The sequence below is a fragment of the Thermoprotei archaeon genome (genome assembly GCA_038881895.1).
Lineage (GTDB): Archaea > Thermoproteota > Thermoprotei > Gearchaeales > WAQG01 > JAVZOV01.
In genome coordinates, this window is record JAVZOV010000001.1 from 173,015 (window position 1) to 230,685 (window position 57,671).

At 34.8% G+C, this 57,671-nt stretch carries 56 protein-coding genes and 2 tRNA genes (1 of these 58 cut by a window edge); 31 read left to right on the forward strand and 27 right to left on the reverse strand.

From position 1 onward, the window contains the following. Positions 1-382: 382 nt before the first annotated feature. Positions 383-1,207 carry a hypothetical protein gene (locus tag QW128_00930; protein ID MEM3832150.1) on the forward strand — a complete coding sequence of 275 codons (825 nt, stop codon included), beginning with the start codon at positions 383-385 and terminating at the stop codon, positions 1,205-1,207. Between the two features lie 249 nt (positions 1,208-1,456). Further along, entirely contained in the window at positions 1,457-2,263 is an 807-nt protein-coding gene (locus QW128_00935) for a 50S ribosomal protein L11 methyltransferase (protein ID MEM3832151.1), read from the forward strand. A 2-nt stretch (positions 2,264-2,265) separates the two neighbouring features. On the opposite strand, the gene QW128_00940 is transcribed toward QW128_00935, so the two are convergent. The 6 genes from QW128_00940 to QW128_00965 all read right to left on the reverse strand — a co-directional run bounded on the left by QW128_00940 (position 2,266) and on the right by QW128_00965 (position 8,559). Next, positions 2,266-2,721 carry a hypothetical protein gene (locus QW128_00940; protein MEM3832152.1) on the reverse strand — a complete coding sequence of 152 codons (456 nt, stop codon included), beginning with the start codon at positions 2,719-2,721 and terminating at the stop codon, positions 2,266-2,268. A 491-nt stretch (positions 2,722-3,212) separates the two neighbouring features. Then, positions 3,213-4,004, reverse strand: coding sequence for a 6-hydroxymethylpterin diphosphokinase MptE-like protein (locus QW128_00945; GenBank protein MEM3832153.1), 792 nt, complete (start codon positions 4,002-4,004; stop codon positions 3,213-3,215). 130 nt (positions 4,005-4,134) lie between these two features. Beyond that, the gene (locus QW128_00950; GenBank protein ID MEM3832154.1) at positions 4,135-5,385 is read right to left on the reverse strand and encodes a Glu/Leu/Phe/Val dehydrogenase; all 1,251 of its coding nucleotides are present in this window, start codon (positions 5,383-5,385) and stop codon (positions 4,135-4,137) included. A gap of 481 nt (positions 5,386-5,866) precedes the next feature. Further along, complete coding sequence (locus tag QW128_00955; GenBank protein MEM3832155.1) at positions 5,867-6,346, reverse strand: hypothetical protein; 480 nt, start codon at positions 6,344-6,346, stop codon at positions 5,867-5,869. Next, positions 6,333-7,598, reverse strand: a complete 1,266-nt coding sequence (locus QW128_00960; GenBank protein MEM3832156.1) for a DUF58 domain-containing protein — start codon at positions 7,596-7,598, stop codon at positions 6,333-6,335. Before QW128_00960 ends, QW128_00955 begins: the two co-directional genes overlap by 14 nt. 7 nt (positions 7,599-7,605) lie before the next feature. Then, positions 7,606-8,559, reverse strand: a complete 954-nt coding sequence (locus QW128_00965) for a MoxR family ATPase (GenBank protein ID MEM3832157.1) — start codon at positions 8,557-8,559, stop codon at positions 7,606-7,608. A 187-nt stretch (positions 8,560-8,746) separates the two neighbouring features. Here QW128_00965 and QW128_00970 point away from each other — a divergent pair, with 187 nt between their 5' ends. After that, a complete protein-coding gene (locus QW128_00970; GenBank protein ID MEM3832158.1) occupies positions 8,747-9,556 on the forward strand; it encodes an RAD55 family ATPase in 810 nt (269 codons plus the stop codon). 139 nt (positions 9,557-9,695) lie between these two features. Here QW128_00970 and QW128_00975 read toward each other — a convergent pair. From QW128_00975 to QW128_00985, 3 genes are all read right to left on the reverse strand, one after another. Further along, positions 9,696-9,773: transfer RNA gene (locus QW128_00975), tRNA-Gly, on the reverse strand. Positions 9,774-9,883: 110 nt separating this feature from the next. Beyond that, the gene (locus QW128_00980; GenBank protein MEM3832159.1) at positions 9,884-12,574 is read right to left on the reverse strand and encodes a hypothetical protein; all 2,691 of its coding nucleotides are present in this window, start codon (positions 12,572-12,574) and stop codon (positions 9,884-9,886) included. Continuing rightward, positions 12,571-13,587 (reverse strand): archaellin/type IV pilin N-terminal domain-containing protein, encoded by a 1,017-nt coding sequence (locus tag QW128_00985; GenBank protein MEM3832160.1) that lies wholly within the window; start codon positions 13,585-13,587, stop codon positions 12,571-12,573. Before QW128_00985 ends, QW128_00980 begins: the two co-directional genes overlap by 4 nt. Before the next feature lie 663 nt (positions 13,588-14,250). On the opposite strand from QW128_00985, the gene QW128_00990 reads away from it, so the two are divergent. Next, complete coding sequence (locus tag QW128_00990) at positions 14,251-16,191, forward strand: V-type ATPase 116kDa subunit family protein (protein ID MEM3832161.1); 1,941 nt, start codon at positions 14,251-14,253, stop codon at positions 16,189-16,191. Between the two features lie 168 nt (positions 16,192-16,359). Continuing rightward, positions 16,360-16,770 carry an ATP synthase subunit C gene (locus QW128_00995; protein ID MEM3832162.1) on the forward strand — a complete coding sequence of 137 codons (411 nt, stop codon included), beginning with the start codon at positions 16,360-16,362 and terminating at the stop codon, positions 16,768-16,770. Between the two features lie 20 nt (positions 16,771-16,790). On the opposite strand, the gene QW128_01000 is transcribed toward QW128_00995, so the two are convergent. The 8 genes from QW128_01000 to QW128_01035 all read right to left on the reverse strand — a co-directional run bounded on the left by QW128_01000 (position 16,791) and on the right by QW128_01035 (position 23,958). Next, the gene (locus tag QW128_01000; protein MEM3832163.1) at positions 16,791-17,822 is read right to left on the reverse strand and encodes a V-type ATPase subunit; all 1,032 of its coding nucleotides are present in this window, start codon (positions 17,820-17,822) and stop codon (positions 16,791-16,793) included. After that, the gene (locus tag QW128_01005) at positions 17,819-18,430 is read right to left on the reverse strand and encodes a V-type ATP synthase subunit D (GenBank protein MEM3832164.1); all 612 of its coding nucleotides are present in this window, start codon (positions 18,428-18,430) and stop codon (positions 17,819-17,821) included. Before QW128_01005 ends, QW128_01000 begins: the two co-directional genes overlap by 4 nt. A 10-nt stretch (positions 18,431-18,440) precedes the next feature. After that, on the reverse strand, positions 18,441-19,850 hold the full coding sequence (locus tag QW128_01010; protein MEM3832165.1) for a V-type ATP synthase subunit B: 1,410 nt from the start codon (positions 19,848-19,850) through the stop codon (positions 18,441-18,443). Between the two features lie 2 nt (positions 19,851-19,852). Continuing rightward, the gene (locus tag QW128_01015) at positions 19,853-21,685 is read right to left on the reverse strand and encodes a V-type ATP synthase subunit A (GenBank protein MEM3832166.1); all 1,833 of its coding nucleotides are present in this window, start codon (positions 21,683-21,685) and stop codon (positions 19,853-19,855) included. Beyond that, positions 21,682-22,314 carry a V-type ATP synthase subunit E family protein gene (locus QW128_01020; protein ID MEM3832167.1) on the reverse strand — a complete coding sequence of 211 codons (633 nt, stop codon included), beginning with the start codon at positions 22,312-22,314 and terminating at the stop codon, positions 21,682-21,684. Before QW128_01020 ends, QW128_01015 begins: the two co-directional genes overlap by 4 nt. A gap of 2 nt (positions 22,315-22,316) precedes the next feature. Further along, on the reverse strand, positions 22,317-22,622 hold the full coding sequence (locus QW128_01025; protein ID MEM3832168.1) for a V-type ATPase subunit subunit G family protein: 306 nt from the start codon (positions 22,620-22,622) through the stop codon (positions 22,317-22,319). Then, the gene (locus QW128_01030) at positions 22,622-22,948 is read right to left on the reverse strand and encodes a V-type ATP synthase subunit F (GenBank protein MEM3832169.1); all 327 of its coding nucleotides are present in this window, start codon (positions 22,946-22,948) and stop codon (positions 22,622-22,624) included. The genes QW128_01025 and QW128_01030 overlap by 1 nt, the downstream gene beginning before the upstream one ends. 95 nt (positions 22,949-23,043) lie before the next feature. Next, complete coding sequence (locus tag QW128_01035; GenBank protein ID MEM3832170.1) at positions 23,044-23,958, reverse strand: MBL fold metallo-hydrolase; 915 nt, start codon at positions 23,956-23,958, stop codon at positions 23,044-23,046. Between the two features lie 249 nt (positions 23,959-24,207). Between QW128_01035 and QW128_01040 the strand changes: the two genes are divergently transcribed. The 9 genes from QW128_01040 (at position 24,208) to QW128_01080 (ending at position 32,842) form a co-directional block, all read left to right on the forward strand. Then, the gene (locus QW128_01040) at positions 24,208-25,725 is read left to right on the forward strand and encodes an NAD(P)-dependent oxidoreductase (protein ID MEM3832171.1); all 1,518 of its coding nucleotides are present in this window, start codon (positions 24,208-24,210) and stop codon (positions 25,723-25,725) included. A 64-nt stretch (positions 25,726-25,789) separates the two neighbouring features. Beyond that, positions 25,790-26,599, forward strand: a complete 810-nt coding sequence (locus QW128_01045) for a hypothetical protein (protein ID MEM3832172.1) — start codon at positions 25,790-25,792, stop codon at positions 26,597-26,599. Continuing rightward, positions 26,599-27,147, forward strand: a complete 549-nt coding sequence (locus QW128_01050; GenBank protein ID MEM3832173.1) for a hypothetical protein — start codon at positions 26,599-26,601, stop codon at positions 27,145-27,147. Before QW128_01045 ends, QW128_01050 begins: the two co-directional genes overlap by 1 nt. A gap of 6 nt (positions 27,148-27,153) precedes the next feature. After that, complete coding sequence (locus QW128_01055; protein MEM3832174.1) at positions 27,154-27,549, forward strand: hypothetical protein; 396 nt, start codon at positions 27,154-27,156, stop codon at positions 27,547-27,549. Next, positions 27,536-28,501 (forward strand): MoxR family ATPase, encoded by a 966-nt coding sequence (locus tag QW128_01060; protein ID MEM3832175.1) that lies wholly within the window; start codon positions 27,536-27,538, stop codon positions 28,499-28,501. The genes QW128_01055 and QW128_01060 overlap by 14 nt, the downstream gene beginning before the upstream one ends. 4 nt (positions 28,502-28,505) lie before the next feature. After that, positions 28,506-29,822 (forward strand): DUF58 domain-containing protein, encoded by a 1,317-nt coding sequence (locus QW128_01065; protein MEM3832176.1) that lies wholly within the window; start codon positions 28,506-28,508, stop codon positions 29,820-29,822. Further along, complete coding sequence (locus tag QW128_01070; GenBank protein ID MEM3832177.1) at positions 29,819-30,679, forward strand: hypothetical protein; 861 nt, start codon at positions 29,819-29,821, stop codon at positions 30,677-30,679. Before QW128_01065 ends, QW128_01070 begins: the two co-directional genes overlap by 4 nt. Further along, on the forward strand, positions 30,676-32,433 hold the full coding sequence (locus QW128_01075; GenBank protein ID MEM3832178.1) for a hypothetical protein: 1,758 nt from the start codon (positions 30,676-30,678) through the stop codon (positions 32,431-32,433). The genes QW128_01070 and QW128_01075 overlap by 4 nt, the downstream gene beginning before the upstream one ends. Before the next feature lie 64 nt (positions 32,434-32,497). Beyond that, on the forward strand, positions 32,498-32,842 hold the full coding sequence (locus QW128_01080) for a hypothetical protein (protein MEM3832179.1): 345 nt from the start codon (positions 32,498-32,500) through the stop codon (positions 32,840-32,842). Positions 32,843-32,848: 6 nt separating this feature from the next. Here QW128_01080 and QW128_01085 read toward each other — a convergent pair whose 3' ends face one another. Further along, positions 32,849-33,607: a winged helix-turn-helix domain-containing protein gene (locus tag QW128_01085; GenBank protein MEM3832180.1), complete on the reverse strand. Its 759-nt coding sequence runs from the start codon at positions 33,605-33,607 to the stop codon at positions 32,849-32,851. Positions 33,608-33,917: 310 nt separating this feature from the next. Between QW128_01085 and QW128_01090 the strand changes: the two genes are divergently transcribed. The 5 genes from QW128_01090 (at position 33,918) to QW128_01110 (ending at position 38,114) form a co-directional block, all read left to right on the forward strand. Next, a complete protein-coding gene (locus tag QW128_01090; GenBank protein MEM3832181.1) occupies positions 33,918-34,190 on the forward strand; it encodes a hypothetical protein in 273 nt (90 codons plus the stop codon). Positions 34,191-34,698: 508 nt separating this feature from the next. Continuing rightward, positions 34,699-34,794 carry a hypothetical protein gene (locus QW128_01095; protein ID MEM3832182.1) on the forward strand — a complete coding sequence of 32 codons (96 nt, stop codon included), beginning with the start codon at positions 34,699-34,701 and terminating at the stop codon, positions 34,792-34,794. A gap of 467 nt (positions 34,795-35,261) precedes the next feature. Next, positions 35,262-36,110 (forward strand): polyamine aminopropyltransferase, encoded by an 849-nt coding sequence (gene speE, locus QW128_01100; GenBank protein MEM3832183.1) that lies wholly within the window; start codon positions 35,262-35,264, stop codon positions 36,108-36,110. After that, a complete protein-coding gene (locus QW128_01105) occupies positions 36,107-37,069 on the forward strand; it encodes a ribose 1,5-bisphosphate isomerase (GenBank protein ID MEM3832184.1) in 963 nt (320 codons plus the stop codon). The genes speE and QW128_01105 overlap by 4 nt, the downstream gene beginning before the upstream one ends. 4 nt (positions 37,070-37,073) lie before the next feature. Then, positions 37,074-38,114 (forward strand): hypothetical protein, encoded by a 1,041-nt coding sequence (locus QW128_01110; protein ID MEM3832185.1) that lies wholly within the window; start codon positions 37,074-37,076, stop codon positions 38,112-38,114. Here QW128_01110 and glyA read toward each other — a convergent pair. Together glyA and QW128_01120 are read right to left on the reverse strand one after the other, a co-directional pair. Continuing rightward, complete coding sequence (gene glyA, locus QW128_01115) at positions 38,108-39,418, reverse strand: serine hydroxymethyltransferase (GenBank protein MEM3832186.1); 1,311 nt, start codon at positions 39,416-39,418, stop codon at positions 38,108-38,110. The genes QW128_01110 and glyA overlap by 7 nt on opposite strands. A gap of 25 nt (positions 39,419-39,443) precedes the next feature. Next, positions 39,444-39,581: a hypothetical protein gene (locus QW128_01120; protein ID MEM3832187.1), complete on the reverse strand. Its 138-nt coding sequence runs from the start codon at positions 39,579-39,581 to the stop codon at positions 39,444-39,446. 252 nt (positions 39,582-39,833) lie between these two features. Between QW128_01120 and QW128_01125 the strand changes: the two genes are divergently transcribed. After that, complete coding sequence (locus QW128_01125; protein ID MEM3832188.1) at positions 39,834-40,268, forward strand: DUF371 domain-containing protein; 435 nt, start codon at positions 39,834-39,836, stop codon at positions 40,266-40,268. Between the two features lie 47 nt (positions 40,269-40,315). Next, positions 40,316-40,422, forward strand: a tRNA-Ser gene (locus QW128_01130). Between the two features lie 196 nt (positions 40,423-40,618). Here the strand turns inward: QW128_01130 and QW128_01135 are convergent. Together QW128_01135 and QW128_01140 are read right to left on the reverse strand one after the other, a co-directional pair. Further along, positions 40,619-41,755, reverse strand: a complete 1,137-nt coding sequence (locus tag QW128_01135; GenBank protein ID MEM3832189.1) for a GTPase — start codon at positions 41,753-41,755, stop codon at positions 40,619-40,621. Further along, on the reverse strand, positions 41,752-42,606 hold the full coding sequence (locus QW128_01140; GenBank protein MEM3832190.1) for an NAD+ synthase: 855 nt from the start codon (positions 42,604-42,606) through the stop codon (positions 41,752-41,754). The genes QW128_01135 and QW128_01140 overlap by 4 nt, the downstream gene beginning before the upstream one ends. 217 nt (positions 42,607-42,823) lie before the next feature. On the opposite strand from QW128_01140, the gene QW128_01145 reads away from it, so the two are divergent. From QW128_01145 to QW128_01185, 9 genes are all read left to right on the forward strand, one after another. Further along, a complete protein-coding gene (locus QW128_01145) occupies positions 42,824-43,651 on the forward strand; it encodes a carbon-nitrogen hydrolase family protein (protein ID MEM3832191.1) in 828 nt (275 codons plus the stop codon). Between the two features lie 233 nt (positions 43,652-43,884). After that, positions 43,885-45,855: a type IA DNA topoisomerase gene (locus QW128_01150; protein ID MEM3832192.1), complete on the forward strand. Its 1,971-nt coding sequence runs from the start codon at positions 43,885-43,887 to the stop codon at positions 45,853-45,855. Positions 45,856-46,876: 1,021 nt separating this feature from the next. Then, on the forward strand, positions 46,877-47,830 hold the full coding sequence (locus QW128_01155) for a CorA family divalent cation transporter (GenBank protein ID MEM3832193.1): 954 nt from the start codon (positions 46,877-46,879) through the stop codon (positions 47,828-47,830). Between the two features lie 190 nt (positions 47,831-48,020). After that, positions 48,021-48,866, forward strand: coding sequence for a M55 family metallopeptidase (locus QW128_01160; GenBank protein ID MEM3832194.1), 846 nt, complete (start codon positions 48,021-48,023; stop codon positions 48,864-48,866). A gap of 94 nt (positions 48,867-48,960) precedes the next feature. Continuing rightward, entirely contained in the window at positions 48,961-50,304 is a 1,344-nt protein-coding gene (locus QW128_01165; GenBank protein ID MEM3832195.1) for a glutamine synthetase family protein, read from the forward strand. Between the two features lie 71 nt (positions 50,305-50,375). After that, positions 50,376-51,344, forward strand: coding sequence for a pyridoxal 5'-phosphate synthase lyase subunit PdxS (pdxS, locus tag QW128_01170; GenBank protein MEM3832196.1), 969 nt, complete (start codon positions 50,376-50,378; stop codon positions 51,342-51,344). Then, positions 51,341-51,952, forward strand: coding sequence for a pyridoxal 5'-phosphate synthase glutaminase subunit PdxT (pdxT, locus tag QW128_01175; GenBank protein ID MEM3832197.1), 612 nt, complete (start codon positions 51,341-51,343; stop codon positions 51,950-51,952). Before pdxS ends, pdxT begins: the two co-directional genes overlap by 4 nt. 98 nt (positions 51,953-52,050) lie before the next feature. Next, entirely contained in the window at positions 52,051-52,269 is a 219-nt protein-coding gene (locus QW128_01180) for a hypothetical protein (protein ID MEM3832198.1), read from the forward strand. A 251-nt stretch (positions 52,270-52,520) separates the two neighbouring features. Next, positions 52,521-52,763 (forward strand): hypothetical protein, encoded by a 243-nt coding sequence (locus QW128_01185; protein ID MEM3832199.1) that lies wholly within the window; start codon positions 52,521-52,523, stop codon positions 52,761-52,763. A 118-nt stretch (positions 52,764-52,881) separates the two neighbouring features. On the opposite strand, the gene QW128_01190 is transcribed toward QW128_01185, so the two are convergent. Continuing rightward, positions 52,882-53,013: a hypothetical protein gene (locus QW128_01190; GenBank protein ID MEM3832200.1), complete on the reverse strand. Its 132-nt coding sequence runs from the start codon at positions 53,011-53,013 to the stop codon at positions 52,882-52,884. 158 nt (positions 53,014-53,171) lie between these two features. Between QW128_01190 and QW128_01195 the strand changes: the two genes are divergently transcribed. Continuing rightward, a complete protein-coding gene (locus QW128_01195; GenBank protein ID MEM3832201.1) occupies positions 53,172-54,800 on the forward strand; it encodes a fatty acid--CoA ligase in 1,629 nt (542 codons plus the stop codon). A gap of 16 nt (positions 54,801-54,816) precedes the next feature. Here the strand turns inward: QW128_01195 and QW128_01200 are convergent, their stop codons facing one another. The 4 genes from QW128_01200 to QW128_01215 all read right to left on the reverse strand — a co-directional run. Continuing rightward, a complete protein-coding gene (locus QW128_01200; GenBank protein MEM3832202.1) occupies positions 54,817-55,032 on the reverse strand; it encodes a hypothetical protein in 216 nt (71 codons plus the stop codon). Between the two features lie 39 nt (positions 55,033-55,071). Further along, the gene (locus QW128_01205) at positions 55,072-56,451 is read right to left on the reverse strand and encodes a hypothetical protein (protein ID MEM3832203.1); all 1,380 of its coding nucleotides are present in this window, start codon (positions 56,449-56,451) and stop codon (positions 55,072-55,074) included. After that, complete coding sequence (locus tag QW128_01210; GenBank protein ID MEM3832204.1) at positions 56,448-56,672, reverse strand: hypothetical protein; 225 nt, start codon at positions 56,670-56,672, stop codon at positions 56,448-56,450. Before QW128_01210 ends, QW128_01205 begins: the two co-directional genes overlap by 4 nt. Positions 56,673-57,039: 367 nt before the next feature. Continuing rightward, on the reverse strand, positions 57,040-57,671 hold the 3' portion of the coding sequence (locus tag QW128_01215) for a hypothetical protein (GenBank protein MEM3832205.1). It continues 766 nt past the right edge of the window; the window shows 632 of its 1,398 coding nt (coding positions 767-1,398); the start codon falls outside the window, past its right edge; the stop codon is at positions 57,040-57,042.

Below are 57,671 nucleotides of genomic sequence, written 5' to 3' on the forward strand. Positions count from 1 at the left end.
ACCAAACAATAGAAATATAACATTTTATTCATTTTTCTAAAAATTAACTCTGCTCGAGTGGTTTGCTTATAGAATAGGTGCCCAGAAAACCTAGGGTTTAACTCTGGGATTAATGAGCAAAAGTTTAGACACGAAGTTAGCTCACTAATTTAGATGTTCCTGATGTGGATGGAAAGACATCTGAATTGGAGTAAAAACATAGCTCATAGGATAAAAGCTCTATGGGATAGTGGAGCTGCGAGCACCTCAAACCAGCAGATGAGGGAGTGAACATAAAGCTCATCCTAAACGCTGGAAGCTCATGACTACATTTGCAAATTTTCCTAACAGGTTTTTATGTAAACTTTATTAAGCATAAATTACAGTATAGTTTGTAATAAAAATGGGCAAAGATGTCAGCGACTCACTGGATGACTATTATAGAGTAATTAGTAATAAAAATGCTTGGCGGATAATAAGTTATATTGGTGAAAATGGTTCTGTTAGAGCGACAAAGGCTATTAGGGACCTCAACATATCTGCGGGCCTTTTTTATGATACAATAAAGCGATTTGATGATATAATCCTTAAACAGGAAGATGGGACATATACATTGAGTGAACGTGGGCGTGTAGTATATTGGTTGATAAGACAAGACGATGCACAGATAAGAAGAGCATATAATGTAGAATTAATTAAGTTTATTTATAAGCTCAAACCATTATTTCCTTTAGAATTGTTTAGGTTAATGGACAGTATGCCATATCATTATAAAGTTCTTACATCAGTTGTGATGATACTTTCTTTTGCATTGATATCTGGTTTCACGAATATTAGGGCTGTTCTAATATATGGTTGGCCAACAATCTCATCATTCGGAGAAACAGTCATCTGGTACATGGTAAATATATTAATACTATTCTTAATAATGTTTCCAATAACAAAATTGCTTAATAGAAATGTTTCTGCAATGAGCTTTTTAACCACTTTACCTCTCGCGTTTTGGCCACAAGTAGTGTACATGTTATTCATGTGGGTTATCCGTATTACACAAGGTTACTACCCCAGATTTTCGTATTTAACAGGTGCAGCTCTTTCTATCTTCACAGTCTTTATGATATCTACTCATTTATATGTAATAGGTAAAGTTAATATTGAATATTCTATGATAATTGCTCTTTTGCTGCTAATAATTTCATTGCTCGCGATTTTGGCGTTTTTTATATAAAAACGAGTGCCCAGAAAACCTAGAACTTTGGGCAAAATTTAAATACTCTAAAACTAAACATTTAATGAGATGTTCCATCATAGGAGAACATGTATAAACATAATCTATACCTTAACGAGAGTCATGGGATGGGGAAGTTGTGAGTTTCCCAAACGAGCAAATGTGACTGAAAGCGTAAAGTCTCAGTTAAACGTTGAAAGCTCACAACATTAGCCATGGAGCAGTTCACATAAACCTGAAGTGAAGTGTATGTGCAGTATTTTGTATAAAGATATAAAGGTGAAATTTGACATCATAGGTGATCTGGCAATTATTAAAAATCGTGATTTAAGCTACGAAATGCTTCAAGAAATAGGTAATTTAATTATTGCTCTAAGCTATGCAAGGTCTGTCTATTCACAGGTAGGTCCTCACTCAGGATTAGAACGTAAACGTGCTGTTAAATGGGTTGCTGGGGAAAAGCGAACTGTTACGTTTCATAAAGAAAATGATTACATACTTAAGATTGATATTGATAAAGTGTTCTTTACTCCTCGGCTGCATGCTGAACACTTAAGAATTGGTAGAATAGTAAAACCAGGTGAACGTGTATTTAACATGTTCTCAGGTGTTGGTGCTTTTTCTATATCCATAGCTCTTTATTCGAAGCCCGAAGTCGTCATTTCTACTGATATAAATGAGTATGCAGCAAGACTTACTTTAGAAAATGCACGAATAAATAATGTATCATCTGTTATTGAAGTCATAAGATCTGATGCTGGATTTCTAAGTGAAGGTTTTAATAATACATTTGATAGAATTTTAATGCCTCTTCCCCTGTTAGCAAAGGAATATTTTATTCAAGCAGTGAAAGCATTAAAAAAAGAAGGTTGGGTACATGTTTATGATATGTACAGAGGAAGGAGGAAACGAGATGCTATAGAATCAGCAATAACTGATTACAAAAGCTTATTAAAACAGTTAAACTTTTTTGACTATTATATAAATGCACGTTCAATAGGTAGCATTGCTCCAAGAAGCTATAGAATAGCCATTGATATTTTTATTAAAAAATGAACTTAATATTTGTAACTCAATTCGCTCATTATTAAGGGATATCTTTCTTTTATAGTATTCTCAATAACTCTTATATGTTCTTTCTTAAGATTTATTATTAAGTTTCCTTCTTTTACTCCAATCCATATCCACTCATTACTTTTTGTGGTTTGTAAATTAATGAAGAGTGTTGACCTTACCCTAAGCCTTGAGATTCCTATTAAATTAGAATCTTGCTTTGAAACGTATATCTCGATAACATCGCCGTCGTTACTCATTAATGCATACATTCCTCCCCGTCGGAGTTTTAATGAGTTTATTATAGCCGAACTTGCTAAATCTAAATGTGTGGAACGCGCTCCTTGAAAACCCTTAAAATGCACATAAAGCGGTGTAGACATACTGATTACTTCACCATTTGTTTTATATATAGTCACATCAGCATCAAATTCTATTTTACCAACAGTATTGTGTGACATGTTGTATCAATTATGATGATTCATGATCAAAATATATAGCTTTATTGATTGTTGTTAATTCATGGAATGAACAATGTGTTTTAACTTTCCAGCAACATATATATTTGACCTCCTCTTCGCACTTAAGCCAGTAATTCACTTTGAGCGATATTGGTTTATGGTGTACTGTTCTTAACATTTATTGTTTCATTACTGGTTTGTCTCAGACTCATTACTAGGTTTTGTTACTAGATTTCAGCTCTTCTGTCGAAAGTGGGTCTCAGTGATGGAGGTGTCTGAGGTGGAAGCCGAGCTTTAGCCTTTTAACCTTTTTACAAATAATTTGACAAGAAAGTTAGAGCTTTAGCTCTGGAATGAACGAAAGTAAACATGATGTTAACTCAATAAATTTTGGATGTTCCCATACAAAAGCATGACTTACTCAATGCTCAACTCATGGAAAAGAGGCTTAAAGAGTGGGCTTTTTACTGAATTCATTGTATATTGTAGTATTATCGAATGGGTTTTTCTTTATGAGAAACTAATACGTGGTGTAAACTGTCATATTTAATGTTTATAGTGTTTGGTATTTCTTCACCAACTGAAAATATTCGAGTATTCGAAATTTTTGATAACCATGAGATGAGTTCTCTTGCAAATTTTAGCTTTTTCATTTTAGTATCAGATGCTTTAGTAATGCTTGTTAACCACGGTTTAGAATATTTTCCAACAAAGCCTTTAAAACTCCAACCTAGTAATACGATGTTTTTTGCTTTAAAATGTTCGGCAAAAAAGACTGCTCTATCACCATCTGTAAATCCGCCAAAGTTATATACCCCATTGCATGGCTCAACTTGACATGTTCCAATGACTTGACCTTTTAATTTAGGCACTGTATAACGTAATTTGTCAATATTGTCACCATGTCCATGAACTACTACTATTGATCCTTTTGATGAAGCTTCCAAAATACTCTCCATTCTTCCATCAAGATCTGTAAATACGAAATTTGGTACTATGTTACTTTCTAGAAGCCTTGTAACAGACCCGTCAGCTGCCATTACGATTACTTTATTAACAATCTTTAAAGTTCGCTCAACAGCTTCATCGAGCTCAGGAGCAGCACCATAAACGAAAACTGTTTTTCCCGTTATTAATTTGCTTAGATGATTTAAGTTAGCTTGTTCCTTTTTTCTTAATAATATAGAAAGTATTTTGCACGCTCGTATATCTGATAGTTTATTGTACCCCATGGATAAACGTATTTTCTCATACCATGGTAGCCAGTTTTCTAATGCAACCACATTCTATAAAAGTACGGATCTGATATAAAGATGCATTGAATAAAATTGTTTTAAGTAATTTAAAGAAGAAAATTTTACAGGTTTAAAATTTCCTAAGATTCTTATTAAAAATAAAAATGTTATGCTATGTTTAGACCCAACCTCTCAACTTCATTGCTGTTGCTATTCGGTTAAGTGCGTAAGCATACGCTCCTCTTCTCATATCTATATTGTATTTCTTAGTTGTCTCCCATACAGCATTGAATGCGTTCACTATGATATTTTTAAGCTTCTGATCGACTTCTTCTGCGCTCCAATAGTAGTTCATTAAGTTTTGAACCCATTCAAAATATGATACTGTTACTCCACCTGAATTTGCAAGTATATCGGGTACCACTACTGTGCCGTTCTTGAACAGTATATCATCGGCTTCAGGTGTAGTTGGACCATTGGCGCCTTCGACAACTAATTTGGCCTTTATTTTGTGTGCATTCTTTTCAGTTATCTGATTTTCAAGCGCTGCCGGTATAAGTATATCTACATCGAGCTCAAGTAATTCTTCATTAGTTATTTGTCTTGTTCCTGGAAAAACCAACACACTTCCGGTAGTCTTTTTATGTGCCATCACATCCTTATACTTTAATGGTTTATTATTAACACTAACAATACCTCCTTTTGAATCGCTTACTGCGATTACATTTGCTCCTATCTCATCAAAATACATATGAGCATAAGAACCAACATTTCCATATCCTTGTATGGCTATTGTTGCTTTCTTTAAATCTATGTTTAATTTCTTTGCAGCTTCTATCGTAGCGAAGAATAATCCTCGTGAGGTGCTCGTTTCGCGGCCTAGTGAACCACCAATTGAGATCGGTTTTGCTGTTACGACACCGAACGCATTGTATCCAACAACCTTTGAGTATTCGTCCATGAACCATGCCATTGTCTGAGAATCAGTATACACATCAGGAGCTGGTATGTCTACTAATGGACCTATAATAGGTGCTATGGCTCTGAAGTATGCTCTTGATAATCTTTCAAGTTCGCCACGTGAAAGTGCTTTGGGGTCGACTATAACTCCACCCTTGCCACCACCATAAGGTAATCCAGCCACCGCGCATTTCCATGTCATCCACATCGAGAGAGCCATCACTTCTTCAATTGTTACGTTTGGATGATATCTTACACCACCTTTGTAAGGTCCAAGAGCATTATTGTGTTGACTTCTGAATCCTGTGAAAACTTTAATACTACCATCATCCATTTTTACTGGGAAATGAACAACTAATACTCTGTCAGGCTTCTTCAAACGTTCAAGAATGTTCTTGTCAAGATCAATAATTTTTGCTGTCCTTTCAAGTTGCTCAACGGCTATTTCATACGGGTTTTTACCTGCCAAGCGTAATCACCAAGCTAAAGAAATAGATCTGTCTATTTAAGATTTACCATGATGTTCTAGGAAAAATTAACATTATATTTTAAATATTACTAATATATAATATACTTTCATGTATAATAAAAGATGAGATACAAAATTTTCCATGGAAATTTCTTACTCAGTAATTACTCATGTTTCATAAAATATTTAATCTTATTAACAGCATCATAATTAAATTTCATTATTTCGTATCAATTATCACAACTGAAATCCTTTACTGAGGGGTTGGTGAGCAGTTTTTGAATAGATAGATTTTTATAGACGTTTTGAGTTGATTTTTTATGCCGATATGGGTCCTGCTTCCAATGCGAATAGGACGACAGGCAGGCGGGGAAACTTCCAATGTGCCGTCCTTCACCGTTGGCGGCGAAAGCCCTCGAAAGCGTTTGCCGATAGAGGGAAGGGACGAAAATCCATGAATCCCACAACGGTGGAAAAGATGTTAGGAGCTTTGCATTATTAGTATCAATGACATTGCTACTAATACTATTAGTATTACGATGTCTATGTAGCTTGGTTGTGATGAGAAAAATAAAGAACTTAATAACATTAGTGATGCAGAAAACATAATTATTATGCTCATCGTTGAAAATATGTGATAAAACAATCTTGACACATCGATGTAATATTTTTCTTCATCTTTTAATAAATCACTAGTTATTAAAAGCAATGTAAAGATAATGTATGATGTTATTATTCTTAATATTGACATGACAGACACCGATGCATTCAGCGTTCCATAAATAAGTAAAGCAAATGTTATTAGTGATACTATTTGATTTATTTTCTCTTTATTGATAATGATCAAAAAAGATTGTGAGATGGTGATTGCTATCATTAAATTAGTATTATTTGACCAAAGAATTGCTTGGAGGAATAAAAATAACATGCTTAGTACTCTTAACTTGTTAATATCGCGCATAGTACCTCCTCCTTAATGGTTGTTTAGATGAAGAGAGCGTTTTCATTATATCAGGTTTGCAATTCCAGATTATCGTGTTTGCTATTGGTGATAAGCTGTGTAAGATAAGCATTCTTTCAAGATTTAAAATTTCTATTGGTAAGTTTAAAAAGGGGTTAGCAGTTGTGCTATCGCAAAATGCGAATATGACCGTTACTATATAACCCTCATTAACTAAATCTTTTACTGCATTTATTATGCTGCTATCCATTAAAGGTGATATAAAAAATATGTGAGATCCTGGCTTGAGCATGAATGGTGCTAGTATTAAAAGTACCTGGTCGACTGGCAGCTCCTTTCCAGCTTTAACTTCAGATAGTGTGTAAAGGATTTTTAATAACTGTTTTTTACCAAAACCAGGTTTTACCCAGTTTCTTGTACCACCAAGACAGATTAACCCAACCCTATTACCTTGTGCTAGTAATCCATAAGACAATGTTGCTGCTCCTGAAACACATGCTTCAAGAGTCATTTTCTCATAATCAATTCTATTTGTCAAGCCATTAGCATCAATAACAACCACAGCATCCGTCACATTTTCTGATTCATACTCATTGGATATTATTTTTCTAAATCGGGCTGAAGCTTTCCAATTAATTCTTTTGATGTCATCTCCCGGAATGTAGTCTCTTAATGCATGAAATTCCATACTAGATCCTAATCGTTTTGAAATTATGGATCCTGGCCACACACCAGTTCTTTTTGCTTGAAACATTAAAGTTCCGCGTGTATTTAATGATGGAAACACAACAATCTTTTTAACAACAGGAACATCAATAACTTTTGAAATAAACCCTAAAGGATCTTGTGCAATGATAGATACGGGCCCGATATTAAACTTACCTCGTTCCACAAACCTTATTTTAACATTGAAGTTCTTAATCTCGTCATGATTTAGCCTAGTTATTAATCCGTAATAACCTTCAAGCTGTACTCCTGAAGGAACTTTCAGGAAAATTTTCACAAATGCAGGACTCCCTTTATTATGAGCAACTATATTTACAATAGTTTCATCGTTTAAATAAAACCTTTCACCATCAATTTTAAAGTCAGCATTAATATTAATATTATCAGGCATGTTTAACACAGATAAACCTAATTCAGATAACAATACTATAACTACTATGTATAGCTTCCATTCTTCAGCTATCAATGCAAAAAACAATGCTAACACTATGACAATTATAAAAAGTAGGAGACGCTTTGTATACATTTCTTGCTTACCTTATTGATTTAGGGACTTCAACTTCATTTATAACATGTGATATTATTTGTTCAGGACGAATTCCCTTAATCCATAATTCAGATTTTAGTATAAGTCTATGAGAAAGAACGTAAGGGGCAACCTCCTTGACATCATCTGGTATGACATAATCCCTACCTTCGACAACAGCCCTAATCCGTGAAAGTTTAAGGAGTGCCAAAGTCCCCCTAGGACTCACACCAACCTCTACATAACTATGATTACGTGTTGCTCTTACTATGTTCACAATATATTTTAACACCTCATCGCTTACGTAAACATCTTCAATAGCTTGTTGACTCTCGATAATGATTTCTGGTGTAGCCAAACTCTTTAATTCAACATCATCCGCTCGACGCAAAATTCTACGCTTCAGTATATCAATCTCTCCTTCTTTAGAAGGATATCCGATACTGAGTTTTATCATAAAACGATCAATCTGTGCTTCAGGTAATGGATAAGTACCTTCATACTCTATTGGATTTTGCGTAGCAATTACAATAAACGGTTCAGGAAGTTTGTATGTCTTACCCTCCACTGTTACCTGATGTTCTTGCATAGCTTCCAGCAACGCTGACTGTGTTTTAGGAGGAGAACGATTAATCTCATCACCTAGAAGTATGTTAGCAAAAATAGGGCCCCTTCTAAACTCAAAACTACTCTCAGCCTGATTGTATACCATTGAGCCTATAATATCTGCTGGTAAAAGATCAGGTGTAAATTGAACTCTACTAAATTTACAACCAAGAACTTTAGCAATGCTTTTTGCTATTAAAGTTTTTGCTAACCCAGGGAAATCCTCAATAAGAACATGACCATTAGCCAACACAGCCATTAACAAAAGTTTAATAACATTATCTTTATCAACTATAATTCGGGACACCTCATTTACTACATTATTAATTAATGCATTAACTTCGCTAATTCTCAAATCTTCTCACTACTATTAATCCAAACATTAATATATTTTTTAGATAAACACAACAAAAATCATTAAAACCACTGAACATCTAAAACCATAAGCTTTCCTGCTGAATCTTTTTTGCAAGTTCTATTCATAGGAACATTTAAATTAAGAATAAATTATTGTGCAATATAATATATTCGTGGTGTGAGTTTTGTCTGAAAAGATTAAAAGTAACATAGCACCTGTAGACCTTGGAGCTCCTGAAGGAATTCCCAGGAATTCTTTAATACTCTTAAGTGGTAATGCTGGTACTGGTAAAACAGTACTTCTTTGCCATTTAGCAATGAATTTCATGCTCAATAACGAGCCGATAATTTATGTAACATTAGATGATGATTCATTATCTGTGGTAAAAGTTTTCGAATCGTTCGGATGGAATTTATCCGAATACATAGATAAAGGGTTATTTAAATTAATTGATGGTTTCTCCTTCAGATTAGGTGCTTTTAAGCAACAAAATCTCTATCACTTTGCAGTCAAAGAGGTACGTCCAGATAATACTTTAAGTATAATTAATGCCATCTTAGAATTATCAGATAATGTAAATAACAAAGGCCTTGTGATATTGGATTCATTGAACGAACTGATGTTTACCCTTGATGTAAGAGGCATTTTAGATTTTGTAAGAACTCTTAGAGCAGTAGTTTCAAAAGGTAAAAATATTGTGACACTCGTTACGTTACATGTAACTACCGATGCGTTGGTTGAATTAAAAAATAATCTAGAATACCTAGTTGATGGCATAATAGATACACGAATAGATCCTAATTTGCAAGAACTTGGAATACCAATAAAGCAAATGATGGTTAAAAAATTAAGAGGAGCACCAACAAATCCTGTATGGATACCGTATGTAATATTAAATGATGGAGTTCACTTAGTCGATCAACACAAACTAGCAGCATTAGTTAAGTCCAAAGTAAAAGAAGCTCTAGGAAATATCCCAACGGCTCAGCAGTAATCATCATTTTAGTTTTTAAATCACAATTTATATTTTTTATGAAGAAATTAATCTAAACTCTCTTGTCAAAGAATATAATGAGACAATGAGTATGGGATAACATGTAGTGAAGCTTGCGTTTTTGAGGATTGATACGTTTTGGTGCGGCCGCCGGGATTTGAACCCGGGTTGCCGGCGTGGAAGGCCGATGTCCTAGTCCATGCTAGACGACGGCCGCTCTAAGTATTTGTATAAAACCAGCTATATATCGATTTTTTCATCATTTTGCATAAGATACTGCTTTTCATCAGAATAATCACTTGAACATCATATTTTTAATAAATGTGTTCAACCCATAACATTTTTTGTTATTATTTTTTTGTTACTATTATCTATCACGTTCCATTCTATTACTATTGTCCCTCCCTGGTTTTTATTCGGTACTAATGATGGTCCAATTTTATACACAAGTTGATATTGATTGCTTGAACCAGTAACCTCAGTTAAAATTATGTTCATGTATCCTATAATGTTCCTTGGCTGGAATGCGCTAGAAATCCAGTTGCTGCTTGTGGAATAACTTAATGGACCTTGCGTATAGTACACTTCATAACTAAAGTCTGATAGGTAGGTTTTACCATACGAAATTATTGTTAACACTATGTTCGATGAGTATGGAGATTGATATTGATTATCTGAGTATCCAAGTGGAAATCCTGAAAGTGGTGGTGTTACAGAGATTGCAATGCCTGAAGCTCCTGAGGACAATAATTCTTCTATTGCGTCTGCTGCTGTTGCTGGAAGAGGTAATGTATCGTTTAATACTAACACTGTGAACTGTGTGAATAAAAGTGATGAAAAGATTTGGGGATACGCGTTGGGACCTGAATACTGAAGTTCTACAGGGTATCCGAATGAATAGTAGTATATTCCCATTTTGCTTGGTGATTGTAATCGTAATCGCATTATATAAGGAACGTTGTAAGGTATTTGGTTAATGTTTGTGTAATATAATTTTAGTGTAAGTAAGTTGACTGTTGGATCAAATGGTGAGTAAAAACTTGGCACAGCAAGTGACGATCCTATAAAATCATACTTGTTATCATAAAAGCTTTGCCAACCCCAAGAAGCGTAAGGATGAATGACGTAGGTTGGTGTATAATATTGTATGCTGAATTTGCTTTGGAATGCGCTAAAGATTGGAATGTCTATTACTTGGTTCGGTCTAAGTACTATCATCGTAATAGGTAGTGGAGCTCCATTTGGATACTTACTAGAACCCCAATCGATGTGCAAGTAATAATAAATTTTTCCTACATAGGTTCCACTTGCATTTTGGAATGAGTAATATATTGGTATCCAATAATCTCCAATTGGTATGCTTGTAGTCTTGGAATAGAAGACTATTGTAAAGTTTGCATACCCAGATGACGTCATGCTTACAGATGCAGAGTTGTTCCCCTCATAAAGCCATCCATATTGGGACCAATAATTTGAACTGTTTAGATATCCTCCGCCTAGTGGATAAAGTATTGGAGTTTGATGAGTGAGCGTTAATGTAAGTGGTTGAAGAGTAAGTATGATGGATTTGTCACTATCTAGATAAACGTTAGTAGAGACTGCATCGTATGAGAAAAGTTGAGCAGTTATATTGTATGAATAGTTGGGTGGTAGGAAGAAAATTATATGTCCACTACTATTAGTATAACCTGAACGCACAACGCTTCCGTTATTAATGAAAGATGCTGTTAAATAGGTGTTGTATAGCGGAACATTTTTGTAATTAACTACTTTGACTGTAAGTGAGCGATATGATGAAAGAGGATAGACTACGATAGTGAGGGAATAAGGGGAGTCTGTGGAGCCGTGATCAATGTAAGCTGATACAATATTAGTATAGTAACCGTTTGCAGATGCTATGAATTCATAGAATTGCGGTCCTGAAAGCCAAAAATATGCATATCCATTACTATAGGTATCATAAGTTTGAATGTTGCCACTGCTGTCCTTCGCAATTACACGTGAGTTGAGTCCATTGCCGTTAGGGTTAACAACTCTCACTACTACGTAGTATTGTGTTGTTTTTGAGTTCGGTGGAATTGTTGGGGTAATTGATGGATATATTGTACCTGTATATGTTCCATAGGTGAAAGGTAAGATTTTTGTAGTTATAGATGCGAGCACATTAGACGGTAAGCTTGATGATGGAATCCACACGTTTATGTTTCCACTTGATGGTGCTTTTACTAGTAATACTGTTGATGCGGGTGTTATATTTTGTGGAGAGCTCATATACATGACGAGACTCATAGTTCCGCTTGTGGATAATAACCATGCATGTGGAGCTGATCCTGTTGAAGTCTGAATTATGTTGGATAGTGGTGTTGGGTTATCTGTATTGCTGAATACTGCTATTATTGATGAGTTATCTGTTACTTTAAATGTGAATTTGTCAAGTTTTATTATTTGTCCGTTTAAAATCCAGAATTCAAAATGATAACCTGCAGCTGGCTTTGCAGAGAGAGTTAAATTTTTTCCTATGGGATACAGGTATGATCCTGGTGCAGGGTCTGTAAAGCCGCCATTCGTTGGTGTAACTGAGATTGTTGTTGAAACAAGTTTTGTTATAAAATAGGTAAATGAATTACCTAAACCTGTTATGACTTTTAAGTATGCTATAGAACAATTGTTAAACAATGATGTTATATAAGTTGATCCTTCTGATAACCATTTCTCAATTGGAATTATTTTGATTACGTGATCGTTGTCATCGATCAATATTATTTTGTCTATATAACTTGGGCTACTCCCTATGTTTTCTATAACAATGTTCGATCCGTTAGTATATGTTTTTAGTTGTTCTCTTAACCGTATATTTTCTAATTGCGCGGAATTTCTAGCGCTAATTTCTGTTGAGAACATAGTATTGCGGTATGTAAGATACATAGCAGTGAGTGATGTGATGATGACCATCATGATTATTACAGCTATAATGTTACTTACACCTTGTTTTGTTAATAAATCATGCCCATTACTCATACAATCCACCTCCATATATTCCCTGTTGAAGTGATCAATGTAATCGAATGTTGAGCCCAACCATAGTTTTTGATCAATATCGCATTAATTCCTTGTGAGATTATTGAACTTTCTGTTAATGGATTAATGTTCATTCCACTGATGGTGAATTCATATATTATTGTTGACGATGTTAAGGACGGGCTTGCTAATTCTGATAAATACACATAATAGCCATCATTGCGTTTATAATACGGAATGTTTATTTTATATGTTTTGCTGCCAGAGATATCAGATACTTTGAATTGTATTTGATTATTACTGAAATTTATGACAATATTATATTGTGAATTATTCAACGTACCCATTCGATAATTATTAGTACTATTATACGATACATTAACAGTTCTAGATGTTGAATTAAAAATAATTGTTGATGAGAACGTTTTATCAGCAGATATTAGTGAAATTAAAAAAATCCCAGAATTAACTTCAATAGTGGAATTGATTGCAAATGCATAGCCATAAAGAATCTTATTTATAAATCCGAATTCACTGAAGGAATTTGTTGGAGATGTTTTTATGATTAGACTATTCGAAGTATTATAATATTTTATTGATGCATTATTCTTACTAAATAAGTTCATATTAACAGATATCCAATTCTCAGACCATAGTGCAGGATTCATCAGGTATATCGTCTGCCATGAAGCATTGAAATCACGCATTATTGTTATAGGTGTAGGTACGTTATCAACAAATAGTTTAGATACATTTGTAATTATACCATAATTGTAGACCCAAAGAATTAGATCTGTAGCGTAACGTTCACTCTTTATCACAGTCAGCGCCTCCATGAGACGTTGAGATTGTTTTTCTTCAGAATGGCTCATATTTAAAAGAAGATTATGCTCAGAACGTAACATATTAGGGATAAAAATTACAGAGGCGGCCAGAACAATACTAATCAATAACAATACTGATATAATTTCGCTGATAGCTCGTTCGTTACTTTTCATACTTTTAAGCTTCATAACTATCTGCTTAAATAACACTAAAATTATCTTTTAACCCTCCAACTAAATTATAAATAAAAACTTGTCTTCATTTTTTGTTAATAAAATGAACAATAAACCTTAGACTTCAGCAGTATTTTCGAGATATGGATCCTGTGTCGTTGGATTTGAAGAGGATCCATAGATCTCATACCAATTTTGTGCACAGGAATGTATGGAGAAAACAAGAACAGTCATAATCTGTAACACTCAAGGATTAGACATTGAATCATAGTAACGTGACGAAATGTTTTCTCAAAATGAAAAATTCACGCTCTCTTACCATGTCGATATGGTTGGTTATGGTTAGACGTGAACTACCACCAGCTTTCGCAGGTGGCTTCCTGCTTCCACGGACAGACTCGATCTCCACTCACCCACAGCGGAGGTCTCGGCAGGTGAGACCGTTTCGGGAATCCCGTGTGGAAGGTGGGTTACGGAGGTCTTGCCCTCAGCAGTCTTCTCTTTCGGCCTGTTCCATGCCTACTAGGCCTGCCAACCAAGCAGACAATGATAAACACAACGAGAAAAAATATAAGCTTATCGGCCTTCATCCCCACCCCTACGGATGAGGACTTCCCGCCGTCAAAGTTAAATATGAAGATTATTTTTGAACACTTAAGAGAACAAGGGGGCGGCAGTGTGATCAAACCAGTCAAAATGAAGAAAATTTATCTCGCTGTTCCAAGAAGATATGAGACAGAAGTTTTAGAGGAAATAGGTAAGCTTGGCGCTATACAACTCATCAGTGAGCGTGCTTCAATAGGTGAAGAACCAGAGAATTTAGATCTGTATGATAGGTTTTTAAGAATAGATGAAAGAACGAATTTACTTTTAACCACATTATATAATACGAAAGAAAAATTCTCGTCACCTGAGACTAAGCAAAATATAGAGAGTCCCCAGATTACAGAAGAAATACTTCCATCAAAGATAACTATTGAGCAGATTAAAACTTATGTGAGTGATTATGAGAAAAAGATTGACGAGCTAACTCGTAATGCTGATTCATTACAGAGAGAGATTGAAGATCTAAGTATGATAAAGGATCGGTTATCACTTTTGCAGGTCAGTGACATTGATATTAGTAGTATTGGTGATCATAAGTTTATGTTTGTGAAAGCTGGACTTATGAACAATACTCTTATTCCAAAGTTAGAGGAATATTTGAAAGATTTTAATGTAGTCTATGAGGTAAAACAGGTTAAGCCTAAAGAATCATTAGTTATTGTTGCAGGTTTGAATGATTATAAAACTAATGTTGAGAAAGCTTTAACGTTACTTAATTTTAATGAATTTAAGTTTCCAGAAAAATTACCTCCAGATCCTAAAGAAGCGTTAGAAGAGTTAGATAAGAGAATATCTGCAAAACTTAAAGAACTTGATTCTTTAACAGCTATAGTACAAGGGATAAGAAAAGAACTTAGATCACGCCGAGATTATGTAAGCTTTTTGAGAGAAGCTAAATCTTCACTACTCAGAACAAAGAATCTGAGCATCATACAGGGATGGATCCCTGAGAGTGCGGTAAACAAACTTGAAAGCAAAGTATCCCAATTAACAGAGAAAGTATTCTACTTAAAGGTTGAAGATCCTAGAGAAGATGAAGAGATACCAGTTGAATTAGCAAATAAAGGACTATTAAAATATTTTGAATTACTAACCACGGTGCAAGGAGTACCTCATTACAAAGAGATCGACCCCACATTAATCTATGCCATATTATTCCCAATAATGTATGGGATGATGTTTGGAGATGTTGGAAATGGATTAGCAATATTAATTTGGGGATTTCTCTTTTACAAGATACATAAACCATTCCTAGGTATCTCAAGACGTGCACTGAATCGTCTAGGTGTTATAATGATGATCGGAGGAATTTCAGCTATGATTTTTGGTATACTGTATGGCTCAATCTTCTTATATGAGAACGCCTTTAAACCACTATGGATAAGACCTACAGAGGATACTAACACAATAATAGCAATAGCTTTAGAATTCGGTGTAGCACAAATCATAATAGCGTTAGTACTAAATATAATTAATAATATCGGTAGGAGAGAATACAAAGAGGCTGTGCTCAGTGGCAAAGGTCTAATCGGTTTAATATATTATATTGTAGGCGTAATGCTCGCTATTAATTTGATTAAAAGCGGACTCCAGTTATCAGCTTTCCTTTATCCTGAAAATCAACCTTTGACGTTTACAGCCTTAGCAATGCTAGGGTTAGTGTTCTTTAGTCCAGCAATAAAAGGCTCACATCATTCACTTGGAGAAAGTTTGATGGAGGGATTTGGTGAGTTCATTGAAGTCTTTCTTTCCTACATAACAAATTCCATATCTTATGTACGTTTAGCGGCTTTTGCTATAGCTCATGGTGTGCTAGCAAATTTTGCATATATTTTAGGCGAATCAATAGGTTTCGTACCTAGTCTTATAGTAGTAAACATAATGGTTATACTCATTGAAGGCTTCGCTGCAGGCATTCAGTCAATAAGGTTAATTTATTATGAATTCTCGACAAAATTCTTCCGAGGAAATGGCGTCAGATTTAAACCAATCAAACTAATACTCACTGATTGAACAGTTTTTGATCCGACAACAGAGATAATTAATGCTTTTTTTATAGCTAACTAAAGATCTACTCTTTACATCTTGAAGGTAGTTTCTATTACGTAAGAAATCAATCCTTTTAGGATTTTTAGAAAAATATTTAAAGAACTAGCTAATGAATATACTTGGTGACAAATGATGAATATTAAAAGTAACATTAAAAATATCCTTATGAAATTAACAATGAAAATGATAAAACACATGAATAGTTACAAGAAAACATTGCTTCTAGTGATTGCATTTAACTTGTTAATAGTCTTTCCTTTGATTGCAGTAATATCATATGCAGTTTCACCACCTGTACAACAGACAACACCTACAGGTCAAACAAATTTAGAAAAAGGATTAGGATTGCTAGGTGCAGGATTAGCAATTGCTGGTTCGTGTATAGGCGCTGGTATAGCAGTTGCTGGTGCAACAAGTGCTGGGGCTGCAGCAATTGTTGAGAGACCTGGAACATTCGGTACTATATTAATATTCGCGGGATTAGGTGAGGGAATAGCAATCTATGGACTACTGATCGCATTCCAGATTTTAGGAAAAATATAACATAAAGGTTAATTTAATATTTAGAAATGTATTGTTTCTCTTATTTTCTCTTCTTGTAATCCAAGTTCTTTCCCGGTTATTAAAGCAATAAGATTTCGTGTCTCAATTTCTGTCATTATTAGGTATCCTATCACATATGAAAAGCTTGAAGGATATCTAATCATCATGATCTTTATTTGATTATATAGTTCATCTGTAATTATGTGGTCTATTTGTTCTAATTTCTTTGATTCTATTGTCTCTCTTAAGCGTTGTGCAAGATTTTGATAATGTGTTCTCATTAATATGTCTGGTATTGCATCTAACCGTGCTTTAGACATCTGATTGATATCTTCACTTTTTAATTTAACTGGTCTGAAACTGATTGACAAAACAGTTTCTGGGCTTATATCTCGTGCCCGTAAATCGATGATTAAACTTATATTTCTCAAATCAATCTCAACACCTAAAACTGCTTTTAATTCACGAGAATCAGGCAGTTTTTCAGCAGCTTTCCATGATCTTTCAAAATAAATTTTATCAAGAGAACCTTCCAAAATCGTTACTATATTATGCTTTCTGTACAATGGGAACCATTCTAAGATTTGATAATACTTTGTGGCCTTTAGCAATTCTAGCGAGTCTTGTAATGTTGCGGATTCTATCATTGCTGGAAAATTAATTAGCGCATATTCTCTAGGTATTGGTATTAACATCTCGTTTGTGATCTTTGTTAAAGAGTGTTTTGCTCTTAATATTCTTTTAATATTTTCTACCATAAATCTTTCAGAGTATAATTTAAGAAATTCTCTAACATCACTTGGAGCGATGGTTATCAAATGGTAGAAGCGTGATGTAAGTATAGAGTATACTACTTTACTTAATGTTGATGCATTTATTTCTCTGCTAGGTATCTTACTTATCTCAGGGCCGTAATCACTTTTGAACAAATATTCTACCAAATTATTTAAATCCTTTGTTTTGAGTAGTGTTTTATAAGCATCTTGAGTTAGTAGGTGTGTGTATAATCCATGTGCTCTCGTTATTAGATATACTAACGCTGATGATTTCATTCTCGACGCACCCTTATTATATCACGCACATGTTTTGTTATGAAAAATTCTTCTAATGCTTCCTCATTAAGACGGTCTTCTATATATCGTATTAAAGATTGATAAGCAGGTATGACAACCTTTTCTAGGGCATTAACTTTTCTATTTATATCCATTAATTCTCTTGATAATTGCTCGATCTTAGCTTCTAGTATTGCTAGCTTTATAACCTCCTCAATAGCCTTATTTAGCTTCTCAGTTGTAAAGAATAGTGTGGCTAATGGAACTTGTTTCGAGTCAGGTTTTTTAACTATTTCAATTTCAGGCATTACAACACCCATCACACTTGTTGGTAATGCACGCACTTCTATAAGTTCTACAGCTTTTGAAGCAGACTCAACCTCGTCGTAACCTAATACAGCATAAGCATATTTTAATGATAAGTAAGCATCATTGAATAATTTCTCAACATCTCTTCTACGCTTAATCTCTGGAAGTAATTTATTTATCTCTCCTGCTAATTGGTCTCTTTTCATTTTGAGAACGTTTTTACCTTTTTCAATAAATTTTAGCTGTTCTCTTAATCTTTGCAGAACACCTTTAGTAGCAGCCACTCTACCAATTGACATGTGGTATCACTTATTTGGATCTATGGCTTGGATGATGTTCTCTGATGTATTCTTCATGAATTCTAACTAACTCGCTCTCTGGTAATATAGCCAGTATTTCCCATGCAAGATCAAGTGTTTCTTCGATTGTTCTATTCTCATACTCTCCTTGATTAACAAATTTTTTCTCAAACATGTCTGCAAATTTTAGATATCTACGTTCTCTTTCGCTGAGTCCCATTTCTCCAACGATCCTCGCAAGATCTCTAGCTCGTACACCCTTTGAATAGGCATCGTAAAGCTGGTCCGCAACATCTTTATGATCTGCCCTTGTCTTACCTTTACCTATACCACTTCTCATAAGCCTGCTGAGTGAAGGTAATACGTTAATCGGTGGATATATTCCTCTTGCATAAAGATCTTTATCAAGGAATATTTGACCTTCAGTAATATAGCCTGTTAAATCAGGTATTGGATGCCTTAGATCACCACCGGGCATGGTAAGTACTGGCATTTGTGTTAATGAACCTTTACGCCTTGCAATTATACCAGCTCGTTCATATATTGTTGCTAAATCACTATAAAGATAACCAGGATAACCAGCTCTTCCGGGCACTTCCTCTCTTGCCGCACTCATTTCTCTTAATGCCTCACAATAGTTTGTCATATCACTTAATATCGCTAATACATGCAGATCAAGTTCGAATGCTAAGTACTCCGCCACTGTAAGAGCTATACGTGGCGTTAGTAGTCTTTCGATGGCTGGGTCTTCTGCTAAATTAAGTATTACAACGGACCTCTCGATAGCTCCAGAATTTCTGAATTGGTCTATGAAAAATCTTGCTTCATCACTCTTTAAACCCATTGCAGCAAATACTAAGGCAAACTCCTCCCGTTCACCCTTTACTGTTGCTTGCCGTGCAATTTGTGCTATAACTCTATTATGCGGTAATCCACTCTCAGAAAATATTGGTAGTTTTTGGCCTCTAACCAATGAAAGCATTCCATCGATAGCAGAGATCCCTGTTTGTATGAAGTTATTAGGATATACTCTAGCTACTGGGTTTATAGGAGAACCGTTAACATCTCTTAGATCACCTGATGTTATTGGGGGCATTCCATCAATCGGTTGGAATATACCGTTAAACATTCGTCCCAGTACTTCATCAGAAACTGGTATCTTAAATGTTGATCCAGTAAATTTCACTACTATGTCTGTTTGTAATCCAGCGGTAGAACCGAGAATCTGTACCACCGCATAATCATGAGCAACGTCAAGAACACGGCCTAACCTATCTATACCATCAGCTCCTCTCAATATAACGACTTCATCATAACTAACATTTTTTACGTTTTCAATGAATACTAATGAACCTTTGACCTCTTTAATACCTCTGTAGATTACTCCCTGTATATCCTCAAATCTTAAGGAGCTTGGCATTTTCACGCACTCTCCTTAATTGAAAACCCGTAATTGCTAGCAATCTTTTCAAGAGCTTCTTTAGTATCTTCTATTACCTTTAGTATACTCTTTACTCCACCATGATCTTCCTTTACCCTCATCATTAGTGATATTTGAGGCAGTTCCCTTATAACATCTATAGGGATCCTGTTTTTTACTAACTTGACTGCATCATCGTAAAAGTCTATAATCATTTTAAGAAGAAGGGCCTGCTTTTGAGGATCACAATAAGCATCTACCTCATCGAACGCTGATTGTCTCAAGAAACCTTCCTTTATTATTTCTGCAGTAAGCAGTATTAATCGTTGATCGTCAGGAAGCGCGCTTTCACCTATAACTCTAGCAATGGATTCTATCTCCGCTGCAATACTTAATAACTCAAGAGCTCTTGCTCGATATTCTGGAAAATCTTTAAATATTCTCGTCCACCAATCGATTGCTTCTTTATATTGAGAAAAGCTCTGAAAGCTTTGTGTGTATGTGCTCAGTAATGATCCTGCATAAAGACTGTAACTTTTAAGCCAATTAATAGCTGGGAAATGTCTACTATATGCCAGTTCAGTATCAAGGGCCCAGAATACACCTGTAAATCTTAACGTATGTATGGTCACGGGTTCGTTAAAATCGCCGCCTGGAGGTGAGACAGCTCCAATTATTGTTACAGAGCCCTCCCTTTCAGGTCTTCCTAGAACAATTACACGTCCAGCCCTCTCATAAAATTCTGCCACTCTATCAGGTAAATATGCTGGATAGCCTCTTTCCACGGGCATCTCTTCAAGTCTGCCTGAAATTTCTCTAAGCGCCTCAGCCCACCTCGAAGTAGAATCAGCCATTAAAGCTACATCGTATCCTTGGTCTCTATAATACTCAGCCATCGTGACGCCCATGTATATGCTGGCCTCCCTTGCTGACACAGGCATGTTACTTGTATTTGCTATTAATATTGTTCTTTCCATCAGCGGTCTACCAGTTCTCGGATCTTTGAGCTCTGGAAACTCTGTTAATACCTCACTCATTTCATTACCTCGTTCACCGCATCCTATATACACTACAACATTAGTATCACTCCACTTAGCTAATTGATGAAGCGTTACCGTCTTTCCTGTTCCAAAACCACCAGGTATTGACGCAGCGCCACCTTTAGCGATAGGAAAGAACGTATCTATTACTCTTTGTCCAGTTATTAGAGGCTTATTTAAAGGCAACCGTCCATTTTCTTTAAAAGGTCTAGGAATTCGTACAGGCCATTCCTGCATCATTTTCACTTCAATTTCACCATACTTTGTCTTAACTTTTGCAACAGGCTCCTCTACAGTGAAATCGCCCTCTTCTATATAGGTTAAAACACCCTTAACATCAGGAGGTATTAAGATTTTATGGAGCAACATCGGGGTTTCCTGAACTTCACCTATAATATCTCCACCTTCAACCTCTACACCTTCAGCAAGTATAGGCTTGAAATGCCATTTTATGTTTCTAGGAAGTGTGCTGATTTTAGCTCCTCTACTAATGAACGGTCCTCTCTCCTTGAATAACAATTCTAAATCCCTTCCAACACCATCGTATGTTTTATTCAACATACCAGGTCCAAGTTCTGCTACCAGTCTTTTGTTTGTGCCAACAACCTTTTCACCTGGCTTGATTCCGCTAGTTGATTCATATACTTGCGCCGTGAACATGTTTTCAGTAATTCTAATAACTTCACCGATCAATTCTTCCGATCCGACTAGCACCACCTCACCCATCTGAATATCCGGAATCCCAGTACCTACAATTATTGAGCCTGCAACTCTTCTAATCTCACCAACTCTCATGGTTTTACCTCCTGAATAGACTTTAACAGTATTTCGAGTACTTTATTTCTATTCTCAGATTTAAATTTCATCAACCTGGATTCAAAAGTATTTGTATAATATAATTTCATGTCTTCTGTATAAATAATAACACCGCCAGCATCATTGAGAGGTTCAGGGGAGACGCGGATCTCAATTTTTTTATTATGAAGCTTTTTCTTTACCATTTCAATAACATCGTTTATTATTTCACTATCCCTCTGATTAATCCTTATTAAGAACTTTGAATCACCTAAGTTTTTTATACCTTCAATTATAAAATCTGATAAAACTTTTTTGTAAAGTTCACGATTTTCGATTGGAACTTTACTTAACCGATTTTCAACTTCTTTAAACACTTCCTCTAAATATTTTGACCGCATATCTAAAACTTTCTTCCTACCATCAATTCTTGCAATTGCTAGTTCCACTTTTTCTTTCTCTTCGAGTTTTCTTATAGTTTCTTGCATCCTTCTTTCCATAATATTTTTTGCTTTTTGCTCTGCATCGTTAATAATATTTTTTGCTTTTTGCTCTGCATCAAGTAAGATTCGTTTAGATTCTTCTTCAGCAGCTCTTTTTATTTCCGTTCTAAGTGCTTCAATGCTCATTATCACACCCCCAAAATATTGTTTAACACAAATTTCACAGCCTCCTCAAAATTCTTCTTACAACTATCCTCTATTTCCTGTGCCTCTTTTTCGTATTTCTTTAGTATAGCACTCTTTTTCTCAGCTATCTCTGCTTCTTTACGCGTGACAAGGTCTTTTATAATACTCTCATCATTTTCTGCAGTTTTAATTATTTTTTCTGCATTTTTTCTTGCATGTAATATTATTTCATTAGCTTTTGCTTCAGCATCTTTTATTATTTTTTCTGCATTTTTTTCTTCTTCTATTAATTCTTTTATAACAGACATTACTCCTCACCCAGTTTAAGTTTAACACCAATAGCCTGACTTATTAATTGATAGATCTCGTTTGTACGTTCTCCGATCGCGCCACTCAAACCAGGAATGATTGCAAATACGGGATAATAGCGTCGTTCTCTAATAAGTTCATTACGTTTACGTTTAAGTTTTATTGCCAAATCTTCAGGAATCAGCAAAACCTTACATTTACCATCTTTAACAAGTTGATCTATTACCGATTCTGCTTCATTCACACTATTAACTTCTCTACCTTCAACTCCAGCTAATCTTAATGCTGTTACTGTATAACGATCTCCTATAGCCACGACGCTCATGAGATAAAACAATAAATACAAATTAATAAAGATTCTTATTTATTAAAATTTCTATTTATTGCTAAAACAAAAATTCTTAACAATATTTAGGTACTCTATTCCTCACTGAAATCTTCGAATACCGAAAATCTCCTTATATGATCTACAGGATTTTGTTTATATAATTCTTTTCTTCGAGCCTCTAGGATACTTATCTTTTCTCCCGAGTATTCTGCAGCTGATAATACGTGTGTTCCTACTTCATTACCTCTATTAATAACTTTTCGTATCCTTTCATTCCATTGCAAATCTCTCAAAAGATGATGATCTATAATAAGGTCCTTCGGATGTACAACATCTAATATTTTAGTAATATTATTAATAGACATCACATAACTGTTTTCGGAGAACTTAGTTCCAAGCATGTACGTCATAGGGCCGTCCATAATAATAGTATCTGGGCGATGTTTTATTATAAATTCTACTTGAGATGGTGACACGGCGCCTTCAATATCGCTCGTAAACAAAAGTTTATGATTCCCATCATCTATTAATACTTCAATTACGTATCCTAGTCTTTCATCAGCACCGTGCGGAACTGGTTGTGAAAATTTTATTAATGTTCTGCCATAACTAAATTCCTTACCATCTGCATAATTAAGTGACTTAGGCCTATTCCCTAATTGTTTAATAAAGAATGATGATCTTATGAATTGGCTTCTGTTTATTTTTTGGGAAGGATGTTTAATTAGAACCTCTTTTCCATTATACAGGTCAAGATGAATTTTAGGATTGTGATGATCATAATGATAATGTGTTATTATTATTACATCGCACTTTGATGCATAATAGACTATCTGAGTCCAATCATTTTTTAACTTCTCTATCTCCAATGGATGTGGTGGTAAACCGTATCTAAATGGACCTAACGCAACACCAGGGTCAATAAGAATGTTTACATCATCAGTTTCCACAAACGTGGCCATGCTTCTTGTACCCATCGAGTCAAAACTAATAAGTTTTATATCCATTTCATCATTTATTCCACATTCATGGTTAAAAATTTTTCCTACTTTATGATCTTTTTGTCTAGATACTGTTATGAAAATTTAGAGTTCTCAATATTCTCTCATTCCTCAGGATGAAACCTTTAGTTAAAAGTATTTTAAATCTATATAAATACTCTAAATCAATTGTAATACAATAACCTAATTAGTAAATACATAATGACTTAATGTTAAGATTTATATATATCTCAATACATAAGAGATATGAGAGGCATGCCAAAAATTATACCTAAACGTGTTGGGGGATGGCCCTATCCTGAACGTCCTCCAGAAGTTAGAATAAAGGATTTTGAACCCATAACTTTAAATTACACCCCAGATCAAGCTATGGAAGAAGCGAAAAGATGCATTTTATGTCCATTACCTGCATGTGTAAAGGCATGCCCAGTAAAGGTTGATGTTCCAGCTATGATGAAAGCTGTCGCTAGTGGAAATTTTGCAGAAGGTGCGAAAATACTCAGAGAAACCAATTGCCTTGGAGGAACTACAGGATCTGTTTGTCCTCAGCTGGGCGGATTTTGTGAATTCTCGTGTGTTTTGAATAAAACTGGAGAGCCTGTGGCAATTGGCATGATCCAGAAGTTTCTAATTTACTGGGAAATCCAGAATAATATAAGCCCTGATATTGGTGCCATGAACATAAAACCTACAGGGCACTCAGTTGCAATAATAGGTGCAGGTCCTGCTGGAATAGCTGCTGCTGATCTTTTACGTCGTTATGGGCATGATGTAACAATATTTGAGGCCATGCCAGAAGCTGGTGGAACAGCATTCTATGGGATACCCAGTTTTCACTTAGACAAGAAGCTTACTAGACATGAGATTAATTATCTTAAAACAATGGGTGTAAAGATCAAAACTAATGTAATGGTTGGGAAGGATCTAAGAATAAAGGATTTATTCGATATGGGTTTTGAAGCAGTTCTCATAGCAACAGGACCGTCTGAAGTTATTAAGTTAAATGTTCCTGGTGAAGATTTAAAGGGTGTTTATTCTGCGTATTCATTTTTGATCGATATTAACAGAGCTTTACTGGAGAGTAAGCCTTTGTCTTCATTACCGTATAAACTGAACGGTGGAAGGTATATAATAGTAGGTGGGGGAGATACAGCCTATGATGCAGCCAAGATGGCTTTACGGTTGGGAGCATCGGAAGTAATCATCATGTACAGAAGAACTGAAAAAGAGATGCCAGGATATTGGTTAAGCAGAGAAGAAGTTAAAAAGGAGGGTGCAAAAATAATGCCTCTGAGCACACCTATAAGATTCATCGGAGATGAGAATGGTTGGGTTAAACAAGCAGAGTGCATAAAAATGAAATTGGGAGAACCTGACTCATCAGGAAGGCCCAGACCAATCCCAATACCAGGCTCCAATTTCTTAGTTGATGTTGATGTAGTGCTGATTGCCATCGGTAGGAGATCAAACAAGTATCTTGCAGAAGTCGAAGGATTAAAACTCAATGAACACGGTGGTATATTAATAAATCCTGAAACGTACGAAACATCAATACCACGTGTATATGCCGCTGGTGATGTTGTGACTGGAGAAACATTGGTAGTTAAAGCTATGGCGGAGGGTAGAAAAGCAGCTCAACGTATACATGAGATGTTAATGGGACTTAGTGAGAGAGTGGATTTAGATAAGAAATATTACGATGAACGTTATGCCGTTAAGTTTAGAACAACATCTGCATTAGCAACATCCATACAAGCTAGGGAATCTCATTAGAAGTCTTTATTCATTAAATACTATATAGGTTAGGTTTAATAGCTAATCCAAAGTAAAATAAGTTGTGAACAAAGTAGATTTTTCAAGTAAGGACCTAGTAATTGTAATATTATCACTAATAATCATTTTTAACGCACTATTTCTATATCATCCAGTAACGAATTTGGGTACTATAGCAAATAATCCTAGTAAACCAGGTTTTTTAATAACCACGAATAATTTGAACTTAATAATCGAGTCTCAGTTTTTTGCTTTAAAGTCACCTATTGCTAAACAAGTAGATATTAGTAATTCCACAGGTTATGTAACAGTTTTTTCCTCACAAGGGATAGAGGTCGGTAGAAACGTATTAAAACCTTATAATAATAAATTAAGAACAGCGTTCAGTTTACAACCAGATAGATACATGGTTAGAATATTTCTTCAATTTCATCCGAAGCTTTTCCTTAAACTTTATAACATACAGAACTCATTAAGAAGTAATTATCTTGTTCTAAATAATGATACATTTACTGTGGTTAAAGATATTAATGTGTTAGTAAATTCAAGCTCACCAATTACACTCCGAATGATTATTAATATTTCCGAGACTTCTATATATCGTGTTGAGCTTTTTAATTATTATGATAATATTTCAAGTAATCATTATGTGGTTAGGTTTGTATATAATTATAATTCATATGGTGAGCTTTATAAAAATTTATTATTCTTATTAAACTCAAAATCAATAATTATTTTGTCAAATGCTGATGAGAAATCAACTGCCGATAGTGAATCATTTGTTAATGTTTTTACCATAAATTTTAATATCACACCGTTATCATTTATATACGGAGTTGTAAGGATCGCGTGGTTTATAGAGGGAGGGGGTTAATGATAGGTCTTACTACTTTTTTATACATCGTATTATCACCTGCACAAATAATATTAATAGATATCATTTCTTCTATTATTATAGTACTATTAGTAATATTAATATCGTTAACAGTGTTTTTGCGTAGAAACAAAAAAATAAAAGAACAAATTACAAAAAATGATATCACAAATAATGTACAACAGAATGTAGGTGAGCCCAGATCAATCTTATTGTCTTCACTTGCAACTGCACGATTTTTAGCATCAAAGGGCGATTATCGTAAGGCTATAATAGAGGGTTATCTTGCATTGAGAAAAGAACTTTCAATTACATTTATGATTACGCCTATGATATACATGACTGAGTATGAAATTATGAAAAGCATTTTGGAGAAAATTAAAACATCATATTTTCGAAATATTGATGAAAATTTTGCAAAAATCTTAATCAGCCTCTATAAATTATACGAAAAATCTCGTTTCAGCAATGATGAAATAACTATTGATGATTATAATAAATTTATAGACAGTGTTGAATTGATACGAAAATTAATAGTAAAGGGATGAGTACTCATGGATGATATAATCACTGTGTTAAGTTTTTATGCTCCTTTAATAATGATTGTTGTTATTGTTATACTTTACAACCTAATTATTCGGAAATACTATTCTTTGCAACATGAGAAATATGAAAAAGGATTAACATGGTTTGAAGAAGCGATAACCGCATTATCATCTGATAATCCAAATTATAGAGCTGTTATTAATCTTATGTTGTCCGATGCCAGAGAATTATTATTGTCGGAAAAGAAAAACCCAAAAAATTATCATGAAATTACTAAGTTTGTGAATAAATTAGAGAAAACCTATGTAAAAAGTAAGTTTATTGATTCAGATACTTTTTTAAGGCTATATTTTCAGTTAATAGGCTTCAAAAATTTGTTAGGTGAGAATAATGAACGTTTATGATATAATAAGCTTCTATGATCAAGTGCGGTCAGAAATTTCAAAGGTTATAGTAGGTGGCGAACTTTATATAAGGTTATTAACAATTGCATTATTAGCTCGTGGTCATGTGCTTTTGGAAGGCGTCCCCGGTATTGCAAAAACTCTTTTAGCTAAAAGTTTTTCACGTGTTCTGAGCCTAAGCTTTAAGAGAATACAATTTACGCCAGATATGCTACCCGCTGATTTATTAGGAACGTATATTTTTAATCAAAAAACCTTAGACTTCGAATTTAAACCAGGGCCTGTCTTTGCGAATATAATATTAGCGGATGAGATTAACAGGGCGCCACCGAAAACACAGTCAGCATTGCTGGAAGCTATGCAAGAACGACAAATAACAATAGATGGTAAAACCATGAAGTTACCTGAACCTTTCATGGTTATTGCCACTCAAAATCCTATTGAACAAGAGGGTACTTATCCACTACCTGAGGCACAGCTCGATAGATTTATGTTCAGAATAGTTATTGGCTATCCATCTCCCATTGAGGAAATTGAAATTCTAAGAAGAGCAAACGTTGGTATTGATGAAACACGCATTAACCCAATTTTAAGTAATATAGTCGAGTTATCTAACTACATTGAGAAAAATGTTTACGTATCTGATGATATATTTACATACATTCAAAAATTAGTTATCATGACACGTTCAAAGAGCGATAAGATTTTACTTGGTTGTAGTCCACGCTCTGCAGTCATACTTTTAAAGGCGAGCAAAGTAAATGCTGCGATAGATGGAAGGAATTATGTCATACCTGATGATATAAAGCTCCTCACCTTTTATGTTTTTAATCATAGAATGATCATAAAACCGGAGATCATCATTCAAGAAGCACAATCCTCTCCTGGAACTTATAATGTGCTGTTCCAAATTATAGATGAAATTATAAAGAGTATAGAACCCCCGAGGTGAAGACATGCTTACAAAGCGCGGTTTCAGCATATTATCAATGCTTCCTGTCTATGTTTTTATCTCATGGGTATCAAATCAGCCAATTTTCATAGTTTCTGGAATGCTTATAATGTTTATTATAATTGTAGACTCTGTAATCTTTAAACTGAATTTTGAGAAGATTGCTTGGATCAATATCGAAAGAATTGTAGCACAGAATTATGTTGAAGTAGGTAGTGAATTGTTAGCACAACTTAAGATAATCAATATCTTAAATACTTCACTGGGACCACTCACTATCGAAGAAATAACTTCAGATTCTCTTAAAATAGTTAAATGGAACGATAAGAATACAGTAATTATACCTCCTAAGGGTACGATTCTATTAGAATATGTAATAAAAGTTCTAGGTTTAGGAAAACATAAAATTTATGGTACAAAAATTACGATTAATGATACTCTCGGTTTGTTTACTGCTAGTGTAATTGTTAAAAATGAATCATACATAATGACTAGACCCAACTTATCGTTAGTGATGCTTTCGATTGAACCTTTTATCAATGAATACTCTTATAGCGGACTTAGTAAAGCAATTAGCGGTTTGAGTAAAGAATTCGCTGAAATAAGACAATACCTTCCAGGTGACGATTATAAATCACTTGCATGGAAGATAATCTCTAAACGCCCAGATTACTCCCTCTTAGTTAAGGAATACGTACGTGAAGAGCACATAAACATTAAGATAGTATTAGATGCCAGCAATCATATGGCAAAAGGCCTTCCAGGAAAACGTAAAATTGATGTTATGATACTCTCAACAATTGCATTATGTTATATGGTTTCAAAACTAAAAGATAATGTTGATATACTCGTTTATCCCCACTTTATTAGGAGAGTTTTTACTCATAGAGATAAGAATCAGTTCCAGAATATAGTAAATTTTTTGAGCACAATAATGCCTGAAGGAGAACGCGACCTCATTAAACTTAATAACTATTTAAGAAATGTGATACGAAGAGGCGAATTAGTTTTCATAATCACTGATAGTGATGTGGTCCCTTTACATCTCCTCACTCTCATAAATAATATACGTATATTTAAAGGTACACCAATAATAGCACTCCTGAACACATCAAAGTTTTTGTACCCACCTGTAATGGATACTACAAAATTAATTGCTTATAACATTCTCACAACAGCTTATAATTCCTCATTAACAGGACTAAACAGATCATTAAAATCTAACAACATCATACATAATCTATGTGGCATGGACGATTGTGCGCAATGGTTACTTACACAATATGTCAAATTTAGAACATTAAAAGGTGTTGCACTGTGAAATACATAATTGTTCTCTTATATTCAGCATTCCTTATTCTGCTATTTATGATGGCAGATTATGCAAATTACTGGTCTGTATTGCATAAAAGTATAATAACACTTCTGAATTCTAGACCACTATATATTATAATTGTCGTTTTATTAATAACAACACCCATTTTATCAATATTTGAATCACATTTTAATCGGATGAAAAACCTAGATAAGTATTCTGATGAAATCTTCGGCTTACTGCTCATAATTGTGCTGGTTTGCATATTCATTTTTTATAACTCATCACTAATAGTGCTAGTTACAGAACCCTTATATATAATTTCGATTCTCATCGTATTTACACCACTAAGAATTATATTAGAACATCTTAGATCGTTGATAAAAGAAAACAATCCATTAAAGATTGGAATACTGACGGTTAATTTTTACATTTTTATGACAATAATAAGTGTCACTCAGACAATTGACATCAAGATCACAGGCAATTATTTGCAAGATTTTGGATTTAAATTTTCTATGTTGACATTGTACACAATTAGATATATACTACCATCAGTAACATTTCCAATCACCTTGGAGCAATCAATCACCTATATAAAAATGATTATTTTGAACTATAAATTACCAGAATCATTAGGGCTCCTCTTTATAATACTAATTGTCATCTTACTCTTCAAACCTGAAATAAATAAAAAGATTCATTCCGGCTCTATAGTCATGCTTTTTTACAGTTCCATAACACTCTTAGCATATCTTTTCTTGTTTAATGGCACACTGTTATCAACACTTCAACTAATTTCATCATGGATACTTTTACTATTAACAATTATCATATTATTAATATCAGGTGTATTGAAATGAAAGGCACTGTAATCTTCATGCTAACGCTTTTAATTCTCAACATGTTGAACGTTATTATTCAGCAAAACATTCCTGCATCAGGCTTTTCTACTAATAAATCACACTCATCTCTTGCTTTAAACCCCGTAATTGGGTCATCTGATCCTCAGCTTAGTATACCCTCAATATATCTGGGATACTCCAAATTTCTCCCATTCCATAATTATACTGCAAACGAAATAATGATATATAGTAGAGGAGACTCTCTCTGGATTCTTGTATCTAATACCTCAATCCCAACTAATATGAGCAAAAATGTGAGAATAATACTTATTAATCCAAAAAATGAAATCGCTGTAAACGCTACCATATCAGTCAATTTGCCTGTAAACATTTACAATTTTTCTTTCTCAGATTATTTAGGTTACTGGTTTCTTACAGTCCGTTCATTAGTTTATGCATTTGAATTTATTTATACTGTGCGGATACTTTTAGTAGATACTGCTCAGGATGTATCTGTAAATATTAAAAATCAATCATTAGCAATAAAACAGGGGTATCTAATATATACAGTCAATGGAACAATCGCATTTAGAAAACCGACTTCTGAGTACCAAGCACTACTTTTTCCGATATATAAATCGGTAAATACTACAGTAATCGGAATACATGGAGAACGAGTAAGAATAATCGGAAATGCGCAGATCACGAATGATATAGTAATTGATATTACATCGCCGCTCCAAATAGGCTTCCAAGTAAGTTTAAACATAGAAAGGCCTATCATATTAGAAAACTATTATACAACTGCATATCTATATTGGTATCCATCAATATACGAAGTCAAGAATACCACGCCTTCAGAGTATCATCGAATAACAATTCCGTTAAACAATTTAACAGTTGATCAACCTCTACGATTGAATATTAATTTATTAGATCCAAAGTCTCGACAGAGTTATGAAGCATATTCTTTTGATTTAGTATATTTACGTTCAATTGGAATATACCTATATACGATTAGCAGCAACATTTATTCGCATTCTATTATTAACGCAACATTTCAATCTGATTATAAAGGGTATGTCCATACGCCTTACATTTTAATAGTATTAAGCAGAACTTATGGAATATGGAGCACAAATGTGATTCCACTATTTCCACAATTTATAAAAATAAGTATAATTGATCAATTTAGCAAAAAATTATCAAATTATCAACTGGACGTAATTAACTCATCACTTTCATTCACTACTATTTTTTATGAAGGAGATACATATATAGTTCCAAGGGCTTTAAATAAATCATCGGATATTGTTCTCTATTATAACCTAACCATAAAAGAACACAACATCAACATCAATTATCATACCGGGAAAATATCGATACCATACGATCAGGTCATGCCCACTGTAATCATGAAAATTACGCTTTATAATCTCACAATTAACCTATATGCATGGAGTGAACCTTTAAACACTCCCTCTGATGTTAAAATACAAATTAGCAAGTTTGGTGATGGTAATGGCATCACTTCTCCTCAATCATCTACAATTGTTTTCAGACTGCCACCAGGACAATATAATATAAAAATATTCAACAATGATATAAACTGGTCTAAAAATGTTACTTTGAACTCTGATGTTCGAATAGATGCAGAGTTATACAACGAAGATCCAGTCCTTACATTCCTCATAATATTTATAGGTATAATAATTATAGCAAGCGAAATAACATTAGGAATCACGATATTCAGAAAAATCAAAAAAGCATAAAAATCTTTGAACATCATACTTTTGATCGCTCAACTTTATAAGTACCAGACTTTCTATTAATATTGTGAATCAAGCTAATGAGTTAAAAAAAGAAATAGTAAGCTTAATTGATGATAACACAGATGTGAATGTAAAAGCAGCTTTTTATGGTGATCCTGAAGTTACTAAGATTCTAGATAATCTATATGAGAGGTGGGAAAGCAATAACAATAAAAATGAACCTCTAGACTATGCCACAATAGATGAATTAAGGATTTTGACAATGAAAGCCAGATTTTATTATAATAATCCAATAGTAAGAAAGATTGGTGAATCGCCTGAAGACCTTCGTATTGTGCAAGAGAAACATAGCTTAAGTGAAACAATAAAACGTGTAATAAAAAGAGTGCTACTAGGTGGCGCAGATTAATAAAAATTATTTATATATAAATATAAGATTTATGTAAAGTAGAATTAATGATATTAATAAACCTTGTTCAACTCTCAAACCTTTCGTGTAAGCAAGGATGAATCCCAATATTATCAGAGACCATGATTGAAAAATCAAGAGAACATACTCATTTGAGAGATTAAACATAAATAAAAAACTATGCGTCACGTGTAACACAAAAATAGGTATCACACTTAACTCTAACAATAACAAATGACCAAACTTCCACTTATTAAAAAACAATGATGCTAACACATCACTAAAGAAGTATATTAATAACCAAGTTAACAATGAATAAACAATGTAATTCTTATTTGTGAATGTATAAAAGAATCCCAAAGGAGTTAAGTGAACCATATAAGGAATGTAAATATAGGAAATAAGCAACAGAGTTGTAAGAGGCAACCTAATCAAACGTCTTTCGCTTATCTTTGAAATGATCAGTGATAGCATTATCCCATATAGGATCTTTGTTGTTATGCTTTGTTTAGAGAATTCCACATTTTTTTCTGTTAACAATTTATAAGCTTCTTGCCCTTCTTCAGATAATGTGTACCGTTTATCAGATGTTTGAATTACTAACTTTTCAAGTATGTTTAAATGATAATAAAGCGATCCTACACTAATTCCAGTATAATTTTTTAGATCCGTAAACCTAACAGCGCCCCTCTCACCTATAAAAATTAAAATTTTTCTCCTAATCTCGCTACCAAGCACATCATACAGCTCATGCTTATCTTTCATACTGTTATAATATCATTGCGCCCGTTTATATTTTTAAAATGAATTATTACATATACTCTGATGATTTATAAAAGACTTCGTCAAGTTCTCAGATCTCATAAAAGAATTTCTTTCATATTCATATCATCAGTGATGTTCTATTCTGAAAACAATCTCTAAGAGGATTCATACTCATAGTTAAGAAAAGCTGGAGGTTAAAAGGTCATCATTTAAGTTTGTTCTATGACCTTTGTTGTAAGGTCTTCAGAGGCACTATTATAAATTACAACCAAAAACTTTTTATTTTTGCATTTCATGAGGAATATGTGATATGTCCGCTCAAAAGATACCTGAGAGGAGACTCCGCATAAGAAGAAAGGAAACAGTAAAAATTGGTAAGGCACATATAAATCCTGTAACTATGAAGGATTTGGGAATAGCAAGTAGGGTTGAGATTGTTTTAGTTGGTAAAAGACGGTTTACTTTTGATGCTGTAGAAGATGTTAATGTTCCATCAAATGAAGTTTGGATCAATAGTGATGATGCAAAAACTAATGGTATAGCGGACAATAGCATAGCAACAGTAAGAGCTGAACGTAGTTAACTTACTGGTAAGTTAATACTCTACCTTGGTTAAAATCAGGGTTGAGCAGCAGTTTCCAAATAGTTAACTTCATATGTTCTAGGGTAATGCTCTAATAGTTATGGTAGTGCTTGGTGTTCTATTCAACTATGAATCAAATCAGGAGGTTAGAGAACTCTTATAGAGGATTTTAGGGATATGGTGAACTTCTGCATTGAGAAAGCGTTTAAGATGAACGTAACCAGCTACGCCAGACTCAGGAAGCTCTGGGAATGGTAGAGGAAAGGGATTATTAGAGCTGTTAGGCTCCTAACGGGTAAGCTAAGATATCCTAAGAGAGGTTGAAAGGTTATGGAGGCGTCTTGACTGAGATGTTAAATATTTTTGCCACGTCTTTAGGTCTAAGCAGTTCCTAGCAATCTCTAGACATCATCAAGACTAAAGTAGTCAAGCTCTATTTAAATTTATCTCCTTTGAAACAGTTTCTAAGGGCATAGTCATAGAAGACTTGAAGGGAATACGTAAACACATGAACCATGGCAAGATGCTCAACCGAAGACTCCACTCATGGAACTTCAAGCCTGTGCCCGGTATGTGGTGGAAAATTAGCACCGAGTGTGCATAGGCTTTAAGGTGTAACTCATGCGGATACAAAAAGATAGAGATGTAATTACGTGTATTAATCTGCTCAGGATGTGGGGAGTTTCCGTTGACCCCGAAAGCCATCCATGAAACTTTGGCAGAGATGGAACGGATAGCAATAAAACGTTAACTATTCAACAACGGTCTTTCATTCCTAAACTTTCATTTAATATTCACGTTAATAAGGAAGTCTTTGGTTTTTGGGATGAATTGTTAAGCTTAATAAGTGTTTGGATGTGGTTCTGAATATAGCTCGCCTGTGGAGGCAAGGTTAATAGGCTAGCTGATACAGCCCTTAAATGAAATGGAATGAAGTTAAACCCAAAGGGTAATGAACAACAAACCAATGAAAACATTAAAACAAGAACCCAACCAACTTTAAACACAAAGAATATTGACATAAAATTAAATACTGGATTCTTAGAATATTCACTATAGAGGTAAGATATAATGAGTAAGTCAAGCGGAATTTTAATAAGTGAGCCAGTTTCGCCATATAGCAGATTAGTAGTGCCTCTCTCTAAGGTTATTGTTGATAAAAAAACTAGATATCAACATGTTATTATAGCAGAAACATTAGATTTTGGTAAAGTATTAGTGCTTGATGATTATATACAATCAAGTAGTAATGATGAATTCTATTATCATGAATCGTTAGTTCATCCTGCACTTTTTACTCATCCAAATCCTCAGGATGTACTTATAATTGGTGGTGGTGAAGGAGCAACGTTGCGTGAGGTTCTTAAACATGGAACTGTTAAGAAAGCTGTAATGGTTGACATTGATGGAGAATTACTGGATATTACTAAAGAATATCTGAGCGAAATGCATCAAGGGTCTTTTTTCGATCCGAGATCTGTAGTTCTAGTTGATGATGGTTTTAAATATGTTATGAATACTCAGAATAAGTTTGATGTCGTTATCATAGATTTGATAGACCCATACATAGCTGAGAGTATAGCGTCACCTTTATACGAGAAATATTTTTATGAAAGAGTTAAATCAATATTAAATGATGGAGGAATAATGGTTACTCAAGCAGGAAACTCATTTTTCTATAAAGATATATATCAAAAAGTTCTGTTAAACATACATCAAGTTTTTCCAATAGTCAGGGAATATGATATTTGGATTCCGTGTTATGGATATTCTGTAAATTACATACTCGGATCTCTCGCGAATGATCCTGGCAAATTAGATGCACAAACAATAAGATCTCTTATGATTCAACGTAATGTGAAAACACGTTTTTACTCACCAAAAATACATTTAAATTGGTTTAGGGATGATGACATATGAGTATACCACAAGTAATTCTTGATACTGCACAAAAAATAATGAACAAAGAAATTCGTGGCTCAACTCAATCAGCCATTGAGGCAATGAACGCATTAGTAACCGGTCTTCATACAATAAAGGCGAACTCTATTGAGGAAATAGAAAATGATGTTAGAGAGTGGGGAAGAATACTTTTAAGTGCTCGCCCATCAAATATAATGCTCGCAAATAGCATAAGATACGTTTTAGATAAACTCAAAGACATGAGGACATATAGTTTTAATGAGGCAGTGGAACGTATAACCCAGGATATAGTAAAACTTTCAGAAAAAATTAATGAGGCTGTTCAATTAATAACATTGATAGCATCACGACGTATAGAAGATGGAGATGTAATATTAACACACAGTTTAAGCACTACAGTACTAAAAGCACTATTTGCAGCTCAAGACGCAGGAAAAAATATATCGGTCATAGTCACTGAATCACGTCCTGATTTTGAAGGACGTATAACGGCGAGTCAACTTGCCTCTAAAGGTATTCCTGTAACATTAATAGTAGACTCTGCAGTAAGATATGTGATGAAGGATGTCGATAAAGTTATAATAGGAGCTGAAGCTGTGGCAGCAAACGGTGCAATAGTAAATAAAATAGGAACATCAGTAGTAGCAATGGTAGCATACGAAGCACGCGTTCGTGTTCACGTATTAGCTGGCACATACAAGTTCAGTCCAGAAACGATGATAGGAATTCCAATAAAAATTGAGGAAAGAGATCCCACTGTTATACTACCTGATGAGGTTAGAAAATCATATGGCTTGTTTAACGTTAAAGTAAGGGCTCCTATCTACGATTTAACACCACCGGAATACATTGATATGATAATTACAGAACGAGGAGTATTCCCACCACAAGCAGCGATACTCATTCTTAAAGAAAGCTACGGCTGGCCACCATTAAATCTTAACTTAACAATATAACACCATGGATGGTATAAACCGAGTAATAAGAGATAAAGAATACCTTGAATGGAATAAAATATATTATCATGTAGTGGGTTACGAACATCCACCAGGGTATGCTCTAGCCTTTCCAAAGTATGCACCAACCGATAAGAAAACACCATGGTATAATGGTACAACTTATTATGAACGTCTCATACCGCACTACGGTGCTGAAGGCATTGATGCATCTATAAGCAAAATAAAGGAAAAAATAAAAAGCCTTACACGATGGGACAATGTTTTTGGTGCAAACGTTCCATTAATACCATTAGATCAGGTTAAAACAATATACATACCTGAAACACGATTGTCCATCCTAGAAGGGAGAGATACTCTTGAACGTTTAGCATTAGAGTTAGTTGATATATTAAGTTCATACAGTAACATACCAAAGAACTTCTTCGGAGTAACCGGGACATTACTGATTGGAATACACAATGAACAAATTTCAGATATTGACTTAACAATTTCAGGCAAAAATTTAACAGAAAAAATTAAAGACACGCTTAACTCAATTTTAGAAGATAGATCAAAAGGTTTCTCACGATACTCAATAAAAAATATTATTAACGATGCCTCCCATCACGGATTATACAGCACAAATATCTATCAATTATTCAATAGAATTTGGCATAAAGGATTTTTCAAAAAGAAACCATTCTCAATATCTCCAATAAAAACTGAGCAAGAAACTACAAATACTTACGGGAAATATATTTATAGATCCCTAGGACCAATAGAATTAACAGCTATAATAAATAAACCTATAGATCCATTCTTTTCACCAATACGTTATGAGTTATGCAACGTATCAATACTCTCAGGACTACAGCTGACAGTAAATGAGTTAGTAAGTTATGATAGCTTTTATCTAGACTTACTAAAAGTTGGCGATAGAATCTATGTGAAAGGATTATTACAGGAAGTTTTTGATACTTTAAATAAAGCAAAAACCTTCAGAGTAGCAATTGGTGTAAGGGAAGTAAAAACATTATTAAAGATAGAGCAAAATCATCAGTAAATTAATGGAAGTTCTTTTAATGGTTCTTGTAGTTCTAAGTCGAAAGTATAGTGAATCTTAGTAAATTTAGATCGAAAATCTATGACATCCCTCTTTATAATCTCTGGATTGATCTTATCAATAAGAACCTTCTTCATTAACTCTGCAATATATTTCATATCATTTTCTCTAAATCCCCATCTGGTAAGCTCTTGAACGCCTAACCTTAAACCAGATGGGTCCTTTACCATTTCAGGCGTATCTCCTGGAATCATATTCTTATTTACTATTATATTAGCATGTTCAAGGGTAACAGCTGCATTAGTTCCTCCACCTAACTCGCGCACATTCAAAACCACTTGATGAGTTTTCGTAAAACCACTCTTCTCGCCAAGTACTTTAAACCCACTCTCATAAAGGGCCTGCGCCAATGCTTTCGAATTCCTTATTATTTGCTCAGCGTACGCTTCACCAAAATATTTCATTTCAATACCTGTAATGGCTGTAGCTGCAAGTCTGTGTAAGTGATGATTTGAAACAAACACTGGAAATATCGTTTTACGATATGCCTTATAAATCTCTTCTATATTAGTCATTGCAATACCACCCTGAGGTCCAGGAAACGTTTTATGAGTGGAACTTGTGACTATATGAGCTCCATCATCTAACGGATTCGGAAAACGTTTACCAGCAATTAACCCTAGCACATGAGCAGCATCATATATTAAGTATCCTCCCACATCTTCAACAGCAGGAAGCAATTCTTTTACTGGATGTGGAAATAGATAAAGCGAACCACCCAGTATAACAAGTCTCGGCCTAACCTCTTTAATAAGCTTAATAGCACTATCGACATCTATATTCATCTCTTCCGCATTAAAAGGTAATGATATCTCCTCAAATCCTAATGCACCGAGCACACCAAATTTTGTATGACTAACATGAGAACCAGCATAAACGGGTGTTACCAATGCTTTTGTCCCTCTAACACCTAAAACATAAAACGCATTAGCATTAGCTATAGTACCGGAAATTGGTCTTAAATCAACATACTTAGCATTAAATAACTCACCCATTACCTTATTTGCGTACACTTCAATCTCATCAATATAGATAAGACCTTGATAATATCTTTTATAAGGTAATCCTTCAGCGTACCTGTGCATCGCATCACTGAGATAAACCATATCTACAAGAGGGGATGTGACGTTCTCAGACGCAATCATATTAATTGTTTCATATCCACGCCATCTATTATGCTTTTGAACTAATTCAATAACTTCTTTAGCTTCATTAGGAATATTCTTTAAAAGACGCTCATCCATATTACCACCACTTTACTGTAATAAACTAACCTAAATAAGTGTTATTATGAGAATTCTCTATATTCATAACATCAAGTTCATCCTTCACCATGTTAACAAAATATTTAACAACTCTCTTCTTCATACCAGCTTTTATTAAAATATTAATAATCTGTTCCAACATTAATCTTGCATAACACATTTGATTAAAATTAACTTAAACAAGCAAATTGCAGTTAAAATCATACGCTTCAAGATACAAATGAATAGTTTAACTGAATTCTTATAATAATAGAAGCAAAAGCAGTTAAGAAATCTTCAACGCTTCTAGTTCACTCCTTATATAAAGATATAATCCTAAATGATGAAAATGATCACGCTTTAGAGTGGTGAGAAAATTAGATAAACAATATATGAATCTTGATAATCAGAAAATATGATGCATGCAATCGATGTAATCTATGCAAAAGGGCATCCAAACATATTAGCTACTCATAGAACTACGTTCGAAATTACCAAGGAAAAATATCTCACAAAGAGGGGTAATTGTATAATAGGTATAGATGCAAATAAATCAGTCTTGGATTTAGACCCCTTATTAAAAAAATTAATCAGAACAGAGAACTCAAAAATTATACTACTACTAGAATCTAACAATGTCATAGAAGAGGTTCATGGTAAAGGCAGTTCAAAACTTACTCTAAACAATCCAGCAAGCATTGTGATAAGAAAAAGTAACTATATATCAGATAGAACACTAATGATAAACGCTGATAAAGCAGCAGCTGATATAAGACGTGATCTCATAGAACACCTGCGTAAACCCAATAGCCTGTTAAAAATTACTGTTATCGCAGAGGTCATACCTTAATATCTTAAAAATTTATTAACAATGATTTTTAAGATATATATGCAGGTGCCGGGGTGACCGAGTGGTAAAGGTGGCGGCCTCGAGATCTATTATAAAAGGGGGACATGAAAGCCGTTGCCCTTTGGGCACGTGGGTTCGAATCCCACCCCCGGCGTTAAAATAAAACTACTCAATGTTTATATTATTCTAGAAATTTGAAACTCTACATAGCTAAAGTTAGAAGATTTCTGTTTCTTTTAATAAGCCTTTCATCATACTGACTGGGCGCTGTCATGTGTGTCTGTTTTTAGGACTTAGAAGGAGATCAGAGTTTTTGCTCTGTGAATTAATTATTAATAATTGATTTGATGCTAGTAGTGTGTGTTCATTCTTGTCTGTTCGATTTGTTTTTCGTCGACACTTTTTTTGCTAATGTTTATTGCTGTTTGTATGAGTTGTTTAATGTTGATTTTTTGTTGTGCTGAGATAGGTATTATGGGTGCTGGATTAAAAATCTGTTTAAGTATTTCGATTCTTTCGTTTATGATTTGTTCATCTAATAGGTCTATCTTGTTTGCTGCTATTACTATTTTATCCATATTGATGGAGAGTTCTTTTAGTATTGATGCTACGGTCTGAGTTCTGTATTTAAGGATTATTGGTTGATCAGATATGTCGATGACACTGATTATTGAATCTGATAGTCTTATATCGTCGAGTGTTAATCTGAATGAATGTATCATTCTGGGATCTAATCCAGTCGCAAATCCTATTGTGTCGATTAGTAGATATCGTTTACCGCCTGTTCTGCATAAGTAATACTTACTTGAGAGCGTGGTGAATGGTTTACCTAGGGCAGGTCTTCTTAGGTTTGTTAAGTTGTTAAATAGTGTTGTCTTTCCAGCACCGTAATATCCTGAGAGAGCTATTATTGGTAAACCTAATGATCTTCTCTGTTTTAATTGCATATAACGTTTTATACGAGCATGTTCTATTTCATTTTCTAGTTGGTTAATGCGTCTTTTTAGTTGTCCTATGGTTTTATGATAGGCATATTCACCTGAACTCTTTGGTCCAGGTTTATTCTTAAAGTAACGTATTGAAGCTTTTAATTTCTCATACGGCATAAACTTTAATAATTTGGCTAACTCAATTTGTAGTTTTGAAATTTTATCAGATGCATTTTGGTCAAATATTTCTAACGTGAGATCATACCTATCAAGTACTTTCACGTTAAGCATTCTCTCAAGGTTTAATTTTTGGATACTGTTCATTATATTATAAAGTATCAATGCCTCAATACCATCTTCTCTTATTTTGGTTTTAAGTTCATTAACTTTACCCGAGCCAAAAAGAAAACTAACGTTCTCTTTAGGCATAGTTTGTATAACTACACCAACAGGTTCGTAACCAATAGAACGAGCCATGTTACTTAAATCCTCAATATGTAACTTGTAAAGTATATGATCGTGCACATCAGTTTTTACATAACCTATTACGCATTTCACTCTAAAAGCTCACCGCTCATAAACGGTATTCTGAAGCCTATACCATAACCTCTGGAACCAACCTGTACAATCATAGGTCCACGCCTTTTATGTTCATTAGATAAAACTCTGTTATATATCGACCTAACTAAATCTTCACTTACATTAAGTTTTTCTGAGACTGTCCTCGCATCAAGCCTAAGATCAACTAAGGCATATAATATTGGATCGATTATATCATAACTTAGTCCTAATTCCGTCTCAGCCATTTGACCAGCCCAAAGCCTTGGGCTACTCTTTTTTAACAGGATATTCTCAGGCACTTCTAAGTATTTTCCTAACTCTCTAACCTGTGTTTTATAAAGATCTGCGATGGGCATGAAATCTGAAGCTCCATCACCGTACTTTGTGAAATATCCAAGGAGTATTTCGCTCTTATCACCTGTACCTACAACTAAATAATTTTTAACATTTGCATAATAGTACAGAATCACCATTCTTATACGTGCCCTGATATTACCTCTTGAAACTTGATCACTATTCGGTATAAGAGCCTCTATATTTTTCACATAATTCGTAATATCTACAATGCGATATTCAATGTCAAGCTTTTTTGCTACAGAAAGAGCATCCTTTATATCCTCTTCAGGAGTTACATTAGCTTCGGGCATTATTAATCCGAACACATTTTTATTTCCTAAAGCTTTAACACACAAATAAGCAGTAACTGTAGAATCTATACCACCACTTAACCCTATTACTATACCGCTTCTGTTAGATTTAATTATGAAATCCTTTATAAAACTAGTAATCCTAGAAACGACGCGCTCACTATCAATTTTTAATTGTTGATATGCACCCTGAACACTCATGTTAATTAAATTATCTTACAGGAATTTATTAAATTAACTCTTTAAAAGCCCTCTAGTTAATGGTTTCAATAGGTCGGCTTAATGAATGAGCATCATTTTTGAAAAACTCTACCCAGTCGCTTAAGACCTAAATATCAGCTTCAGATACGGAAAGCAGAGTTCTGAATCTTCATGTAAATTTATTAGCATGTCGGTAAAATAAGATATTTGGTGTTACATGAGAACAATAACAGTTGCGTTAGCCCAGATACAATCAATACCTGCTTCAAAAGAGGCTAATTTAAAAAAGATGTACGAATATGTGGATAGGGCTGTGGATATGGGTGCTCATTTTGTTCTTTTTCCCGAGCTAGCCCTAACTAGTTATGCATTAAAGGATTTATTTTATAAGGTTGCCGAACCAGTACCTGGACCTTCTACTGAAAAAATGATATCTAAAGCAAGAGAGAAAAATGTTTATATTGGTTTTGGAATGCCTGAGAGAAGTCTCAATGATCCTGGTGTTATATACAATTCTATGGTTTTAGTAGGACCACAAGGGTTAATAGGAAAGTATAGAAAAATATACTTACCTACATATGGAGTTTTTGAGGAGGGTAGGTATTTTAGAAATGGAGCAACACCTATAGCAGTTGATACTCAGTTTGGTCGCATTGGTCTTGAAATCTGTTTTGATTTGTTCTTCCCGGAACTCACAAGATTGTTGGTGTTGAGAGGGGCTCATACTATATTCGTTATTTCAGTTTCGCCTGATATGAGCAGAAACTTCTTTGAATTATTTACACAAGCTCGCGCTCTCGAAAACACTGTTAACGTAGTATACGTTAATGCGGTAGGGAATGAGGAAGGCTTGGGATATTGGGGAGGAAGTCATGCAGTTGATGCGCGTGGTAAAGTATTAGTGAAAGCAAAGTATTTTGAGGAGGATTTAGTTACAGCATCGATAAACTTGGATGATTTTTATGCAGCCAAAGAAAGTAGACCATTATTGAAACACTATAATCCAGAAATATGTAGATTGTGTGCCGAAGAAAAAGACATATAGTGTAAGGTGATGACGTGTATAGATTGACACTCTCCACGGCTGAAGCCGGGAGATTCTCGGTTTGTCGTGGGGCTTCCACTCATTCTACCGAGTTCGGGCTGTGTCAAACCAGCCCCTGCTATGGACATGTAGTCCATGGCCCGCTTGCTGGAACCACCCCCGCCTTTCTCGGTTCGGAGCCTTACTCCAGCTTTCGGACGTCCGAACTACATGCGAGCGACCCGCTCAAGGAGATGGTGGAATTGGAGGAATATAAACTTAACGGCGATTCATCTCCACGACCGAAGTCGGAAGCCTTCTCGCCGAAAGAGCGGATAATACTTGCAGAAAAACCTGATGTTGCACGACGAATTGTTAAAGCGTTGTTTGGTTCTAGATATAAAGAGATTGAATTTAAAAAAGGTGTCAAAATTTACACTGCAAAAGACGATTACGGTAACACGGTCTATGTTGTATCTGCCTCTGGACATTTGTATACTCTGGATTTTCTGGAAGAATATAATAAGGGTTGGCGTTACCCAGTTTTACCACCGATTAATCATTATAGATATGTACCAATCGATGGTAAACAACATTTTTTAGATGCTATCAAATACATACTTACACAACTTAACGATCCAGAAATTATAGTAGCAACAGACCTGGATAGAAGAGGGAGTTATATAGCAATGCAGATACTTGGATCATTGATCAAGATTCCACTACATTCACCTAAAATAAAAAGAATGGAGTTTAACTCTCTTACTGAAGATGAGTTAAGAAAATCTTATGAGAACTTAAAACCTATGGATATAAGCCGGGCATATGCAGGCTTGTCACAAGACCGTTTAGATCTATTATGGGGAGCAAATCTCACTAGAGCGTTAACGTGGTCTTATCGAAGGTCTGGTGGAAGAGATAAGAGAGTGATTAGTGCAGGGCGTGTTCAGACACCAACACTTAGATTAGTTTACGAACGAATTAGAGAGATTGAAAACTTTAAACCTCAAAAATTTTATGTAATAAAGGCTACATTCCAAACATCCAAAGGGGAACAGTTTGATGCAACACTTACAGTTAACAATGAGTCTAGAATTTTTAATAAAAGTAAAGCCGAATCATATGCTAACTTGGCACGTAATGTAGGATGGGGAATAGCTGATGTTAAAACTAGATTAGAATATGTTAAACCACCCATACCATTCTCAATATCAGACCTTCAAAGTGAATCACAAAGACTTTACGGATTTGAACCAACAAAAACAAAATCTCTAGCTCAATCTCTTTACGAAAAAGCACTAATATCATATCCGAGATCAGGATCCACCATGTTTGATACAAGTCCTGGAAAGCATGACAAAGCATACTTCAAAAAAATATTAACTGCACTCTATTCGTATAAGCCTGACTTGGTGAAATTTGTACAAGATATAACAAATTTTCTGCCTAGGCAAGGAGATAAATTTGATGGAGCACATCCACCAATACATGCTGTAAAATCTATAAATGATACACGCCTAAGTCATGATGAATTAAAATTGTACGAACTAATATTTAGAAGAACACTAGCAATTCTTTCCCCCGATTCGCACATAAAACGTATATCAATAACAGTCGATGTTGCTAACCTCTTCTTCAAAACAGATGGAAATATCATTTTAACACAAGGATGGTTAAAAGTTTATCCTTACTCAAAAATACATGAAGAGCGACTACCAGACATAAATCCTAATGAAAAATTACGAATAATAAAGGTAAGAATAGAAGAAGATGAAACTAAACCGCCACCGCACTATACACAATCGTCACTTATTAAAACTATGGAAAAATTAGGGTTAGGAACACCAGCAACCAGGGATGAAGAAGTTCGAATATTGTTGCAACGAAGTTACATCACAGGAAAAACTAAACTGACAATAACACCCCTAGGTAAAGCAGTAATAGAAGCACTAGTAAATAAAGTTCCAGAAATAACAACACCAGAAATGACCGCAAACATGGAAAAATTACTAGACCAAATAGAAAACGCAAAATTAGACCCAACAACGTTCTACGCAATGACAATCAAAGAAGTCAACAAAGCACTAGAAAAATTTAAAGGTTATGAAAAGCAAATCGGTGAAACATTAGTAAAATCATTATTATTACATCCAATCACCACTAGAAAGTATAAACCCAAAAAACGCTATAAAGGCCCAAGCTTCAATGATTATTTAGTAGAATGAGAACATTTCTAACCTTAAGTCTTTTATATCTTATTCAAAGTCCTTTGAGATTGATGAGAGTCTTATGAGCAGGAATAGTGTAGAATAGTGGGACATACATTAGATCAAAAACCTATAAAAATTTCTGAAGATAACGGGGATAAATGGAAATCTCTTAATTTTGAGCTGCCACAACCGGCCACGGGCACTACAGGATTTGCTTGTTTAAAACGAAGATGAGGTGATTTATTCGACCACAGAGATTTATCTAATAAATCTGAAACAGCCCAGAGCTACAAGAATAGCAAAAGGTATTCCAATGACTAGAAGAGTCATGATTGTGGAGGCATAGAATCATAATTACAAAATAATGAAATATTTTATTTTGGTACTGCCCTTAAGAACTTTAACTTTATCATTTTTATAACTTTGTGAATCATCATCATGCAAGGATGAATGTGCGGCAGGAAAATGCTAATTATTTAGGGTTGGACAGCAGCTCCCAAATAGATAGATTTTTATAGATGTTTAGTGTATTAAAGAATGCATGAACGTGCCCGATATGTGGTGGTAAATTGGCACCGAATGGGCACGTCTAAACATGCTCAGGATGAGGGGAGCCCCGTTGCCCCAGAAAGCCCTCTATGAAATTGAGAGGGAAGGGACGAAAGTCCATGAATCCCACAACGGTACCCAGAAAGCTTAGAGCTTTAGGCTCTGGAATGTGCAAAAGTTTAAACATAATGTTAACCCACTAAATTTGTTCCCATACAAAACGCATGTATAAACATAGCTCATAAGATAACGAGAGGCATGGGATGGCGGGGATGTGAGCATCACAAACCAGCAGATGAGGGAACGGGCGTAAAGCCCATCCTAAACGCTATTAGTCGTGGAGTAACTCGCTTGCTCATCGGGTTTACGTTTAAGGTTTTCGGTAGAGGATTATGTGATGTTTTTAGATCATTTGGGGTTTGATGTTTTTCTTTTTATTGTGGTTTTCAGTAAGTTTATTTAATTTTAGTGATTTTATAGTTTAGTTATGAGAATTACATATATTGTTTATGATGGTAAGAAGATAGAGGAGAAAGAGTGCAAGGAAGCTATGAAGAAAGATGTTAGGGATAAGTGTTTAATAATGGTTTATGTAGAAAGTGTTGATGAAATGTTTGCCTCACTGGATCAGTTAAATATTGGTAATGTGTCGGTAAAGTTGTCTAAGGATGATATAGAAAGATCTAGGCTTATTGCTGATGAACAGTTGATACTTACATCACAACTTTTTCGAGTCAAAGGGAGTAAAATGGATTATATGCCGTTATTGGTACTGCTATATAAGAATACAAATACAGTAATTATTATTAGTTTGTCTCAGGAATTTCTCAGTAAAGTTAAGGAGTGTTTGGTAAGGAATGATTATAGAGTTCAGGAACTAGATGTTGATGTTTTGTTTTCTGTTATTATGGGTAAATTGGTTGATGATTATTATGATGTAACTGATTTAATGGATGAACAGATTGATGAATTAGAGGATTTAGTTGTTAAAGAACCTGCTAAGATTAATATGGGAATGCTTAGAGATGTTAGATCAAATTTAGTTGTATTGAGGCGTACATTTTATTTTATGAGGGAACACGTATCATTGCTGCTTGGCAAGGGTATTTATAAACTTTCAACTGAGAGTGAGAGACTTCTTAGAGAATTTTATGAAGATTCTGCTCACCTGATCGAGCTTATTGAATTGCAAAAGGAAAGGTTAGCTGATGTACGTGATTTGCATTTGTCTTCAATATCATTGTCATTAAATATTGTGATGAAAAAGTTGACTGCAATAAACGTGATTGCCTTACCACTTATAATTATTGCGGGAATATATGGCATGAACCTTGAAATACCGGAAGCGCGTTTACCGTATGCCTATCCAGTAATTTTGACTGTAATGATAACATTCGCTATAATATTAGTACTTTTCTTTCGTAAGATTGGTTGGTTTTAAAGAATCCTAAGGTTTCCGTTCTTTTCTATTATAATACAAGCAGTAGGTTTCGCTTTTTGGTGAGAAGCAAAAGTTCCAAACTGGTATTTTGTTGGTTCGTTAAATTGTTCCTCAAGAAGATTTTAGGAGGATTTAAAAATTGTAGAGATAACCTTATAATTCATTTGAATTATAATAAAGAGGATGAAAAATGAAGGCTTATGTATCTGTTGATATGGAAGGAATGCCTGGGATTTTTCATGTGTCTCAGACAGCCCCTAAAGCATTTTTGCATGATGAAGGGCGAAGAATCGTTACAAGAATAACAAAAATTACTGCTGAAACATTGTATCAGAACGGATTTGATGAGATTTATGTGGCAGACTCACACTGGTATATGGGAAGCATAGTTTACGAGGAGATGCCAGAATATGTATATCTCGTACGAGGAAGTTTAAGACCAGTGGACATGGTTTATGGAATAGAGCATGGATTTGATGCAGCATTATTCATAGGGTATCATGCAGCGGCGGGGACTTCTTACGCAATACTTGATCATACATACAGTGGGCAATCGTTTCATGAGATACTTGTGAACAGTATTAAAGCCAGTGAATTCTATATTAATGCTTTGATAGCAGGTGAATACAACGTTCCAGTAATACTTGTAGGTGGTGATGATAAATTAAAGCTTGATGTGCTTGAAAAAGCACCATGGGTTGAGTATGTTGTATTTAAAGAATCCATTACTAGATATTCCTCAATATCACCATCTCTAATAAAAATTGAGAAGAACCTGAAAGAGGGTATCAGAAAAGCCATTTTGAAAATAGGTAAAGAAGCAAAACCTCTTAAAATCAATAATCCAGTAACGTTCACTTTTGTGATGAAGAGTACTGCGTATGCTGATACAGGTGAGCGTATTCCAAATATGGAAAGGGTTGATCCTTACACGTTAAGGTATCGTGCACAAAATGTTGTAGAAGCTTATAAAGTAATGCAAGTACTTGCTAATCTTGTTTCAGCTCTTGAAAGCGAAATAGCAGGGTTACGTTAATGTTTTTATTTTTTGGTTATTCATAGAACAACTTTCGAGTTTAAATAATCGCTTAGAACTAAAAGTTTAAAAACAAAAAGTTTGAATATAATATATGCCAGTAAAAAATAGTATAGAATCGTACAAAGAAGCGATAGATCGTTTAGAAAAATCTGGAATAAAATATTTAAGAGTTGCTGCGGTTGATTTGGCAGGACAGCCAAGAGTTGTAACTATTCATAAGAGTAGTTTAAATGAAGTTATTTATGAGGGGGCTGGAATTGATGGGTCATCAGTGCCAGGGTTTACTGAGATTGAGGAAAGCGATCTAGTAATAAAACCTGATCTGAATACATTGGTGATCGCTCCATGGGACTCACCCCATGTAGCCTGGGTAATAGGAGATATTTACAAACACAACAATGAACCGTTTGAAAAAAATCCAAGATCTATACTTAAAAATACTTTAGGCAGTGTGAAAAAACTAGGTTTAAGAGTGTTAATGGGTGTTGAATTAGAATTCTTTTTAGTTACTGGACCCCAACCTAAACCGTTAGATGACGGATACTATTATTCAGCTGAACCTACAAGAATTGGTGATGAAATCTGTCGTAAAATAGGCGAGTTATTTGACACGTATAATGTGGTAAAGCATCATCATGAGGTAGCACCAGGACAATATGAATTCACACTAGAGGCGAGTGATCCATTAACTATTGCAGATAGGCTCTTTTTAGTTAAAACTGCTTTCAAATTCATGGCAAAAGAAAGAGGAATTACAGCAACTTTTATGCCAAAACCATTTTGGGGAATTAATGGAAGCGGAGCACACATTCACATGAGTCTATGGAGAGGTAATAAAAATCTCTTCTATGAAGATGCTGAAAAAGTATCGAAAGCTGCTGTGAACTTTGTAAGCGGAATATTGGATCACTCACGCGCTCTTTCAGCAATAGTTGCACCGCTAGTAAACTCGTATAAAAGACTCGTGCCAGGTTATGAGGCCCCGGTATACATAGCTTGGGCGTATGGCAACAGATCAGCAATAATAAGAGTGCCAGCGCATTTAGTTAAAAATAAGGTTGAAGCGCATATAGAGTATAGACATCCCGACCCCTCGCTAAATCCATACTTGGCATTAAGTGTTATCATAGCTGCAGGAATTGAGGGAATCAATAGAAAATTGGAATCACAACCTGTTAACGTGAACCTTTATCACTTAAGCAACACTGAAAGAGAGAAGCTTGGTGTGAAAGCATTACCTGTAAACTTAGGTGAGGCAGTAGAGGATCTAACTCATGATTCGTTAGTTAAATCAACTCTAGGTGAAGCTCTTTACGAATCTTTCATCAATCTGAAAAAACGTGAATATGATGATTACATATCATCTGTGGGAAGCTGGGATTCTACAAAATATACAATTACTGAGTGGGAGTATAAGCGTTATCTTAACATATAGACTATCTTTAAGAAAACTTATGCATAAGCTAAATCTTATATATAATTATTTTAACTAAAATCTGAGGTAAAATGATATCACTTGTTCCTGAAGAAATTGGCCCAAAGGGGTTAAAGAAAATCATCATGAATGATATTGAACATGTGCAAGGTTCAACTTTAGTAAAGCGTGGTTTCGCCCATATGTTAAAGCATGGAGTTATAATGGATGTCACTAATATCGAGCAAGCGCAAATAGCTGAAGATGCTGGTGCTGTTTCAGTAATGGTATTAGATAAACTACCCTATGATGTAAGAAAGGAGGGAGGTGTAGCTAGAACTGCTAGTCTTAAGGTTATCGAAAGCATAATGGATCATGTGACGATTCCTGTAATGGCAAAATGTAGAATAGGTCACACATACGAAGCTAGGCTTCTGGAAGCAATAGGTGTTGATATGATAGATGAATCCGAAGTTCTCACTCCTACTGATGAGGAGCGTCATATATGGAAATGGGATTTCACAACACCTTTTGTAAACGGTGCAAGGGACTTGGGGGAATCACTTCGTAGGATCGAAGAAGGGGCTGCAATGATAAGAACTAAAGGTGAGGCTGGAACCGGCAATGTAGCAGAAGCTGTAAGACATATGAGAATAATGAATAACGAGATAAGACGTGTAAAAGCTATTTATGAAGATGGTGACATGCAAGAGCTCATTCGTGTTTCACGAGAATTAAAGGTTAGTTATAAACTAGTAGAAGAAGTTGCACGTCTTGGCAGGCTTCCGGTAGTAAATTTTGCTGCAGGTGGAATAGCAACACCAGCGGATGCTGCATTAATGATGCTGCTCGGAAGTGACGGAGTGTTTGTGGGTTCAGGAATATTCAAATCTTCAGATCCACTGGAAAGAGCTAAAGCTATTGTTTTGGCTGTGACACACTATGATGATCCTGAAATTGTTGCAGAAGCGCAGAGCATGATAGATGAAAGAAAATCCATGATAGGTATGGACATCAAGAAACTAGAACTTCGCATGCAAGAGAGAGGTGCTCAAGCATGAACATTGGAGTTTTAGGATTACAAGGTGATATCGAAGAACACATTTCTGCATTAAAAATAGCTATGGACAAACTAAATATTAAAGGCAAAATAATATGGGTCAAAAAACCTAAAGGCTTAGAGAATCTCAGTGGATTAATTATTCCGGGTGGTGAAAGTACTACAATCGGTTCATTGATGAAACATAATGAATTACTAGAACATATTAGAAACAAGATTGAGACTGAGAACTTGGCTATTTGGGGAACATGCGCAGGTCTTATAATAATGGCAAAGAAAACATATGATAGAACTGTTGGAGAAACAACACAACCGCTGCTTGGAATTATAGACATGGTAGTTGAAAGAAACACCTATGGTCGTCAAAAAGATTCATTCGAGGTAGATCTTAACATACCAGTAATCGGTTCTAAACCATTCAAAGGAGTATTCATAAGAGCGCCCTCAATAAAAGAAGTGGATTCTTCTGTGGAAATACTTGCTACGCTCGATAATAAACCAGTCGCCATTAAACAAGGCATACATATGGGTACTACATTTCATCCAGAACTAACTAATGATACAAGACTTCATGAATATTTCCTAGCAAACATTAAATCCTCTTTTTAATAAAACAGCTTATGTTATCAATTAATTTTATCCCATCAAGAATCATAAATATACGTTATCTTTTTAGACATCTTTCAACTACCATGTTATGATATAAAATGAACAAAGTCATCGTGAAATGGGTTGACAAAATGCAATTTATAGGTGTAGATAAGCATGGACATTCAGTAGTAATAGATTCTGACAGTGAACATGGCGGTGAAAACACCGGATTCAGGCCAATGGAATTATTGTTAATAGCTTTAGGAACATGCACGGGTATGGATTTGACACTCTCCACGGTTGAAGCCGGGAGATTCTCGGTTCCTCAAGGCTAAGCCTTCATCGTACCGAGTTCTGGGCTGTGTCAAACCAGCCCCCGCCATGGACATGTAGTCCATGGCCCGCTTGCTGGAACCATCCCCGCCTCTCTCGGTTCGGAGCCTTATTCCAGCTTTCGGACTTCCGAACCACATGCGAGCGACCCGCTCAAGAAAACATTGTTTAAGCATTTATTTAAGCCTATCGACGATTCATCCCAGAACCGAAGTTCTAGGCTTTCCTGTCGAATTATTTTGTAATCGATATATTGAGGAAAATGAAAAAAGATGTTTATTCTTTAGTAATAAAAGTGCAGGGAGAAAGAGCAGAAGAATATCCCAGATATTATAAACACATTGAAATAATCTATGAAATAACTGGTAGTGGTCTAGATAAAGAAAGCGTTGAAAAGGCCATTAAATTATCTGAAGAAAAATACTGTTCAGCCAGCGCTAATCTTCGTGATAAGAAAAGTGAGATTAAGGGTTCTGAGTTAAGTAGAGATTCATAGTGTTTTATCACCTCTACTCAACCCTTCCCTCTCGATTAGCTCATCGAGGGCTTTCGGGGTGAACCCGACATCCCCACATCTGAAGGTCAACCCCCAGCCCACCCATCCCCATAGGAAGTCATGCTTCCAGAGCAGAGGGGACACTAAAACGTATGAGCAAACCATATTTAAACCTATCTGCTCTGAAAATACTGACAAAGGCAGCTAAACGCTGCCTCTTAGCCTCTTTGAGAGTGTAAAGCTTCTCCATCAAGAAGATATTACGACTTATCTCTATTTAAGTCTATCTATTTTGAAACTGTTTTTTAAGGCAACATACAAGATTATCGAATTAGAACATTAAACTTTTTTAATTAAATTTAGTTAATTTTATAAATTTAGAAAACACTAAAATTATGGCGCATTCTTATGTCCTATTATGAATATCCGTTGCTCATTAAAAAGATTCTAGTCCAGACACTATATAGACAACCACCTACTGAGATCGTTTACAGAGATATTTCAAGGTATAGCTGGATGAAATTTTATGAAAGGATTCAAAGACTTGCTAATGCGTTAGAATCGATAGGCGCTAAAAAAGGTTCAAAAGTAGCTGTGATTGATTTTGATACGCACAGATACTTAGAAGCTTATTTTGCTATTCCTATGATAGGGGCAGTTTTGCATACTGTGAACATACGATTACCACCTGAACAAATACTCTATACAGCAGTTCATGCCGAAGATGATATAGTTCTTGTACGGGATGAATTTTTACCGTTGGTTGAAAAAGTTGCTAGTGCATTACCTACAGTAAAGGCATGGATAATAATGAGTGATACCGGAAGCACGCCTTCAACATCGCTGAAACCAGCATATTACTATGAAGATCTGTTAAATTCCGTTTCATCGCATTATGAGTTTCCAGACTTTGATGAAAACACCGAAGCAACACTTTTTTACACAAGCGGCACGACAGGTCTTCCGAAAGGTGTTCATTTCACTCACAGGCAATTAGTCCTCCATACGCTTGCACTAACATCGATGTTATCATCTTATCCAAGTGTAGTGAATATCACATCAAAAGATGTTATGATGCCACTCGTACCTTTCTTTCATGTTCATTCATGGGGGCTACCCTACACCGCCGCAATGCTTGGAAATAAAATTGTACTGTTAGGACGATATGATCCCAAAATTGCTCTAGAGTTAATTAAAAAAGAAAAGGTAACGTTCTCTCATATGGTTCCTACAATACTTCATATGATACTCAATCATCCAGAAATCGATAACTACAAGGATTATTTAAAGAATTGGAAAGTAGTGATCGGTGGCGCTGCATTACCAAAAACGTTAGCTTTGAAAGCAATGCAATTTGGAATTAAAATAATGGCTGGTTATGGTCTTTCCGAAACTGCACCAGTACTCACTATAGCAAATCCAAGAGAAGATATGCTCGAATGGCCTTCTGAAAAATTAATTGACATAGTCATTAAAACAGGAATACCTATTCCTTTAGTGGAATTGCGTGTGATTGATGCTGAAGGTAAAGATGTTCCAAGGGACAGTAAAACTGTTGGTGAAATTGTTGTCAGAACCCCATGGCTTACTAGAGATTATTATAAAGACCCTGAGAAAACAAAAGAGTTGTGGGCTGGAGGATGGTTGCACACTGGTGATATAGCAGTAATAGATGAATACGGCTACATAAAAATTGTGGACAGAATAAAAGATGTAGTGAAAAGTGGAGGAGAATGGATTTCATCATTAACACTTGAGGATTTAATCGCGTTACATCCAGCAGTATCAGAAGTAGCAGTGATAGGTGCTCCTCATCCAAGATGGGGCGAAAGACCAGTAGCAATCATAGTTGCAAAGAAAGGCATGCAGGTTACAGAGGATGAACTAAAGAAACATCTAGAAAATTATGTAGAATCTGGTAGAATTACCAAATGGTGGATACCAGATAAATTCATATTCGTGAATGAAATACCAAAAACAAGCACTGGAAAAATAGATAAAAAAATTCTTAGAGACCAGTATAAAACACTATTCTAAATACCCTAACCAGAATTTATTTTCTTTTTATTAGTGATATTATGGCTATTATTAGAAAAGCTAATGCTGTAAGAATCTTATCACCACCTGTAATAAACCAAACTATTAAAGCTGCAACTATTGCTGGAAAGAAAAAGATAAATGCACCAATCACTATTATGAGTATCACTCCTATTAAAATTAAGAAAACTGCCAGAACAAAAATTAAGGGTCCGGCTAATATTTCAATCATAATCATTTAATGCAATAACCAATATAAAACTTTTTTGCTTTAATTTTTAGAAGGATATGGAGTTTTTAACCACGTTATGATCGATGCTAACGATGTAATGATTAGACTTCCAAGGGAAGCATAATCAAGCACATGTGGATAAATCATGTTTCTTACTATGAAGAGTAAAATGAATGACAAGAAACCCAGCAGTGTAAGTAATGAAGCTTCACTTTTCGAAAGTCCTCTTAAGATTGCTGTAATTAGTATAGGTGCCAAGTATAATAGAGCTGCAGAACTGGTAACTGCGAGAATGACAACAGGTGCAGTAGTATAGAAAGAAAATATACCTACAATCACACTTATTCCCAGCACTGCCCTCCTTCCTAGTTTCACATTACCTTTTCCAATGAGATCTACATCTATTATTGAAGCTAAAGTCAGTAATATTGCATCATATGTAGATAATGCTGCAGCCCATACTGCTAAAGCTATTGCTAGCTGAAGACTTATTGGAAGATTAGACATGATCATGGGTGTAATCATGTTCGGATCTTTTGTTTGAAAATTAAACAAACCAGCTCCTCCAAGACCGGTAAGAACCATTACTATAGTTAGTATAAAACCTGCCATTAAGAAAAGAATTGTTCCTTTAGCTAGGTTTTTTTCACTCTTAGCAACATACAGCTTCTGGAGAACTTGTGGATTCGTTAATGCAAAGAAAACCCATGGCACAGTTAATGAAAGAAAACGCTCAAATGTCCAAAACGATAACCCACCAGGAACTGTATGAAGTTGAATAGGCGTGGAAAAAACCCCTCGAAATACTGACGCAAGAAACATCAGAGAGACCAAAAGAAAGTACGCTCCCTGCGTAATATCAGTATAAACAATACCTCTCAGACCTCCAAAATATGTGTAAACAAATACTGTAAGAATAGTTGCTAATATTGATATTTCTCTTGGAATACCTAGAATACTCAAGATTACCGCAGGTCCTATTACTTGAACACTCATGTAGGGTATAAGAAATGCCAGATATGAAATGCTTACAATATACCTGGCTAACTTTGAACCATTTTCTAAATAAATAAGCTGTGTAGGTGTTATTACATTTAACTTCTTTGCCTTTCTGTACACTGGAATTGAGAAAAGACTTAGGATAGTTGCTGTTCCCATAAGGTATGTGAGTTCGAATCCCAGCGAACCAACACCATAAAAATATGAATAACCCACAAGTCCTATGAACATGAAAGCGCTATAGGTCGTACCAAAATATGTAAAGAAATAATACAAAGTATTCAACGTTCTATTAGCCAAATAAAATTCTTCTGCAGACTTTAATGCACCCTTCCTTCTAGCATATACTCCAAGACCTAACATAATCATTATAAACATCACTAAAGATACTCCAGATAATACTGACGTTTCTTCACTCATCTAACTTCACCTCTAAGGTATAAATAAGAGAGCATGATAGCTATAATAACCAAAAGAGACCAATAAGCAAAGAGTATCCAAGAACTTGATATTGGTACTATGTACGGTATTAGTATTGAAAGTAATATTACTAAGATAAACGCTAAAGAATACATTCTACGTCTTAAAGGTTTTACTAAACGTGTGTTTATTGATACTTTAGGGTCATCTCCAGTGCCCATATTAATCCAGTAAATTAAAAACTTGATTATAATAAAAAATAACTAAAGAGGCAATTTTGTCATATAAAAAGACAATAAAGAAAAAATTTTGTACAACAAAAATAAGTCTAGAAACTTGCAGTCGTAGATCATTACTTCTGAAAAATTGTCCTCTAGAGCGTGGATGAATTGTTGATAAGCTTAGTCAACCGTTGGTATTTTAATTTGAGCGAGGCGCCCGGATGTGGTCTAGATGTTTTCTAGACCAAATATATTAAAGTAGGCCAAGCTTGTCTCCATAGCAAGGGCTGGATTGATGCACCCCAACTCGGTATGATGAAATGCTAGATCGAAAAACCGGAATCTTCACACTAGAACAGAGAGAGTATTAAATTTGGAACTTATTTCTTTTTATGTAATCAATTATGAGAGGTATAGTATTTATAATTATAAATATATAAAGTATTATAGTTAGTATCAGTGAATAGATGACATAATAAACCTGATCAAAAACTCTTAGAGTTAATTTATCAATTAAATTCATTAACATTTCATTTCTAAATTGTGGTTGAATATGAACATGAAACCAAAAGCTCGTGGGAAACATGATAGGCCAGAATCCTGATAAGATGACAAGTATTATACTAATTAACCTAAGTTTTTTCTCTTTCCTAATTATGAGTAATGAGAGAAGTCCTATTAAAGGAACTAGATATTGGTGATTTACTCTCCAATAAGTAGCAATGAATGATGTATACCCGAACGAGAGAGCCTTTAATGAGTCTTTAGAGGAATATGAAGATATTAATGAGAAAGTAAAGAGGACAATAAATGGTATAAACCATAATCTTATTATTGTGAGACGTACAGAACTTGGTAATGGTACCGAGACCCCAAATGTTTCTAAATCATTATAATAGGTCATGAGACTTGAAACACCATTAAAACTGTAAACGATTGGTTCAGTGTAGCCAGGTTTATTTTCAGGATTAAAAAAGATTCTGAGTATCGCATATAGTG

Coding starts and splice junctions, on each gene's coding strand:
- QW128_00940 (MEM3832152.1), bottom strand. CDS start 2,721: ATGTCACACAATACTGTTGGTAAAATAGAATTTGATGCTGATGTGACT.
- QW128_01195 (MEM3832201.1), top strand. CDS start 53,172: ATGTCCTATTATGAATATCCGTTGCTCATTAAAAAGATTCTAGTCCAG.
- QW128_01035 (MEM3832170.1), bottom strand. CDS start 23,958: ATGGATATAAAACTTATTAGTTTTGACTCGATGGGTACAAGAAGCATG.
- QW128_01075 (MEM3832178.1), top strand. CDS start 30,676: ATGAAAGGCACTGTAATCTTCATGCTAACGCTTTTAATTCTCAACATG.
- pdxS (MEM3832196.1), top strand. CDS start 50,376: ATGATATCACTTGTTCCTGAAGAAATTGGCCCAAAGGGGTTAAAGAAA.
- QW128_01205 (MEM3832203.1), bottom strand. CDS start 56,451: ATGAGTGAAGAAACGTCAGTATTATCTGGAGTATCTTTAGTGATGTTT.
- QW128_01200 (MEM3832202.1), bottom strand. CDS start 55,032: ATGATTGAAATATTAGCCGGACCCTTAATTTTTGTTCTGGCAGTTTTC.
- QW128_01165 (MEM3832195.1), top strand. CDS start 48,961: ATGCCAGTAAAAAATAGTATAGAATCGTACAAAGAAGCGATAGATCGT.
- QW128_00995 (MEM3832162.1), top strand. CDS start 16,360: ATGAATATTAAAAGTAACATTAAAAATATCCTTATGAAATTAACAATG.
- QW128_00930 (MEM3832150.1), top strand. CDS start 383: ATGGGCAAAGATGTCAGCGACTCACTGGATGACTATTATAGAGTAATT.
- QW128_01085 (MEM3832180.1), bottom strand. CDS start 33,607: ATGAAAGATAAGCATGAGCTGTATGATGTGCTTGGTAGCGAGATTAGG.
- QW128_01095 (MEM3832182.1), top strand. CDS start 34,699: ATGAACCATGGCAAGATGCTCAACCGAAGACTCCACTCATGGAACTTC.
- QW128_01125 (MEM3832188.1), top strand. CDS start 39,834: ATGATGCATGCAATCGATGTAATCTATGCAAAAGGGCATCCAAACATA.
- QW128_01140 (MEM3832190.1), bottom strand. CDS start 42,606: ATGAGTGTTCAGGGTGCATATCAACAATTAAAAATTGATAGTGAGCGC.
- QW128_01030 (MEM3832169.1), bottom strand. CDS start 22,948: ATGAGCGTCGTGGCTATAGGAGATCGTTATACAGTAACAGCATTAAGA.
- QW128_01120 (MEM3832187.1), bottom strand. CDS start 39,581: ATGTTGGAACAGATTATTAATATTTTAATAAAAGCTGGTATGAAGAAG.
- QW128_01155 (MEM3832193.1), top strand. CDS start 46,877: ATGAGAATTACATATATTGTTTATGATGGTAAGAAGATAGAGGAGAAA.
- glyA (MEM3832186.1), bottom strand. CDS start 39,418: ATGGATGAGCGTCTTTTAAAGAATATTCCTAATGAAGCTAAAGAAGTT.
- QW128_00955 (MEM3832155.1), bottom strand. CDS start 6,346: ATGCGCGATATTAACAAGTTAAGAGTACTAAGCATGTTATTTTTATTC.
- QW128_01110 (MEM3832185.1), top strand. CDS start 37,074: ATGGATGGTATAAACCGAGTAATAAGAGATAAAGAATACCTTGAATGG.
- QW128_01190 (MEM3832200.1), bottom strand. CDS start 53,013: ATGGAGAAGCTTTACACTCTCAAAGAGGCTAAGAGGCAGCGTTTAGCT.
- QW128_01020 (MEM3832167.1), bottom strand. CDS start 22,314: ATGAGCATTGAAGCACTTAGAACGGAAATAAAAAGAGCTGCTGAAGAA.
- QW128_01050 (MEM3832173.1), top strand. CDS start 26,599: ATGATAGGTCTTACTACTTTTTTATACATCGTATTATCACCTGCACAA.
- speE (MEM3832183.1), top strand. CDS start 35,262: ATGAGTAAGTCAAGCGGAATTTTAATAAGTGAGCCAGTTTCGCCATAT.
- QW128_01040 (MEM3832171.1), top strand. CDS start 24,208: ATGCCAAAAATTATACCTAAACGTGTTGGGGGATGGCCCTATCCTGAA.
- QW128_01005 (MEM3832164.1), bottom strand. CDS start 18,430: ATGTCAATTGGTAGAGTGGCTGCTACTAAAGGTGTTCTGCAAAGATTA.
- QW128_01000 (MEM3832163.1), bottom strand. CDS start 17,822: ATGAAATCATCAGCGTTAGTATATCTAATAACGAGAGCACATGGATTA.
- QW128_01180 (MEM3832198.1), top strand. CDS start 52,051: ATGAACAAAGTCATCGTGAAATGGGTTGACAAAATGCAATTTATAGGT.
- QW128_01160 (MEM3832194.1), top strand. CDS start 48,021: ATGAAGGCTTATGTATCTGTTGATATGGAAGGAATGCCTGGGATTTTT.
- QW128_01090 (MEM3832181.1), top strand. CDS start 33,918: ATGTCCGCTCAAAAGATACCTGAGAGGAGACTCCGCATAAGAAGAAAG.
- QW128_01150 (MEM3832192.1), top strand. CDS start 43,885: ATGGTGGAATTGGAGGAATATAAACTTAACGGCGATTCATCTCCACGA.
- QW128_00960 (MEM3832156.1), bottom strand. CDS start 7,598: ATGTATACAAAGCGTCTCCTACTTTTTATAATTGTCATAGTGTTAGCA.
- QW128_01055 (MEM3832174.1), top strand. CDS start 27,154: ATGGATGATATAATCACTGTGTTAAGTTTTTATGCTCCTTTAATAATG.
- pdxT (MEM3832197.1), top strand. CDS start 51,341: ATGAACATTGGAGTTTTAGGATTACAAGGTGATATCGAAGAACACATT.
- QW128_01060 (MEM3832175.1), top strand. CDS start 27,536: ATGAACGTTTATGATATAATAAGCTTCTATGATCAAGTGCGGTCAGAA.
- QW128_00985 (MEM3832160.1), bottom strand. CDS start 13,587: ATGAAGCTTAAAAGTATGAAAAGTAACGAACGAGCTATCAGCGAAATT.
- QW128_01025 (MEM3832168.1), bottom strand. CDS start 22,622: ATGTCTGTTATAAAAGAATTAATAGAAGAAGAAAAAAATGCAGAAAAA.
- QW128_00935 (MEM3832151.1), top strand. CDS start 1,457: ATGTGCAGTATTTTGTATAAAGATATAAAGGTGAAATTTGACATCATA.
- QW128_01145 (MEM3832191.1), top strand. CDS start 42,824: ATGAGAACAATAACAGTTGCGTTAGCCCAGATACAATCAATACCTGCT.
- QW128_01010 (MEM3832165.1), bottom strand. CDS start 19,850: ATGCCAAGCTCCTTAAGATTTGAGGATATACAGGGAGTAATCTACAGA.
- QW128_01015 (MEM3832166.1), bottom strand. CDS start 21,685: ATGAGAGTTGGTGAGATTAGAAGAGTTGCAGGCTCAATAATTGTAGGT.
- QW128_01210 (MEM3832204.1), bottom strand. CDS start 56,672: ATGGGCACTGGAGATGACCCTAAAGTATCAATAAACACACGTTTAGTA.
- QW128_01105 (MEM3832184.1), top strand. CDS start 36,107: ATGAGTATACCACAAGTAATTCTTGATACTGCACAAAAAATAATGAAC.
- QW128_01065 (MEM3832176.1), top strand. CDS start 28,506: ATGCTTACAAAGCGCGGTTTCAGCATATTATCAATGCTTCCTGTCTAT.
- QW128_00980 (MEM3832159.1), bottom strand. CDS start 12,574: ATGAGTAATGGGCATGATTTATTAACAAAACAAGGTGTAAGTAACATT.